The sequence below is a fragment of the Komagataeibacter saccharivorans genome (genome assembly GCF_003207825.1).
In the GTDB taxonomy this organism is placed as follows: Bacteria; Pseudomonadota; Alphaproteobacteria; order Acetobacterales; family Acetobacteraceae; genus Komagataeibacter; species Komagataeibacter saccharivorans.
Genome location: NZ_NKTY01000011.1, coordinates 1 through 57,671, shown reverse-complemented (window position 1 = coordinate 57,671; position 57,671 = coordinate 1). Strand labels below are relative to the sequence as shown.

The following is a 57,671-nucleotide window of genomic DNA, read 5'->3' as shown; positions in this document are numbered from 1 at the left end:
GCGGCAAGGCGCAGTTCGATGGTCAGTGCTTCGCTGACAGGGAAGGGTCGGCATCACACCAAAAGCTCCTTGATAACTTGCAGGCACACATGCCCGTTTCCGGCCAGCCCGTTCGGAAGGGCCAAAAGCAATCCACAATTGCGCTGAAGCGGCATCACAACCCAAAGCCATGGCAGACGCTGAATGGATTATCTTATGCCCTGAAGAGACGCAGCATTCCCGCAGCTTCAGGCAATTGCATCAAACAGCAGTTTGCCATTCAGCAGCAGAATGATGATCGCCACCGCCCATGCCAGCACGGTCATGCGGCGGGAGATCACGAATTCCCCCATCTTGCCCCGGTCGGTCACGAACATAAGCAGCGGAATAACCGCGAATGGCAGTTGCATGGACAGGACCACCTGACTGAGCAGAAGCAGTTCCCCCACGCCCCGGTTGCCATACAGCGCCGTAACGGCCACCACCGGAATGATCGCCAGCCCGCGCGTAAGCAGTCGCCGTGCCCAGTGCGGAATGGTCAGACGCAGGAAACCTTCCATAATGATCTGACCCGCCAGCGTGCCGGTCACGGTGGAATTGGTGCCTGCCGCCAGCAGGGCGACGGCAAACAGGGTAGACGCCACGCCAAGGCCCAGAAGGGGGGAAAGCAGGCGATACGCATCCTCGATTTCCGCTATGTCCTGATGACCCGATGTGTGAAAGGCGGCGGCGGCCACAATCAGGATTGCGGCATTGATGAACAGCGCCAGCATAAGGGCGATGGTGCTGTCCCATGTGGCCCAGCGGATCGCCTCCCTGCGGCCGGACGACGTACGTTCGAACGCGCGCGTCTGGACGATGGATGAATGAAGATAGAGGTTATGGGGCATGACCGTCGCCCCGATGATGCCGATTGCAATATAGAGCATCTGGCTGTTGGTCATGATTTCGGTGGAGGGAAGAAAACCCTTCAGTATGGCCGCCACCGGGGGCTGTGCCGCCACGACCTCCACCGCGAAGCATAGGGCAACAGTCGCAAGCAGGCCGATGACGAACGCTTCCAGATAACGGAAGCCCCGGTTCATGAGATATAACGCCAGAAAGGCATCCAGCGCGGAAATGATGGCCCCCGCCAGCAGCGGTATGTCAAACAGAAGGTGCAGGGCGACCGCCGTGCCGATCACTTCCGCCAGGTCGCAGGCAATAATGGCCAGTTCGCAGGCCAGCCACAGCACGATATTGACGGCAGGCGGGAAATGGTCCCGACATGCCTGTGCCAGATCGCGCCCCGTTGCAATGCCCAGACGGGCCGCAAGCGACTGCAGGATGATCGCCATGAAGTTCGACAGCAGAATGACGGTAAGCAGCGTATAGCCAAACTGCGCCCCACCCTGCAGATCCGTCGCCCAGTTACCGGGGTCCATATACCCCACGGAAACCATGTAACCCGGCCCCACAAAGGCAAGGAACCGCCGCAGCCATGATGCACCGGCACCGGGAACCTGCACGCTGGCGAATGCGCCGGGCAGGCTGTTGGTGTCGGCCTGCGCATCACTGGCGAAACGCCATGCGGATTTTGGGGTAGGGGACAGGGCGGGTTCAGGGCGTGACATAAGGTTACTCAATCCCATCCCCCACAAATATGCAATATGCTATATTGAATGGTGTAAGGAAATTTTATCAGCCTGTTGAAAGTCTGACGTGACAGGAAGCCCAAAGGAATATTATCGAAAGCAACAGACCACACTGTAATTTTTAATATTATGAATATTTATTGTGTATTTTATAATAATTCACTACATATGCACAGTTATGATATTGTATAGAAAAATACAACACTATTATTTATAGGTATAAATGCCTAGAAAGGCACATACACAACGGGCATGTGAAGTCATGCAGAAAAATTGGCTTCAGTGCTCCTTTCCAAAAGGGGCACACACAAAACCGGTCCGTTGGGCATCATCCATGCCTTGCAGGAATACCCCGGTTCAGTATGGGGATATGAAATACCTGCCCATCCCGGAAAACCGGCCGGACGCCGGGGGATGCTGCCGTTTCACGTTCGCCCCCCAGCGCCCATTTCATTCACGATATGACCGGCAAAGCCGATGGTGTCACAGCGTATCGAAAACGTAAAAGGATGATGCTTTTGTCACCGCATCATCGGGGACGCGATCGTGGCGCTGACCACACCGGCAATCACGCCGGTCGCCACGGCCGTAAGCAGGTACTGGTTACCGTAACGCATCCACTGATAACCCGGCGGCGGGGCGGAAAGACCGCGATAGGACTGCCAGTTATTGACAACCCAGCGACTGTTGCGCGGACCATCGTAACGGTCGCCCCGATGCCATACCCGGTTCATGTCAACATTGTCGTAACCGCCACGGGATGGGGGCGCATTACGCATGGGACGGCCATGTCCACCACCACCACGCGGTCCCTGTTGCGGCCCATGCTGCTGGCCCTGCGGTCCGCCGCCACCGGGACCACCGGGGCCGCCAGGTCCATTCGGCCCCTGCTGGGCGTAGGAAGGTGATGCCATGCCCAGCAGGCAGGCTGTCCCCATAGCGATGAGGGATGTGGTTTTCATGTATCGTTCCAGTCCGAATTCAATATGCAGCTTCATTGAGAAAGGCATCTACAATCCTGAAAAACAATGATCTTACCATGCCCGGAAATAACGGCTTTTTTATGCGTGGGTCCGCGCATTACGTAACGTCGCTTCCGGTGCAGGTTATTACGTAGCAATGGAAATCCGGTATCTTCCCCTGTCTGCTGGATTGCCGGACCATACGCCTGCATTGCGCGGGCGGCAGGCACGGTCCTTCTGCGCGGTAACGCACTGGCACACTTCCCGGTTGCAGGGGGTATTACGCCTTACAGCTCCGCCCACCGGCGGATCAGGTTGTGGTACGTGGCTGTCAGACCCAGTACGGCCGGATGGTCGTCGGGCAGGGACTGGCGCGTTTCGATAATCGAGCGATCAAACTGATACAGCAGCGTGCGTTGCGTATCGTCGCGCACCATGGACTGCGACCAGAAAAAGGATGCCCAGCGACTGCCCCGTGTAACCGTGCTCACGCTATGCAGGCTGCTTGCGGGATAAAGCACCATGTCCCCCGCCGGGCAGCGTATTTTCTGGGTGCCATACGTGTCCTGAATAATCAGTTCACCGCCGTCATATTCATCAAGTTCGCTCAGGAACAGGGTGGATGATACATCGGTGCGGAACCGGAACCCCGTGCCGGGCAGGGGACGGATGGCATTGTCCACATGGGTATTGAAACACATGCCCGCATCATAACGGTTGAACAGCGGCGGAAAGACACGCAGCGGCAGGGCAGCACTGTTGAACAGCGCGTTCCGTCCCAATGCCTGCAGGACCAGATCGGCCAGCTCGCGTCCCTCCGCACTGTCCTGCGGGATCTGGAGGTTGAATTTGGCCTTGGCGGACTGGTCGCCCGCCGTAACCCTGCCATCGACCCACTGCGATTTTTCCAGCAGGGCGCGACAGTAAGCCACTTCCGCCGCACTCAGCACCCCGGCAATATGGATCAGCATGATATGTTCCGCGTCTTTGGGTAAAACAGCATTATCGGTGCCTTCCACCACCACCGCCATGCTGCGGCAGGATCTTCAGCAGGACATCGTTGGATTTCTGTCCGGCGGCGGAAGCGATTTCATCCAGTGTTTCGTCAGTGGAGCGCACGGCATATCCCGTATGGGTCAACCGCGCGGCCAGTTCATCCGGCGTGGCATGCAGCAGGGGCGCCAGAGCGGTCAGCGGGGCATGCGTCAGGATGGGAAACAGACGCTGCGCCGGATTGCCGCCACGATGCCCGGTCGTGACCATGAAAGCCACAGCCGCCAGCACCGAAATCCCACAGGCCACCAGCATGGTCCGGCTGCGGAAATATCCAAGAAACTGCGGCCAGTTACGCCACATATGCAGCACGAACGGCACAAGCAGCACCATGCTCAGCCAGGCATGCATGGAATGGAACAGGCCGGGCTGCCAGTGAAAGAACAGGGCCGTGCCCGAAACGGCGGAAATGACAAAGAAACCCGTAACAAACGGGGTCGCGTATTTTTTTACGAAGCGGTTCATATGTAATGCTGTCCTGTTATCGCTTTATGCTGCTGGTCTGGAATGCGTGCCGTCACATAACCGCCTGCGCGCATCCTGTGCCACACGACGCAGGCGCGGGTCGTCAGACCCGGCCAGAAGGGTTTCGACCGCACGGAATACGTCCGCAAAACCCAGTTCAAGCGCCTTTTCCAGCCATGTCAGTGCTGCGGGCACGTCCCGCGCTGCAAGATGGACACGCCCCAGATTGAGACACCCCCAGCAGTCACCGGCCATGGCGGCGGCATGAAAAAATGTGGCGGCCGCATCCACCTGCGCATGGGGCATCACGCCGTCTTCCACCATGATGCCCAGCATGTTGAATGCCTTGGCCACCCCGTTACGCGCCGCCGCCACATACAGGGCGCAGGCCCGGTGCGGATCAGCGGCCACACCGTCGCCCGCCAGATACAGATCGGCAAGGTTGAACATGGCCCAGCCATCGCCGCACCGTGCCGCCTGTGCAAAATACATGGCGGCAGTGGCCGGGTTGCGCGATACGCTCCAGCCACGTTCAAACGCGCGGCCCAGCATGTTCAGGGCGCGCGGATCACCACTGCGGGCCGCGACCTCGAACATGCTGAAGGCATCCGCCATGTTGCCGTTGTTCAGATGGACCTGCCCCAGCATGAGCTGAACATCCACCAGCGCCACCGGCTCACACGGCGCATTGCCGGTCGTGTCGTGTGTTGTGCTGTTTTTATTTGCACGTTTCATGTCTTCGGTCATGGGGGCACGGTTGTTGTCAGGACAATGAAGGGCAGGGGACAATAAATCAAAACTTTATGGGTTTCAGAATGTTACGCCAATATTACCCATGAAGTAGCGACCGGGAGAAGGAACCGCACGCGACCCGGAGAAGGAGGAGGCGTAATTAAGCCGGTTGGTAATGTTATTGGCGTTGAACGATACGCGGTAATGACGGTAATCCCACGAAACCATGCCATTGAGGTTGAAAGTATAGGGCATGCGTGCCGTATTGGTCGTATCCGGCCCGGCCCAGTAGCCCGATGAATACTGTGCGCCACCACCAACCTTCAGGCTTCCCCAGTCGGGACGCAGCAGCAGGTGGGACAGGTCATACGAACTCCATACCGACATGTTGTTATGCGGCACCTGGGGGGCGACCTTGCCGTTGTCGCCGGTGTTGCTGTGCGTCACCCGGCCATCCATGTAGGAATAGGAAGCAAATACCTGCCAGTCGCGCGTGATCTTGCCATTGGCGCTCAGTTCCACGCCACGAATGCGGCGGCCACTGCCGGAATCCGCAAAGCCGGTTTCCAGATCGCCATTGACATCATAATACTGCGAATTGTTTTCGCTGATCTGGAAGAACGCAACCGTGGTGCCAAGACGTTTGTGGAAGAAGTCCGTCTTGTTGCCCACTTCAAACAGGTCGCTGCGCTGTGGTGACAGGTTGACACCCTTCTGCGCCACATCGCCCGCCTGCGGCTTGATTGTGACAAGGGAGGACACATCGGTGCCAACGGGTTTGTACGACCGCGCGAAGGTGAAGTAGAAGGACGTTGTCTTCAGCGGCGAATACATGATGCTGCCCGACGGGCTCCAGCGATCAGATTTCTGTTCCGCGCGCCCCTGGCTTGCGGTCGAGCGGCTGTAATACGAACTGCTGAATGAATCCCACCGTGCGGTACCGAACAGGGAAAGCTGCCGGGTCAACTGGATGCGATCGGCCAGGAACAGCCCCAGATCACGCGCATTGGCATTGCCGTAACCGCTGTCGGGAAAGGTGAGGGAGGTGGACGGATAGGAATATTGCGGGTTGCGGATGGTCTGGTTGTTGGTGCGGTTGGTAAAGCTGCCCGGCCAGCGTGAATCACTGGCGTAATTGATATCCACCCCGGCCTTCAGGTCATGATGGACAAAGCCGGTCTTGAACCGCGCACGTCCCATGATGACGTTCTGCACGCCCCAGCCCTGCTGCCGGTACGCGGCCCCACCACCCGCGCCGTAGGGCAGGGCGTAATTGCCACCACCCAGGATGGCCGCGGCGCACGCGCCCGAACATGCGGCGGGCGTGGTGGCGGTATAGTCGCGCTCGTACAGGCTCAGCCGCGTATCGTTGGTCAGCGTGAACCATCGCGTGATGTCGGATTTCAGCGCGGAGGTCAGCGTATGGATGTTGGAGCGGTCAAAATCGAAGCTGCGCGTATAGCTTGTATTGCGCGCCACACCGTATTCGGTAATGGGGCGGTAGATGCCGTTGACCTGAATCATGCTGACACCGTAATCAGGCTTGCTGTCGCTGTTCAGCCACTGCCATGTCAGATGCCACGAGGTCCGGCTACGCAGGCCCACGCCAAAATCCACCGCCGCACCGTAGCGGTTGGAGGACACGTTGTTGCGGTCAACCACGTCCTGCTTGTTGTACATGCCATTGACGCGAATGGCCATGTCATCATTGATCTGGTAATTGATATCTCCCGCACCCCGGTATAACGGGCCGCTGCCAAAGGTCTGGTCATAGCTGTAGCTGTTGCCCGCATGGGCGTGTTTCTGGCTCTGGTTGATGACGCCACCAACATTACCCGCGCCAAAATATTCGCCCGAAGGCCCCTTGATGACCTCGACACTATCCGTATTGAACGTATCGCGTGTATAGGTGCCGAAATCCCTTAATCCATCAGTATAGATGTCCTGTCGCGCCTGCAGGCCGCGAATGCGGAACTGGTCGCCATTCAGGCCGCCAGCCCCTTCACCGGTGGACAGGGTAATACCCGGCACATTCGCCAGCGCCTGATCCAGCGTAAAGGCGCGCTGCTGCTTTATCAGTTCCTGCGGCACGACGGTAATGGTCTGCGGCGTGTCACGCACGCTGTCCGGCATGCGCGATATATGCAGGATCTCGCTATTGGTATTGCCGGATTCATTGTCCGCATCCCCGGCTTCCACATGGCCGCCCACGCGCACGGCGGACAGTTTTATGCTGCTGTCGGGTGCTGCGGGCTGGGCGGCATCATCGGCATTCGCATCTTCCGCGCCCACACCAAGGCCAACGGACATGCCAAGGGCTACCGCCAGCCGCAACCCGCGGCCTGGCGGGGCTGATGGGGACAGTTCTGTCTCACTCATTCACCACTCTCCTGACGCGGCATGTGCTGTCGCGTCGTTTATTGCTAACAGGGGACGGCTGTTTGATATTCATTCTCAACTGCATTAGCAAATGATAATCATTCGCTATAACATGAGAAAAGGGCGAGTGTGGCATTACTGACACAGATAGACCGACCCAAGAAAAACTAGGTCAAAAATCAGAAATGATATGTAATGAAATGCCCGTTTTATATGTTTTTGTTATTATAAACAGCCGCAGGACCATGCGCTGGTCTACGCCTTCCGCAAAATGGGGAAGGGCTAAAGAACACATCCACAACCGATTATGGCATGGCGCGAAAAAGGGGTTCTCTGCTTACCGTTACGGCAGAATATTAAAAGCCATTCCCGACGCATGGAGCGTAGCCCCGCAACCGGACAGCCATCATCCCATCAAGCCGTTTGGCCCTGACCAGAATCGTTCCGGTATCCTGTCCGATGCAGAGGGGAAGCGGTGAGGGAGCAGAAAAAGTAAGAACAACGGCCCGAATGTCAGCCAGCGCACAGAAACTGGCGTGTTATCGACCGATCCATCGAAAATACCGGTGCCTGCATGGCGAAGATACAGGCCGCACCGGACGGAACATCCTGATTTCATTAGAAAACATTTTTTTTCGTCCGCGCCCGGCAATGATGGACAGGGGGCAGGGCACCGGACCGCATGATCCGGCTTTGTGGACTGCACGACGATCTCCGTCACAATTTGCAACGTTCATGTCGCTGCCCTGCGGGCGCGGGGATATTGCATTCTGCCCGGATCTCAAATCATAAAGGCCGGACAACCGGCAGGAGACGAAAGCTTTGTACCCTCGCAAAACGGGGAAACATGCGGCTGTATTCATTTCGGCATTGTTATATGGCGCGTCCCTTGCATCCGTCCCGGCCCACGCGGTTGACGCAAAAGCCACCACGAGCGCCAGCACCCCTTCCGCCGCACCGGCCGCAGCCAGCCGCGCCGATACCATCCTGATCGATGATCTCGAACGCCGGACCTTTCAATGGTTCTGGGATGCAGGTGATCCGAAAACGGGGCTGGTTCCCGACCGCTATCCTTCCGGCCAGACATTCAGCAGCGTCGCCTCCATCGGGTTTGGCCTGACCGCCTATGGCATAGGCGTGACCCGTGGCTACATCACCCGTGAACAGGCCATTGACCGCACGCTTGTCACCCTGCGCTATCTCATGCGCAGCCCGCAGAATGACAGCGAGGATGATGCAGCCGGATATAACGGCCTGTACTACCATTTCCTGAACCGGGAGACGGGTAAGCGCTTCAACCGCGACATCGAACTGTCCAGCATCGACACGGCGCTGCTGATGCAGGGCATCCTGTTTTCGCAATCCTTCTATGACCACGATACCCCGCGCGAGCACGAGATACGTGATCTGGCCGACCAGTTGTACAGGCGCGTCAACTGGCAGTGGATCACCCGCCCCGATAACCGGCTGAGCATGGGCTGGTCGCCCGAACACCAGTTCATACCCAGCTACTGGGAAGGGTACAGCGAAGGCATGATGGCCTATATCCTTGGCCTCGGCTCACCCAGTCACCCGCTGGCCCCGGCATCATGGCAGGCATGGCTTGCCACCAATGACCGGCGATGGGGCGATTATTATGGCCAGACATTCCTGAACTTCGCACCCCTGTTCGGCCACCAGTACAGCCACGCATGGATTGATTTCCGGGGCGTGCAGGACGCATGGGCGCGCGCAAAGCGGATTGATTATTTTGAAAACAGCCGCCGCGCGGTCTATGCGCAGCAGGCTTACGCCATCGCCAATCCGGGTAAGTGGCACGATTACGGGCCGACCATGTGGGGGCTGACCGCCTGTGACGGCCCCGGTGACACCACGCAGCCGATTGATGGCCAGAGCCGGCGTTTCCTGTCCTATTCCGCCCGTGGCGCGGGCCGTGACTACACGCAGGATGATGGCACCGTGGCCCCCACCGCCGCGGCAGGCTCCATCGCCTTCGCCCCCGAAATCGTGCTGCCGACGCTACAGAACATGAAAGCCCGCTACGGCGAGCGCATTTATGGCCGTTATGGTTTTGTGGACGCTTTCAATCCCAGTTTCCGCACCGGCCAGTCCTTCTGGTCGGATAACGAATATCTGGGGATAGATCAGGGGCCCATCCTGCTTATGATCGAGAACTGGCGCAGCGGACTGGTCTGGAACGTGATGAAGCGCAACCCCTATATCCGCACCGGCATGGAACGTGCGGGATTTGAAGGCGGCTGGCTGCCCGCCACCACAACCGCAGCCAACGTCCCGAACCGTCCATCATCCACACAGGTTGCGCAGGACCACGCCAGCCCGGACCGCACGGCGGCAAATCCGGCCGGGCATTCGTAGCCGCCCGGTGGGGCAGGGGGCGACTATCCCCCGGCCCCGTTTTGCATCAGGCGGGGACGCGCTTTTCTTCCGCCACCGGCACGCGGATCAGGTAATCGAATGCGGACAGGGCCGCCTTCGCGCCATCGCCAATGGCGATCACGATCTGCTTGTACGGCGTGGTGGTCGCATCACCCGCCGCAAAGACACCGGGCACCGATGTCGTGCCATGGTCATCCACAACGATTTCACCGAAATCGTTCAGCCTGACCGTGCCCTTCAGCCAGTCCGTATTGGGCAGCAGGCCGATCTGGACGAATACCCCTTCCAGATCGACATGGTGGTCCGCGCCGTCACCGCCGCGATAGGTCAGGCCAGTCACGTTCCGGCCGTTGCCTTCCACCCGCGTTGTCAGGGCCTCGGTCAGGACGGTGACATTGGGCAGGCTGTGCAGCTTGTCCTGCAACACCTTGTCCGCCTTCAGGTGTGATCCGCGCTGCAGCAGCGTGACATGGGCCACGATACCGGCAAGGTCGATGGCCGCTTCCACGCCGCTGTTGCCACCACCGGCCACGGCAACCCGCTTGCCCTTGTAGAACGGGCCATCGCAATGCGGGCAGTAGGCCACGCCCCTGTTACGGTATTCCTCCTCGCCCGGCACGCCGAGGTGACGCCAGTGCGCGCCGGTGGCAAGGATGACCGTGCGGGAATGCAGGATCGCCCCGCTTTCCAGCGCGACCCCATGCAGGCCACCGGGCTTTACCGCCGGAAACAGTTCCGCCGCGCGCTGGGCGGGTATGATCTCCACATCATACTGCCGCACATGTGCTTCCAGCGCAGCCGCCAGTTTTGGCCCTTCGGTTTCCTTGACCGAAATGAAATTCTCGATGCCTTCGGTATCCATGACCTGACCGCCGAAGCGCTCGCCCACCAGCCCCGTGCGCAGCCCCTTGCGCGCCGCATAGATCGCGGCGGAAGCGCCCGCAGGGCCGCTGCCGATTATCAGCACGTCGAAGGGTGCGACATTCCTGAGCTGCTCCGCCGCACGTTTGGGGGCATTGGCGTCCAGCCTGGCCAGAATCTGGGTAATATCCATCCGCCCGGTGTCGAACAGTTCCCCGTTGAGGTAGACCTGCGGCACGGACATGATGTTCCTTGCCGTGACCTCGTCCTGAAACAGCCCGCCGTCAATCGTGACGTTATGGATGTTGGGGTTGATGACGCTCATGGCATTGAGCGCCTGCACCACGTCCGGGCAGTTCTGACAGGACAGGGATACATAGGTCTCGAAATTGTAATGCCCCGGCAGCGCGCGGATCTGGGCGATCTGGTCATCGGTGAATTTGGGGGGGTGGCCCCCGGCCTGCAACAGCGCCAGCACGAAGGACGTGAACTCATGCCCCATCGGGATGGCGGCGAATGTCACGCCGGTTTTCGCCCCATCGCGCCTGATGACGAAGGAGGGGCGGCGCGTGGCCTCGCCCTGTTCGGACACCTGCACCCTGTCAGAAAGGGCGGCGACCTCGTGCAGCAATTCATGCATCTCACGCGATTTCGGGCTGCTGTCGAGCGATGCCTCCAGCACGACCGGGTGCGCCAGGTCTGCCAGATAGGCCTTGAGCTGCGTCTTGATGGTGTCTTGCAACATGGGAGTGAACTCCGCTTTTCCTGAAAAGGTGAAGCGCGGTGGCCCGGTCCCGCAGGCTCGGGCCACCGCCGTCGGGATCAGATCTTGCCGACGAGGTCCAGCGACGGGGTCAGCGTCTCGGCGCCTTCCTTCCACTTCGCCGGGCAGACTTCACCGGGATGGCTTGCGACGTACTGCGCGGCCTGGATCTTGTCGATCAGTTCGGCGGCACTACGGCCCACGCCGCCTGCCGTGATCTCGATGTACTGGATCTTGCCTTCCGGATCGATCAGGAACGTGCCGCGATCGGCAAGACCTGCTTCCTCGATCAGCACGTCGAAGTTGCGCGCGATCTGGCCGGTCGGGTCGCCCAGCATGACGTACTGGATCTTGCCGATGGCCGGCGACGTGTCGTGCCATGCCTTGTGCGTGAAATGCTTGTCGGTGGAGACCGAATAGATTTCAACGCCCAGCTTCTTGAACGTCTCGTAGTTGTCGGCCAGATCCTCAAGCTCGGTCGGGCAGACGAACGTGAAGTCGGCGGGGTAGAAGAAGAATACGGACCATTTGCCCTTCACGTCGGCATCGGTCACCTTGATGAACTGGCCGTTGTGGAAGGCGTCGGTTTCAAAAGGCTTCAGTGGCGAATTGATGCGTGCCATGTGGAATTCTCCTTGCTTGCACTGTCAATGTTGACGGGCCTGTTGTCCCACGAACACGAAATGCGGGGAAACAGTTTCTGTCAATGGCTGTAATCGGTAAAACCATTTTACAAACAGACAGGAATCGGTCCTATCTATACCCATGACGTATATTCCCCTTTCCGGTCTGTCGCTACGGGATATCGAATATGTGGTGGCGGTTGATGACCTGCGTAACTTTTCCCGCGCGGCGGAACGCTGCGGGGTAAGCCAGGGCGGCCTGTCGGAACAGGTGCGCAAGCTGGAAGGGCTGCTGGGTATCGTGCTGTTTGAACGCTCCCGCCGCCACGTCACGCTGACACCGGATGGCGCGCGCCTGATCGCCCGTGCCCGCGACGTGCTGGCCGCCGCCCGTGCGATGATCGAAGCCGCCCGCGTGCAGACCGGCCCGCTGGAAGGGGTGCTGCGCATGGGGGTCATAGCAACCCTTGGCCCGTATTACGTACCCAGCCTGCTGCCGCTGCTGCGCCGGACCTACCCGCAACTGAAACTGCAACTGACCGACAGCCTGACCAACATCATGCTGGACGCCCTGCGGCATGATGAACTGGATCTTGTCTTTGCGGCCCTGCCGGTCAAGGGCGATAATTTTCACTGCGTGCCCCTGTTCGACGAGCCGTTTGTGGCCGCCTTTCCCGCCGAGCACCCTCTGGCCACACGTCCGGGCCTGACCATGCCGGACCTGCAGGGACCGGACCTGCTTTTGCTGGAAGACGGGCACTGCCTGCGCGATCAGGCACTGGCGCTGTGTGGCATGCCCCTGCAACGCGACCACCAGCGTCTTGCCGCAAGCCTTGAAATGCTGTGGCACATGATCGGCGCGGGGGAAGGCTACTCCCTCATCCCGCGTCTTGCGCTGCGCAACCGCAGCGAGTGGTCGGACCTGATTTCCCTTGTCCCCATTCCCGAAGCCCGGCGCACCATCGGGCTTGTCTGGCGCACGACAGACCCGCGGGCCGCCGCCTTCAACGAATTCGCCCACTTCCTGCGCGAAAACGTGCCCGAAGGGTGCCGGGCCGCAAGCGAAGACCCGGCCGCACCGGAAACTGACGCCTGAACCCACCCCACGCAGCCGCATTCCCGCCAGGATTTAACCGCAATCAAACCTTCCTTGCGCTGCAACGTTCGTCTTCAAGTTGCAGGAGGAAGACATGAAACCTTTCATCAGGACCCTTTACGTCGTGGCGATCAGCGCCGCGCTGGCCGCATGTTACGGCGGCCATCCCCACCATGGCGGTCGTGACGGCTATTATCAGGATGGCCATTACGGCGGCGGCTATGGCGGCGGACCCGGACCGGGGCGTCAGGGTGGTGGTCCCTATCCCGGAGGGGGCATGGGGGGCCGCTAATCCCGCCCGGTTACAGATACCCGCGCGCCCAGGCGCGCGGGAACACATCAGAACTTGATCTGGAACAGCGACATGATGCCATGAAAATGTTCCGGATTCCGGCCACCGCTGACCTGCCCGTATTCATACTGCATCGTCATGCGCACGATCGCCGTGGGCCACCAGTTGACCGCCAGCGTGCCGACCTGCTGGTTGCCCCCCGAAATCGGGGCTGAATCCAGGTTCGCATGGGAATAGCGGGCCGCTACTTCCAGCACGCCATACCCATTGCACAATACGGTCTGCCTGCGGTCGCACACAGGCGATGAAAAGGCGGCGGTGCGTCCCTTCCATGCGCGTGGCTGACCGTTGATGGTATAGGCAAGCTGGCCGTACCATCCGTGAAACTGTAATTGCCTGCCGCTGCTGCCGGTATGGCTGTTGACCAGAATATCGTATCCTTCCCCTTGGAAAAGCAGCTTTTTCCATGCCAGAGCGGCCTCCATGCCGAACGCTCCGGCGCTGTCTGCCGCGATTTTTCCGGTTCCAAGGTATTTCGCGTCGGTGCCCGTATTCATTTCGGGCGTATCGGCAAAGGACAGGGCAGGGCTGGCGTTGCGGGCGGATGCGGGCCGGAACACCCATTCCCCCGAAACACCCAGATGGAGCAGGACCGAGCGGGTGCGCACCGGCAGCCCCACCAGACGGAACGCCATGGCGCGCTGGTTGCCATCTTCGCCGGGCCCTGCGGTGCCGCCCGTGGCGGAAAGGGCCACATGATAGCGCCTGCCATAGGATTCAGCCTGCACGGCCTGCCGTTCAATGCCTGTAGCCAGATTGCGCGTAAGGGTGGAAATGCTGGCCCGTTCGACAAAGACCGTATCCCCCTGCGCCTGCATGGATTCAAGGCCGAAGCTGGGTTTGAAAATACCGGCGGTAAAGACGAAATGCTTCAGCCCGATATAGGAAACCTGTCCTTCAAACAGGCGCATCGGCCCGCCGGGCGCGGGGCCCGCATCCCATATCGCGCCAATTTCCACCTGTTTGTGAATATCCATCCGCACGCCATTGCGCAGGCGTGCGCCACGGGCGCCGGTTCCGGGCTGCTGGGGCGCGGCATGGGCAAAGCCGCCTACATCAAGCTGGTCCGTGGCATAGGGCCGGATGATAATGCCGGGCAGGGTGATTGCGGGAATGCTTTGTCCATGCGCGATACCACACGGACCCAGCAGGGACAGGCAAACCAAAAAACCGGTTTGTAACCGACACGACAAAAGGGGCCACGCTCCCATCACTGGCTTCACAAGGCTGACAGTCATAACACGGGGCCAGCGCGGGCAGGGGTATCGAATCTTTGAAGGGGGGTGTTGCCGCGTGGTGAACACGCAAGGGGGGAGAAGAACGCACAGGCGCGCAGACCGGGCATGGCAGCCGACCGCGTGGAGCTATGGCAACCACTGGATCATTGCGTAATGATTACGGTCTGGCTCCCTGTTTTTTCGGTTTCATTCCCTGTATCAGGGGGCAATCCCATTGACGCAAAGGAAGGCGCACATGTCGGGTGAACTGTTTCTCAATGGCCGTTACCTGCCGCCTGAACAGGCAACCGTGTCCGCCTTCGATCGCGGGTTCCTGTTTGGCGAAGGGATTTATGAAGTCTGGCTGGTTGTAGGGCGCAGGCTGGTCGATCTGGACAGCCACCTCAGCCGCCTTGACCGCTCGCTGCGTGAAACCGGCATTCCCGTCCCGCCGGAACGCGCGGCACTGCCCGCCATTTTAGCAGAAATCATCACGCGCAACGCCATAACAGACGGCTTCATCTACCTTCAGATCACGTCCGGCGCGGGGGAACGAAACTTCACGGGTGAGGCCAGCACGCGCCCGACCCTGCTGATCCTTGCGCAGGAAAAGGACGCGCTGGCGGCACCTGCGCTGCAATCCGGCATCGCCGTTGATCTGGTGCCCGACATCCGCTGGCTGCGCCGCGACATCAAGACCATCATGCTGCTGCCACAGGTCATGGCGAAAAAGGCCGCCATGGCTCATGGCAGGCAGGACGCCATTTTTTACGACAGTACGGGCGTGACCGAAGGGGCCTCGGCCAATGTGTTCATCGTGACAGCACAGGGTGACGTCGTTACCCGTGCCCTTTCACACGAGTTGCTACCCGGCTGCACCCGCAACCGTGTGATGATCCTTGCACGCGAGGCGGGGCTTACCGTGCGTGAAGAGACCATAACCGTGGACGCGCTGCTTGCCGCGCCTGAAGTGTTCCTGACCAGTGCCACCAGCCTTGTCATGCCGGTTGTCCGCATCGGGGACAGCACGATCGGAAACGGACAGCGCGGCGCAACCACGCAGCGGCTGCAGCAGCTTTACCTGAACTACATAGACAGCCTGCCCCCCATCGGCGGCTGAAGCGCAGGGCTACTGCGGCAGAAGCATGACCACGTTCTGGTAGGTCGCGCGCACCCTGGCGCGGACGGCGTTGTCCAGCGGGTTCATATCGGGGTTCTGTTCCGCCGTAGCCCGTGCCGCAGCATCGCGCATCTGTTCATCGGGATGGTCCTGTGGCTTCAGGACGCGGCCAAACTGCGTCTGTCCAAAATCGGGCACATATTCTTCGTCACGCCATGCCGTCCTGCCCGCGATCATGACTTCATGCACCACGCCTTTTGGGCGATTGATGACCTGCCGACAGCCCAACTGGCTGCGATAGACGAATTCATAGGTTCGTTCCGGATTCCACTGCCGCAGGGCCGTGGGGTCGATCAGACACAGATCCGCCTGCGCGCCAACCTTCGCTACGCCCGTATTGAGGTTGAAGAATTCCGCAGGCAGGCCGGTCAGCCGATGCACGGCCTGCGCCACCTTCTGCAATCCCTGTTTCTGGGCTATTTTGAGGAAACGCAGGTTGCCGTCATAAAAACCGATATTGGCCAGATGCGCACCGCTATCATTGAACCCCGGCAGGGTCAGGGGATGGAACAGAAGTTTTTCCAGTACGGCAGGGTTCCGGTTGGCAATCGTCGTTTCCCATCGCAGGTCGGTATCCCACTGCCGCAGCAGATGCACGATGAAGGCCGCGTCATCGCATATGGGATTGGGAAAGGTTTCAAAAAACCGCGCTTCAGCCGAGGTCGCCGCGCCAAGCTGGCCGCCGGATTCCTGCCAGCATAACAGGCGCTGATACGGGGCATCCAGCGTGTGATCGCACCAGTTGTCCAACGGGCATTCGCTGACCATCATATCCGCAAGCCTGCGGGTCAGCACCGTTTCTTCCTGCCGCAGCACGCGGCGCAGCCGGGCCAGCGACAGACCTTTCTTGCCGTTGAGCCACATATGCCGGAATGATGCGATCCATTCCGGATTATTCAGGATGCGCGCCCGCGCGGCCCGGTCCTCTGGCTCGCATTCATTCAGGGCGCGCAGTTCGGGAATTTCATCGGCCAGCGGATTTATTGCCCCGTCGCTCCATATACGGAACGTGCCGGACAGGACCTGAAACCGGAACATCCCGTCCAGAAGGCGGGAATTGAGGATGGCCGAAAGCATAAGGCACAGCTTCACCGCGGCACGGTTCGTATGCAGGTCGAGAATGGCCAGCACCGTCGTGCGCAGGGGGCGGCCAAACAGGCGACCGCTAGTCAGCAGAAAACTGCGGAATGCCTCGAAAATATTGTCCTTGGGTGGCGTCGCCTGCCATACGCGGCCATAGCGCCGCACCACCCCGGTCAACCGCGCCAGTTCGCGGAAGCCTGCGTACTGCGTTGGAATCCGGCTTTTCTTGTGCGGGCTGTTCGCCAGAAAATGGAAGGGCAGGGCATCGGTTGAAAAACCGGCATATCCCTGCGCCATGCCCGCATCAAGCAGACGTTCCATGCTTGCGCGTTCGCGCCGGGTGGGCCTGCGGTTGATGGACGCCTGCAACCCCATGACTTCGACCCGCAACATGGAATGGGGAATAAGGGGTATGACATTGGGACCAAGCGCCAGCCCACCCAGATGGTCGAGATACTGCTGCGAATCAGTCCATGTGCAGGTATCGGCCACCTTGCCCAGCACGCTTTTGGGCATGTTTTCCACCCGGGCGAAACAGTCAACGATCGGGTCTTCCCCGTCCCGGCGCTGGTTGCCATAGGTTACGCCGATGGAACAGTTGCCAATCACCACCGCAGTCGTGCCATGGCGCACGACTTCCGGCAGTTCAGGGGCAAGTTCCAGCTCAAGGTCGAGATGCGTATGGATATCCAGCAGGCCGGGCATGAGCCACAACCCGCCGCAGGCGACCTGCCGGGTGCTTTCATCGGCTTCAAGCCCGATGCCGATTGCACTGATCCGGCCATCGGAAACCGCCACGTCGGTTACGACAGGCTCACATCCCGTACCATCGAAGAAAAGGGCATTGCGATAAATGGTATCGGGCACCTATGCCTCCACACTTTATGCCATGGTCGGGCATGGCGGAAATACTGAAGGCTGAACCGCTGTCGCGCGGGCCAGAATGCATATGGCTGAAACACCCTGGCACCGGATTGGTTCCCCACAATCCTGCCCCAGGCCGTCAGTCCCGTCTGCTGATGAACCCATGCAGATGATACGCAGGCAGGTATGCAAACCGGACCCCATGGGGGTAAATGGCCCCCTCATGCGTTGGCAACAGGAAGTGAAGGGCACGAAATTGAAAACTCGATGGATGGACAGGGGGGCGGCACTGTGAGCCTGACGCGCCTTTTTCCGGTATGGGCGGTTCTTGTCTCGCTTTGCGCCGTGCTGTTTCCCGCCCCGTTCGTGGCGCTGACACCGGCGATCACGCCGCTTCTGGCCTTCATCATGTTCACCATGGGTGTCACGTTGACGGTGGGGGATTTCGCGCGGATCGCACGCCGCCCGCTTCCGGTGCTGGCCGGTGTGGCGCTGCATTATCTTGTCATGCCGCTGGCGGCGTGGGCCATTGCGCATCTGCTGGGCATGCCCCCCATGCTTGCGACCGGCATGGTGCTGGTGGGATGCGTGTCAAGCGGCACGGCATCCAATGTCATGATCTATCTGTCACGTGGCGATCTGGCGCTATCGGTCAGTATCAGCACGCTTTCCACACTGGTTGGCATTGTCGCCACCCCGCTGCTGACCCGTCTGTATGTCTCCGCCGGTGTGCAGGTCGATAGCTGGGGCCTGTTCCGCAGCATTGTGGAAATCGTCGCCCTGCCGGTTCTGGCCGGGGTGGTGGTCAACGCATCATGCGCACGCACGATCCGCCGGATCGAACCGGTCCTGCCGCTGGTGGCCATGGTGGCGATCATGACCATCATCGGCAGTATCGTCGCCGGTGTGCGGCCATCCCTTGCGGCGGTGGGGCCGCTGGTACTGGTGGGCGTGGTGCTGCATAACGCAATCGGGCTGCTGGGCGGTTACTGGGGTGGCCGTCTGCTGGGTTTTGACGAAACGGTATGCCGCACGCTGGCGCTGGAGGTCGGCATGCAGAATTCCGGACTGGCCGCAACGCTGGGACGTGTCTATTTTTCCCCGCTGGCGGCGTTGCCGGGGGCCGTATTCTCGATCTGGCATAATATTTCCGGCTCGGCCCTGGCCGCCATCTGGGCGGGGCGACCTCCCGGTCCAGCCGGTTCCGGGCGGTCAGGGCAGCGGGGCATTGCTGGTGCCGGGCATGTTGAACAGAAGGAACAGCGCGATAACCAGCAAAAGGATCGGTAACAGACCGATCCCCTTAAGCCCCGGACTGTTGGCACCCCCGTACCAACCAGAACGGAAACCATAGCCGCCCCCGCCAATGGCGAATATGAGCAGGCAGATCACAAGAAGGGTCAGCATGGGATATACTCCACAAAATGCCTGCTGACCCAACGTAAGGGATTGTGTACGGTTCCGCCGTGCAGCATGCCCGCGCACCCACTCTGTCCTGCCATGCTGAAGGGGACCCTGCGTGATTCCATTTTCGGTTCTTGACCTCTCCCTCATCACACGCGGATCAGGCGTGGCTGATGCGCTGCGCAACACGTGTGATCTGGCGCAACTGGCGGACGGGCTGGGTTTTCATCGCTACTGGCTGGCGGAACACCATGCCCTGCCGGGCATTGCTTCCGCCGCGACAGGGATCCTGATCGGACAGGTCGCGGCCGCGACACAGCGCATCCGCGTGGGGGCAGGCGGCATCATGCTGCCCAACCATTCCCCCCTTATGGTGGCCGAGCAGTTCGGCACGCTGGAAACGCTTTTTCCAGGTCGCATCGACCTTGGGCTGGGCCGTGCGCCGGGGGCGGACCAGCACACGGCGCGCGCCCTGCGCCGCGACCCGCACGCACCGGACCGCTTTGCGGAAGATGTGGTTGAACTGCTGCATTACTTCGAACCCATGGACGAAAATGACACCCATCGGGTCCGTGCCATACCGGGGGCGGGACTGCGCGTGCCGGTATGGCTGCTGGGATCGTCGCTTTTTTCCGCCGTTCTGGCGGCACGTCTGGGCCTGCCCTATGCCTTTGCATCCCATTTCGCGCCCGCGCAGATGGAGGAGGCAATCAGCCTTTACCGCGCACGTTTCGAACCATCGGAACGCTGCCCCCGGCCCCATGTGATGCTGAGCGTGAACATCATCGCAGCCGATGATGCGACCGGGGCACAGCGCCTGGCCACGTCGCTACAGCAATACTTCGTCGCCCTGCGCCGGGGACGGCCCATTGCCTTTCCGCCCCCGCATGACACGCATGAAGCCCTGTGGTCACCTGCGGAACAGGCCATGCTGGACCACGCGCTGGCCTTTACCTTTGCCGGATCGGTGGACACGATTGCACCATCCCTGCGGGACTTCATGACCCGTTACCGGCCTGATGAACTGCTGACCGCCGTACCCCTGTTCGATCACGCGCAGCGCCGTCATTCGCTGGAACTGACGGCGGCGCTGCGATCCGCGCTGTAGGCTGGCCCGTCAGATAACGGGTGTAGGCAGGGGCTGGCCCGCAAAATAGGCAGCCAGATTGCGTACGACCAGATCCCCCATCGCCAGCCGGGTTTCCACCGTTGCGCTGGCGCGGTGGGGTTGCAGCACCGTGCGCGGGCTGGTGCGCAGGGATTCGGGCACATCGGGTTCATGCTCGAACACATCCAGACCCGCACCGCCAAGCGTTCCCGCTTCCAGCGCACTGCTCAGGGCCTGCTCATCCACCACCGAACCACGGGCTACGTTGATGAGGAACCCGTCCGCCCCCAGTGCATCAAGAACCTGTCGGCTGACCAGATGCCGTGATCCCGCCCCACCGGATGCCGCGACCACCAGAATGCTACTATCCGCCGCAAGCGCCGCGAGGTCGGGGATAAAACGGTAGCCTTCCAGATTCAGGTCACGCAGGTCGGTATAGGCGACGGGCATGCCAAACGCCCCGGCCCGGCGTGCAATGGCCTGCCCCACATGCCCCATGCCCAGAATGCCCAGCTTCCGCCCCGATACCTTGCGGCCCAGCGTCGGGCCGGGTGCCTTGCCCCATTCCCCCGCACGCACGTAACGATCCCCGGCAGGCAGGCCCCGCAGCAGCGACAGGATCAGCCCCATCGCCATATCCGCCACGTCATCCGTCAGGACACCGGGGGTGGTCGTGACATGCACTTTCCGCTGCCGGGCCAGATCCAGATTGACGGCGTCGGTCCCGATCCCGTTTATGGCGATCAGCCCAAGGGCGGGCAGGATATCCATGACCGCATCGGGCACGCCCGTCCCGCCGCCGGTCGCAACCGCCCGTATCCGGCCCGCCGCATCCCCCAGTGTCGCGGCCAGCGTTGCGGAGGGTGTGTGACGATGGACCGTATAGGCCGCATCAAGCTGTTGCTCGATTTCCGGCATCATGGGTTCCAGCAGCAGGATTTCAGGCTTCATGGGTCATGCCTTCCAGTAGGGGCCGTTCAGGCCAGATGGGTGCGCACATGGCCGAGGCCGGCAAAGCTGACATCGACATCCGTGCCATGAGCGACAAAGAGAGTACCCATGGTTGACCCCGTTGTGACAATCACATCCCTGCCAATACCGATCCCGCGACGCGATGCGTGATTGGCCAGCCATACCAGCATGCGCAGCGGATCGCCTGCGGCGTTACCGCCAATCCGGTCCACGCGCACATCGTTATCAATGCGCAGGATCACGCGTTCGGTCTGGGGGACAATGGCGCGCCAGTCGGCCCGGCCCGGCCCCACAATCAGCGCCCCGTGATTCTGCTGGTCCGCGGCATGCACCAGCGCAGGCTGGGAGGACGGTTTTTCAAAACGGGTATCCAGAATCTCGATAACCGGATGAATGGTGCCGATCGCGTCCAGAATCTCATCGCGCGTCCATTCGCCATCACGGGGTGGAAGGGCACGGGCGAAACGGTAGCCAATTTCGGCTTCCACCCCCAGATACCGGCACAGCGCATGCGGCACGGTCGCGCCATCAGTGAAGATCGTACCGGTATGAATGGGCGCGCAGGCAGGTTCCGCATCCGGGCCGGAAGCGCCAACCTTCCACCCGCCAATCGGCCCCATATGCCGCCCCACCGCATCCTGCACCCTGTAAGCCTGCGCCATGTCCGCCGGGACAAGGCTTTCATCAACCCCCGCAGGTGCCGGCTGGTCGCCGCGACGGATGGCTACAAGCAGGTCAACAAGGGAGGAAGGGGACGAAGACGGCATGAAAGTCATTTTCCTGCGTGAAATGGGAAAGGGCGGATGACAGGTTCCGCAAGATGACACATCCCCCGACGTTGAGCCACGCCACCCACGCGGGATAGACCCGCACCGGCCATGGCTTATGGCAGGCGCGACAGACGGTCCAACAGCAGCGACCACAGGCCATCGCTGTCCACATCACGCAGGAACAGCGCATTGCGTGGCCTGTCCGTTACATGCCACCAGTCCACTGCCGTTGCCCCCTGCATGAGCGGACTGGCGACCTCGACCGCGACATTGACCTCCCGCCCGGTGAACAGGTCCGGGGCCAGTAACCAGCCGATCGTGCAGGGGTCATGCAGGGGCGCGCCGTCCCAGCCATATTTCGCCAGATCGAAGCGCCCGGAAAAACCCAGCATTTCCGCCGCCGCCCCGGCGCATCGACCCCGCAACGCGCGCAACTGATCCAGACGCGGTGCCGTGACCAGAAAGCGGTGCGTGACATCCAGCGGCACAAGCGTAAGCGGCATCCGGCTGCGCAGGACGATATCGGCAGCATCAGGGTCCGCGAACATGTTGAATTCGGCGCTGGGGGTAATATTGCCGCATTCCGCATAGGCGCCGCCCATCGACACCACCCGTTCCACCCGCGTTGCGATATCGGGGGCCTTGATGACGGCCATGGCGAGATTGGTCATCGGCCCCAGCGTGACGACTGTTACAGTGTGGTCAGGATGGGCGCGGATCGTATCGATCAGGAAATCCACGCCGTGCTGCGCTGCGGGGCGCAGGGTCGGCTCGGGCAGGGCGGGGCCATCCATGCCGGTCTGGCCATGCACGTGTTCCGCCGTTACCGGATCGCGCCGGACGGGACGCGCGCAACCGGCATGAACGGGAATGTCCCGCCGCCCGGCCAGTTCCAGTATTTTGCACGCATTGGCCGCCGTCTGCCGTACCGGCACGTTGCCCGCCACGCTGACCAGCCCCAGAATATCCAGTTCGGGTGAAGCAAGGGCGAGCATGATGGCGATGGCATCATCCTGCCCCGGGTCCGTATCGATTATGATCCTGCGCCTGTCGGCCATCGTCCTGTTCCGGTAGAAATTAAGCATTACTGAATGATGATACCGGCTATGGCGGCACTCGTCAGGTTCGACAGCATGCCACCCAGCACGGCGCGTGCGCTGCTGCGCGCCACTTCTTCGCGCCGGTCAGGGCACTGGCTGCCAAACGCCGCGACCAGTAACCCGACCGAACTGAGATTGGCAAAACCACACAGCGCGAAGGATGCAATGGCCGCCGCCTGATGGGACAGATGGCCCGCCTGAATGGCGGGGCCGAGCCGGGCGTAGGCGACGAATTCGTTCACCACCACCTTCAGCCCCAGCACCGAACCCACCGCGCCGCATTCACGCCCGCTTACGCCCAGCAGCCACGCAAGCGGCCCGAACACGAAACCCATAAGGTATTCCAGTGACAAGGCGGGGATCCCGACCACGCCACCCGCCGCCTGCAATACACCGTTGACCAGCGCGATCAGGCCGATGCAGGCAACCAGCATGGCCGCGACCGCAAGGGCGGTCCGGGCACCCTTGAGGGCGCCTTCCATCACCGCCTCGAAAAACGCGCGGTGATAGGCGCCGCGCGCCGCGTCAATCGAACCTGTCCGGTTTTCCGGCCCACGGGGCGCGAGTATCCTGCCGAACATCAGGCCGCCCGGTATCGCCATGAAGGATGCAGCCACAAGATAATCCGCCGGAATACCCAGCCCCACATACCCCACGAGTGTCGCCCCCGATACCGAGGCAGCGCCACTGCACAGCACGCTGAACAGTTCCGTCCTGTCCATTGCGGCAAGGTAGGGACCAAGGGCCACCGGCAGTTCGCTCTGGCCCACGAAAATGGTGATGACCGCCCCAAAGGATTCCACGGGTGACGTGCCCAGCAGCCGTTGCAGCGCGCGCCCGAAGATGCGCGCGAACGCCTGCATCACCCCGCAATGGTACAGGATTGCGATCAGCGCACTGACATAGACAAGTGATGGCAGTACCTGAAACGCGAAGACATAGCCCCCATCGGGAAACAGGTCGCGCATACGCGGCCCCACAAGGGGGCCAAACAGAAAACGCGCCCCCTGATCGCCGTAGGACAGGAGGCGCGTCACCATGGTCGATATGATCCGCAGCGCTGCCTGCCCCATGGGGACACGCAGCACGACAAAGCCTATGGCGACCTGCAGCAGCAGGCATGCCATGACAATGCGGGGGCGGATATGCCTGCGGTCGGTGGAAAATGCGATGCCGATGCATATCAGGACGATAATGCCGATACATCCGCGGATATGCATGAACCAACCTTTGACAGCGCCGGACCTGGCAACAGGTTTTTCTGGCAAGTAGTTGTATCAGCGTAACATCATCCCCCGCCGCGTCAACCGGCGGGGTTGGGATCAGGCCGTTTCGGGCATCGTCGCCATGTCGATGACGAAGCGGTATTTCACGTCCGAACGCAGCATACGGGCGTAGGCGGTCTCGATTTCATCCATGCGGATCATCTCGATATCGGCGGTGATGCCATGCTCGCCACAGAAATCCAGCATCTCCTGCGTTTCGGGGATGCCGCCGATCAGCGAGCCGCTGAAATTGCGACGCTTCATCAGCAGGCTGAAAACCGAAACGGGCAGGGGGTTTTCCGGCGCGCCCACCTGCACCAGCGTACCGTCGCGGCGCAGCAGGTCCAGATAGGCATTGATATCATGATCGGCAGCGACAGCATCGAGAATGAAGTCAAAGCGACCGCGTTCCTTCGCCATGGCTTCCGGATCTTTGGACAGCACGACTTCATGCGCGCCAAGACGCAGCCCATCAGCGACCTTGCTGGCGGATGTGGTGAACAGCACCACCTCCGCGCCAAAGGCACGGGCGAATTTCACGCCCATATGGCCAAGTCCACCCAGCCCCACGATCCCCACACGCTGGCCCGGCCCGACCTTCCAGTGGCGCAGGGGGGAATAGGTGGTGATTCCCGCGCACAGCAGGGGGGCGACAGCAGCAGGGTCCAGTTTTTCGGGCACCTTCAGCACGAAAGCCTGATCGACCACAATCGCGCGGGAATATCCGCCAAAGGTGATGCCGCGCCCCTGCCGGTCCTCCCCGTTATAGGTGCCGACAAATCCTACCTCGCAATACTGCTCGAACCCCGCACGGCAACTGCTGCATTCCCGACAGGAATCGACCATGCAGCCAACCCCCACCAGTTCGCCCGCGCGGAAGCGGGTGACGGACGGGCCCACGCGTGTCACGCGCCCGACGATTTCATGCCCCGGTACGCAGGGAAAAATGGTGTTGTGCCATTCATTGCGGGCCTGATGCAGATCGGAATGGCAGACACCGCAATACATGATGTCAATCTGCACATCCTCGGGGCCGGGATCGCGGCGGTCCAGCGCGAAGGGACCAAGGGACGCATCGGCAGCGGTGGCCGCGTAACCTACGCATGAAAACATGACTGACTCTCCGTTCCTGACATGCCACGCCGGGCGTGCGCCGGGGCATACGATTTCCCTATTGTGAACAGAAGGCCGCCCCTTCTGTCGAGGGGAGGGACAGCACGCTCATGCAGCCGTGATCGCCGCCGGCCCTTCACACCGGCAGTTGCACCTGCCCGTTTGCATCGCGCGTAACGGGACAGACGGCCACGACCGCGCCCCACGGCAGCACGGCATACAGATGCGGGAAAAGCTGGCCGCCCCGTGCCGGTTCCCACCGCATGGCGGCGGGATCAAGCAGGCCGCAGTCAACGGCCAGCAGCATCAGGTCGCTCTGCCCGCTGAAATGCCGGTCCAGCGTACCGGGAACCTGTGCCTCGGTGGAAAAATGGATGAACCCGTCCGCCAGATCGGCCGGGGAGCCGGAAAAACTTCCCGTACGCTCGAAAATCTCATGTTCGGCGGAGGTCAGGATCTTGTAAACGATGCGGTCAGCCATGGCGCCTTTCCTGATTGCGGGGCCTGAGCCGCCCCTGTTTTCCCGCTACTGGCGGAAGACGGGCCTTTCAATGGCCCATCTGGCGGGGAATGGCAAAGCGCCTGCCCATCCGCAGGACAGGCAACGCCAGCAGCGCGAGGACCGTGCTGCCCCCCACCACGGCATAGGCCCCGGTGGTGGATAACGCTACACCCCCACACAGCGCGCCCGCGCCAATGCCCATATTGAAGCCGCATACGCAAAAGGAACACGCGGCTTCCCGCTCGTCCGGGGCCAGTTCGATGGCGTAGCTCTGCGGGCTGAGGTTCAACACGCCCGTAACAATCCCCCACACCGCCATATCGGCCCATACCGCAGCCGGAAACCAGCCCGAAAGCATGAGAAACGCATGGCTGGCCAACAGCCCCACCACGGCAAACCCGATGGTCCGCCCGGCGGAATAGGGCAGGTTACCGCCCAGCCAGTTGCCCGCAACCCCGGCAACCCCGCATACCAGAAGCAGCAGCGGCAGCAGGGTTTCCGGACTGTGCGGAATGGCCTGCAACAGGGGGACGATGTAGGTATAGGCCGTGAACTGGGCCATCTCCACCAGTGCCGTCAGCACGGCGATATAGCGCAGCCGTGGCTGACGCAGCAACTGCATGACATCAAGATGCCTGCGCTGCGCAGGAAGCGGCGGCAGCAGCACCATCATGCCCGCCATGACCATAAAGGCCATTACCCCGAAAACGCCAAAGGCCGCACGCCATCCCAGCCATTGCCCGATGGCGGAAGCCAGGGGAATGCCACCGGCAATGGCGACCGCAACACCGCTGAATGCCCATGCCGTAACCCGCGCGACCGGCAGGCCCGGCCCCAGCCGTACCGCCACACCGGCAATGATCGACCAGAAAATGCCATGCCCCAGCGCCAGTATCACCCGCAGCACGGCCATGAGCGCATAATTGGTGATGAACGCGCAGGCGATGTCCACCACCCCGGCAAGGCCCAGCAGACCGACCATGATGACGCGCCGGTCCACGCCGGAGGTCAGCAGCGTAAGCGGTATGGCACCCAGCGCCACCATCCATGCATACCCCGTGACCAGTTGTCCCACACTGCCAGCGGAGACCTGCAACCCCTGTGCAATATCCGTCAGAAGGCCGATGGGCAGGAGTTCGGTCACACCCCACACGAATGCTCCCATGGAGAGCAGGACGATACGCAACATAATCACAGACACCTGACGGGCATGAAGAAGATAGCACATGACCATCTTCCGACAGGCCGTGCGTGGCCGCTTTAGCGTTATCACCGCGGCACGAAAAGGGGATGATGCCCACAATTACGCAAAGACTGGAAAAACACTGGTGGCAGTCCATGTCGCTGGTCAATCCCGACCGCTTCAATGCTGCTCTCATGACCGAAAATAATGCTGACCTGCATCTCCGATCGAACTGTCACGCACACAGTCAGGCGGGCTTATGCCATTGCACTCGGCAGCCGGTTTCCGACCAGCCTGAACCCACCATCACGGGCCTCCGTTACACTTTGGCGGCAACCGCCCCAATCAACATGCCTGCTCTATGAAAAAGCCGATCGCCTGCGTTACGGATACCGGGCAGAACGAGGGCTATGCCGTATCCGAGTGCATGTCCGTGCCGATTACGCATCAGATGACATCATCACCCTGACGAGTCTGGAATTGCGGAATAAGATAATAGTATTATAAAAATAAAAATGTTATTATTTTTACCGTTTCCATTTAAAATAACTTATTTAATAAAATCCGATATATTCCATCACTTGTAGCAGACCGTATTCTTTATACTCGGCCTGTCGACGGTTCGCAGTCCATAGTCCTTTCGGCCCTGTAATCACCCGTGCCTTGTCAGACTGGCCTTTGCCATCCGGCTGAAGCGTATCCGGCAGTCAGAAGGGGCAGGGGAGGGAACAGTCCTGAAATGACTTCATGTATATTTCATCTCGAGCGCAGTCACAGATGAACATCTGAAAACAGAAGAAAGAACTGACCGCGATAACCAGATCGCATTGCCAGCGCGCACAAAAAAAGGGGCACCCTGAACGGGTGCCCCTTTATTCTGGTTTTACAACCGCAGATTACTGCTGGTCCTGATTGCGGTGTTCGCCATGCTCACCGTGCTCACCGTGCTCACCGTGCTCACCGCCACGCTCGCCGCGGTCGCCGCGATCACCACGCTCGTTGCCCTGCGAACGATCGCCGTTATCGCTGTTCTGGTTGTCGCCTTCGCTACGGTTGCCGTGGTGGCCGCCGTGTTCACCATGATGGCCGTGGTGACGGGATTCCGTGTTGTCATCCGCATGCGCCACAACCGGCAGGGACAGACCAAGAGCGGCAGCGAAAAGGAGTGCTTTTTTCATGTAATTAATATCCTCTTAATAAGCTGATTCATCTCAAATCAGTCAGGTTTAGTCTAAAATATCGAACAGAATAAATAAAGTGTTCAGGGACCAACCAATTGTAACGGAATGCATCATGACACACCCGACAAAAACACAGGTCAGGTATCCGATTACTGTGCAGGTCAGGGTTCGTCGTAAATAAATCCTTCTTCCGGCATGGCAGATACGCCTTCGTGCGTCCGCACGTAGCCGCGTCTGTTTTTCCAGGCATGAATCAGGGCTTCGCGCCATTCTTCATGCGGCTCTTTACGGGGTTTGGGGGTGGAATCGGATTTTATGTTCATGATCCGGAAACCTCTGAAAAAGCCCGCAGAAGCACAGGCGTAAATGCCTTACCAAAAACCATCCCCAACGAGTGTGATAATTATATGAAGACAGGGATACCTGAAAAAGACATTGCCCGTTACCGGGTGCCGATCTGCCACTACAGCCATCGGTATTTTTTCCAAAATCCGCTAACCTTGCCCTCCATCCGCCTGCCGTGCCCGTGCGTAAACACGTCCTTCGCATGGGCCGGAACGATATCCATGCCCGACAGGAAGAACACAAGCCATGCAACAATCATCCGGGAATAGGACAGAATTCCCCTACGCCAAGTAACGTGACCATCACATCAGGACCGGAGCCACTGGTTTTTTTTCGGAAGTGAGGTCTGTTCAGTGCCGGATACGGGCGATGAGATCATAGTCAGCCCGGTAAATCTGCCTGATCCGCTCGATCTGGTCGGGCCGGGGCAGTTCGCCTTTATTGACCGTTCCATTCATCTGCCTGATTGCGACAGGCGTATATCCCGCCACAAAGTCCTGAATGCCCTTCATATCATCCAGCATGAACAGGCGATCGACCGCAATGTGTCCATCCCGGTCAGTCAGGTACCATGTCTGGGGACGGAAAATATGGTCGATTTCGTATGTTCGCCGCGCCTGCGCAACAAGATCAAGCGCGTCGTCCAGATCACGTAACCCCATGTAATGCGCCCGGAAGCCCCGGGCCACCTGCCGCGTTTCACCACCGCCCGTCCGCGCGTATCGACAGGCCGAAAGGAAACGCTGCACCGGGTCGCGCAGAATGGCGAAAGAGGGAAAACGCAGCAGATCAGGCATCCGATGCTGGAAATACCGGACCGTTTCATGCCCGACATCCATGCCGTACAATGCACGGGTTATGGATGTTCCGGCATTCTTGGGTATGTGAAGGAAGAATACGCCCCGTTCACGCACCATGGCCGCACGGCGCTGCCGTTTTGGTCCGGGCGGGTAGGGAATTCGCAGTTCCGCCAGTCGTTCATGCACGTCGCTGGACATCTTGACACGAACCACGGGCTGCAAAAGCGTCTGCATGAAAAACGGTTCCGATAGGCAGGCGGGTCCCCGAGGACCACGATGCATCATCTGCCGCGGAAACGTACGGTGTGTGAATAAAGGAAACGGATTGAAACAGCCCGGACAAAGAACGGCCTCTGCCATGACTGACCGGCCCATTTACCAGAGCTAACCAGACAATGGTGGCTGCCCCAACCAGTCGGGCAAGGCCACGACAGGGCAGGGACACCGCACGCGTTTTCCATCGGGCTACGGTCCCGTTTCCCTTACGCAGAACCCTTCCGCCGCACGGATAACCTACCGTTCAACTGCATACGACCCCAGGTCGCCCCGAAAGCGGCAGTCAGAGACCAGGGTAGAATGCCAGCCATATCATTTCAAAGGCTTTTCCATCGGAACAGTCCATGACTGCGGGCAGAGCGACGTGCAGGTCCCCAACCCGCTCCATATACATCAACCGGTGGTCTCCCTGCGTGCGCCACCACCCATACCGATCGGAATATAGCCTTCATCCGTAACGATACGGCCTGACGGGGGATCGCCCGCCCTGCGCGATGTTCTCGGCTCGGCAAATATCCTGATCCGCACAATGCTCCGCTGCGGGTGCGAAAGCAGGGAAAGCGTTCCGTTTCAGCACCACCGATCTTTCCACCGGCCCGTGCAGCCGACTGGCGCCCCGTAAGGACGCTGACCAGACGCATGCACAGGCGCCACGGGTCATCGTATGGCGTGATGACCGCTATTTCACGGTGAATGGCCTGTTCATTTTCCGCAGTCCTGAAGGATTATGACACAATAAAATGGATGGGTCTTATGCTGAATCATGTTGCGATTAATTATCACATTCATTACTAATTCACCCGCCCATGACACGCCGCGCCCGGCGGCGCTGGTTCTGGTGCCGCACACCGTCTGTCAAGGGAGGTCAGTTGTGACCCCGATTTCTTTCTCCCCGTGGGAGATGTTCCTTAGTGCCGGTCCCGTGGTCCGCTGCGTCATGATCCTGCTGGCGGTGGCTTCGCTGCTGACCTGGACCATCTTCATCGCCAAGTCCGTCGAACTGCTGCGCGTGCGTCTCACACTCCACAAAGCGGAAAAATCGCTGGAGGAGGCCAACACGCTGGATCTGGGCGAAGAGTGGACGCGCGGAAATTCTTCCATCGCCCACACGCTGGTCATGGCTGCGGAGACCGAACGCCGTCGTTCGCGGGACATTCCTGATGATGGCGAAGGGCTGAAAGAACGCATTGTCCTGCATCTCGAACGACTGGAAGCTGCCGAAGGGCGCCGCCTTATGCGGGGCACCGGACTGCTTGCCACCATCGGCGCCACGTCGCCCTTCATTGGCCTGTTCGGCACGGTCTGGGGGATCATGACCTCGTTTACCGGCATTGCGGCGAGCAAGGCCACCAGCCTCGCCGTGGTGGCTCCCGGCATTGCGGAGGCACTGCTGGCCACGGCGCTGGGGCTGGTCGCGGCCATTCCGGCTGTGGTGATCTACAACCACCTTGCCCGCCAGACGGCGTCATGCCGCGCGCAGGTGGCGGACCTTACCGCGTTGGTCATGCGTCTGGTGTCACGCGATCTGGGCCGCATGCACATGCTGATGGCGCAGGATAATATCGTGCGCCTTGGCGGACAGTCGCACGATGCCCGCGCGGCGGCGGAATAGGGGGCGGTCATGGCCATTCGCATCCGTCACGCCGATGAAAACCCGCATGAGGCCAGCGAGATCAACGTCACGCCCTTCATCGACGTGATGCTGGTGCTGCTGGTGATCTTCATGGTCACCGCCCCGCTGACCACGGTGAACGTGCCGGTGGACCTGCCGTCCTCGACCGAAAAGCCGACGCCGCGCCCGGATGATCCGGTATTTCTGACGGTAAAAGCCGATCACGGTCTGGCGCTGGGAGAAGACGACATTTCGACAGATGCGCTGCCCGGCGCGCTGGAAACCGCAACGAAGGGCAACAGGGATGAACGGATCTTCCTACGCGCTGACAGGACCGTCGATTACGGCACGCTGATGGGGGTGATGGATAAGCTGCGCGCCGCCGGGTACCTCAAGGTCGCCCTGGTTAACCTGCAGGGGCAGGAGGAAGGCAGCGAGGCCGGAACGACTGCGCTGCCGGACGCCAACCGCGCTTCCGCAACAGGCGGCACACCGTGACTATCGCCACCGACACGCCGGACGGGGGAACGCATGCCGCATACCCGATTGAAAGCCCTGCCGTGCCATCCTTTGCCCAGTGGCAACGCAACCGGGCGCGACTGACCCGGCGTACGGACACCATCCGCTGGGGGCTGTCCCTCCTTGCGGTTCTGGCGACCGCTGGTGGGGTCATCGGGTGGGTCATGCACCTGCCGCCTGCGCCGGTGGTCGTGGCGGAACAGGCACCTGCCGCCATTGCCATAGATATGGCCCCCGAACCTGTCTCCATCCCCACCCCGCCGACTGACGCGCCGGTCGGACCGAAGCAGACACTGTCCATACCCGACCCGCAACCCGATCCGCCGCCAAAGATCACGGCGCCGCCTTCGCCCGCGCCCAACCCGCCGGTTCCGGTGCCCGCACAAGAACAGCGGAAAATCCCCAGAAAGAAAACCAGACCGACGCTACAGCAAAAGAAACCGGTTCCGGATAAAACACCACCTGCCGACGCGACCACCGCGCCACCTTCGGCCGAAGCGCCGCCCGCACCGACACAGGCAGCACCCGCGCCCGGTTCCTCATCGGCCCATGCCGCACATGATCCGGTTACATGGCAGGGCGCGCTGCTGGCGCAGCTTGAGAAATTCAAGCGTTACCCGTCCGCGGCCATGGCCGACCATCAGGAGGGCGTGCCGACCGTAACCTTCTCCATGGACCGCAAGGGGCACGTGCTGTCGGTCACGCTGGCCCAAAGTTCCGGTCATGCCCTGCTGGATCAGGAAGCACTGGCGTTGCCCAGCCGCGCCCAGCCGCTACCCATCCCGCCGGACAGCGTGGCAGGCGATCCCATTAAACTGACCGTGCCGGTCGAATTCTACCTGCATCAGAACTGACCACGAGGCTGCCCGACACGTTACGGCAGGTCCGCGTACAGGTCTGTTCCGGTTTCTCGTGATCCAGACGGCTGATCCGTTCAGCAGCAGCCTGTCCACCCCCTGCGCCCCATCCCTGCTACGGGCGGTAAAATGGTGCGATCGGCATCCACCATCGGGAATACACCCTTTCACCAGATATTCTGGCAGGCTCTGGTCGGCTGACCAGAAAAAGTCATTACGCTATAGACCTGTTCTGCGCAGGCGCTAGGATCAGCCCGGTTATGGCAGGATGAAAGTGACCGGGTGACTACGACTCTCCAGCGTGCAAAAGGGCGGTTCGGACTGGAAGTCAGGGCAGCAGGCACCCGTACGCGCATGGCCGATCTGGTGCAGGAGGGATGCTGCCGCCTTCTGTTTCCCCGGATTGCGGGGCCGGGGATGGAGACGGTTACCGTCAACATATCGGGCGGGATTGCAGCGGGTGACCGTATCGAAGGCCGTCTTGCCTGCGGGGAGGGAACGGACCTGCTGATGACATCTCAGGCGGCGGAACGGATCTATCGTGCGCGCCCTGATGATGCCCCGGCTGAAATTGCGGTCTCGTGCCAGATTGATGCCAATGCCCGGCTGGAGTGGCTTCCCCATGGCACGATCTTTTTTGATGGCAGCCGCCTGCATCGTCGCATGACGGTAGACATGGCAGGCTCGGCCACCTTCATGTTTCTGGAAAGCCGGATATTCGGGCGCAGGGGTTCGGGCGAGAACCTGTCGCGGCTGGATGTGCGTGACCGGCTGTCCATCCGGCGGGACGGCAGGCTGTTAGTGGAAGATATGCTGCGGCTGGAAAGCCCGGACGTGTCCACCCTGCTGGCACAACCGGCAGTAGCTGACGGGCAGGGGGGCGTGACGACACTGGTGCTGGTCAGCCCGCAGGCGATGGACCTGCTGCCGGACGTGCGCATGCGGCTGGCGCCCCCCGAATGCGCGGGGTTTGCCGCCTCCGCATGGAATGGCATGCTGGTGGTGCGGGGGCTGGCACAAAGTGGATGGATGCTGGAAGTCGCGGTGCGCAAAATCCTGCCCGTCCTGCGCAATGGCCGGCCCATGCCCGGCACATGGCGGTCATGATGATGGCGCCCGACCGGCGCGCAAGGGAGCGGATGACTACATGAAGCTGACACCCCGAGAGAAAGACAGGCTGCTCGTTTCCATGGCGGCCATGGTGGCCCGGCGCAGGCTGGAACGCGGCGTGCGCCTGAACTACCCCGAAGCCGTGGCGCTGATTACCGACCATGTGGTGGAAGGCGCCCGCGATGGCCTGAGCGTGGCCGAACTCATGGCCAGCGGTGGCCATGTACTGACGCGCGCGCAGGTCATGCCCGGCGTGGCGGAAATGATCCATGACGTGCAGGTTGAAGCCACTTTTCCTGATGGTACGAAACTGGTGACGGTACATGACCCGATACGCTGATCCCCTGTCCGAAGGGGCCATTCCGGGCGAAATCCTGCCTGCCGATGGTGATATCATCCTTAACGAAGGCCAGCCCCGCCGCGTGCTGCGCGTGACCAATACCGGCGACCGTCCCGTACAGGTGGGCAGTCACTATCACTTTGCCGAAGTCAATCCCGCCCTGCATTTTGAACGCGCGCAGGCGCTTGGCTGGCGGCTGGATGTGCCATCCGGCGGCGCTGTACGCTTTGAACCGGGGCAGGAGCGAGACGTGACACTGGTGCCTCTGCGCGGGTTACGGCGCGCCATCGGCTTTCGCGGCGATGTCATGGGGAGCGTGGATAAATGACCCGGATTACGCGGCATGATTACGCGGGCCAGTTCGGTCCCACCACCGGCGACCGCGTACGGCTGGCGGATACGAACCTGCTGGTGGAGGTGGAGAAGGACTTCACCATCTATGGCGAGGAAGTCCGCTTTGGCGGCGGCAAGACCATCCGTGATGGCATGGGCCAGTCACAGGCCACCCGCGCGCAGGGGGCGGCGGATACGGTCATCACCAACGCGCTGATCATCGACCACTGGGGCATCGTCAAGGCGGATGTGGCGCTGCGCGACGGACGGATCGCAGGCATCGGCAAGGCGGGGAATCCCGATATCCAGCCCGGCGTTGACATCATCATCGGGCCGGGGACGGAAATCATCGCGGGGGAAGGCAAAATCCTGACGGCAGGCGGCATGGACAGCCACATCCATTTCATCTGCCCCCAGCAGATCGAGGAAGCGCTGGCATCGGGCATCACCACCATGCTTGGCGGCGGCACGGGACCGGCCACGGGCACGGCGGCCACCACCTGCACGCCGGGACCATGGCATCTGGCCCGCATGCTGCAGGCGGCGGATGCGTTTCCCGTCAATCTGGCCTTTGCCGGCAAGGGCAATGCCTCACGCCCCGAAGGGCTGGAGGAAATGGTCCGCGCCGGAGCGTGTTGCCTGAAACTGCATGAAGACTGGGGGTCGACGCCTGCGGCCATCGACTGCTGTCTGGGTGTGGCCGACCAGATGGATGTACAGGTCATGATCCATACCGACACGCTGAACGAAAGCGGCTTTGTGGAGGATACGATTGCAGCCTTTCAGGGCCGCACCATCCACGCCTTCCATACCGAAGGCGCGGGCGGCGGCCACGCGCCGGACATCATCCGCGTGGCCGGGCTGCCCAACGTGCTGCCGTCTTCCACCAATCCCACGCGGCCCTATACGCGCAATACGCTGGATGAGCACCTGGACATGCTCATGGTCTGCCACCACCTTGACCCCAGGGTGCCGGAGGATATTGCGTTTGCCGAAAGCCGCATCCGGCGCGAGACCATCGCGGCGGAGGACATTTTCCACGACATGGGCGTGCTGTCGATGATGTCATCCGACAGTCAGGCCATGGGCCGGGTAGGCGAAGTGCCGCTGCGTACGTGGCAGACCGCCCACAAGATGAAAAGCCAGCGCGGCGCACTGCCGGGCGATGGCGCGGCGGACAACAACCGCGTCAAACGCTATATCGCCAAATACACCATCAACCCCGCCATCGCCCATGGCCTGTCGCACGAGGTCGGGTCCATCGCGGTGGGCAAACTGGCCGATCTTGTATTGTGGGAGCCTGCCTTCTTTGGCGTGAAGCCCGATCTTGTCATCAAGGGTGGGGCCATCGCCTATGCCATGATGGGCGACCCGAACGCCTCCATCCCCACGCCGCAGCCCGTGCATGGCCGCATGATGTTTGGCGGCTATGGCGGCGCACTGACCCATACAAGCCTGACATTCGTGTCAAAAGCGGCCCTTGAGGATGATATCGGCCGAAAACTCGGCCTGCGTAAAAGCCTTTCCGCCGTATCCGACACGCGTGGCGGCATTGGCAAGCGCAGCATGATCCATAACGACGTCATGCCGCATATCGAGGTCGATCCCGAAACGTATGAAGTACGGGCCGATGGCGTGCTGCTGACGTGTGAACCTGCCGACATCCTGCCCATGGCCCAGAGGTATTTCCTGTTCTGATGACCCGTGTTGCCGAAATCCTGCCAGCGGGAAGCTGGAATGAAGCCGATGCGGCCGACATATTCGCTGCTGATTACGAAGGCCGCCACCGCCGCCGCATGGTGCTGACCCTGCGTTCAGGCGCAAAGGTGCTGCTGGAACTGGAACACGCCCGGCTTCTGCACGATGGCGACGGCCTGCGGCTGGAAGATGGCCGTATCATACGGGTCGAAGCCATGGCCGAAGACCTGATGGCGGTCACGGCCCACGACCCGCTGCACCTGTTGCGGCTGGCATGGCATCTGGGCAACCGGCATCTGCCCGCAGCGATCGGGGGACAGCGTATCCTTGTGCGCCATGACCATGTGATTGCCGATATGGTCCGGGGTCTTGGTGGTCACGTCCATAACGTGCGGGCGGCATTCGACCCTGAAAGCGGGGCCTATGCCGGACGCGGGGCAGGCCATGCCCACGGGGATGAACACCACCATCATTCCCATGACTGAACACGAACCGGCCGGACTGGACTTCCTGCGCCTGCTGTCATGGGTGTCACCCGCCTTTCCCACAGGTGGCTACGCCTATAGTCACGGGCTGGAATGGGCTGTTGAACGGGGCAATGTGCGGGATGTGGAGACACTCTGCGCATGGATAGGCACCCTGTTGCGCCATGGCAGTACCGGCAACGATCTGATTATCCTGCATGCCGCCTGGGCTGCGGGGAACGACGATGAACGCCTGCGCGATATTGCCGAATTCGCCTGTGCCTGCGCCACCTCGCGCGAACGGTATGAGGAAACGGTCTATCAGGGCGAAGCCTTCCTGCGCGCGGCAGGCGTATGGGGTGTCGTGCCGTCCGAGGTCGCTCGGGCGGGGGTACGCTGGCCGCTTCCGGTGGCGCAGGGACTTGTGTTCCGCCGGGGCGGCGTTTCGCGGGGGCAAGCCGTGCTTTCTGGCGGTTATGCTGCCGTCGCAGCCCTTGTATCCGCTGCCGTAAGGCTGGTGCCGCTGGGACAGACGGACGGACTACGCGCGCTTTCCCGGCTGGAACCCGTAATGGCGGAAATGGCAGACCGCGCACAGGCGCAGACACTGGAAGATGTGGGCGGAGCCTGTTTTGGCTCCGACCTTGCGGCGATACATCATGAAACTCAGGAAACGAGGTTGTTCAGGACATGACAGAGGCAAAACACGGCCCGCTTCGGGTAGGCATCGGCGGTCCGGTTGGCACGGGCAAGACAGCACTGATGGATGCGCTGTGCCGCCGCTTTCGCAATAATTACAATATCGCCGCCATCACCAACGATATCTACACACGTGAAGATGCGGAGTTCCTGACCCGCGCCGGTTCCCTGCCACCCGAGCGGATCATGGGGATCGAGACCGGTGGCTGCCCCCACACCGCCATCCGGGAGGACGCCAGCATCAACCTGGCCGGTATTGCCGAACTGACAGATCGTTTTACCGGTCTGGACCTCGTACTGGTGGAAAGCGGAGGGGACAACCTTGCCGCCACCTTCAGCCCGGAACTGGCGGACCTGACCATTTACGTCATTGATGTTTCGGCGGGCGACAAGATCCCCCGCAAGGGTGGCCCCGGCATTACGCGCAGCGATCTGCTGGTCATCAACAAGATCGACCTTGCACCGCATGTGGGGGCCGACCTTGGGGTGATGGACCGCGACAGCAGGCGCATGCGTGGCGAACGGCCCTTCGTATTCTCCAATATCCGCGCGGGCGAAGGAGTCGAAGCCATTGCACGTTTCATTATTGAACAGGGGGCGCTGTAAAATATTATTATAAAACTGTTCGTAAATCCGAACGCATAATATGTGTTCCAATCAGATGGTTCATTTCATCAAGACAAATTAAAAATGCTTCGAGCCAGCGGAAATTATTGGAATGGGTCGATAATCAGCGCCCCCATGGAGGCATATAAATACACGCCTATGAATGAGATACTTTTTTCTGACGATCAACAGAAGTGGATGGAACCCTTTTTCCATTAATTCATAGGTCACCATTTCCTAAAATATTGCTTCAAACGCAATCTTTTATAAAAAACAGGAAAAGTTTTTGGGTGCTGCCTTTTTCCAAAAAGACGCCTTCTTCAAAGTTCTTTGGAAAAATCTTCCTTATTTTTTCTGGGTATTTCCAGACAGGCTTTGCAAACAGTCTCTAAAATACTGACTTTCCATACCGGTTCAGCCATCAGGAGATAGGAAGTATCGTCCACGCGCGAAGACGTGTAAGGGCAGGGGACATTATTCCCTGCTACCGTCGCATCCTTCATAAGCAAGACGGACGTATCATGGCTGATAATACGCTTTTTTCCCTTACCGGCAGACGGGCGCTGGTCACCGGGGCTTCCCGTGGCATCGGGCTGACCCTGGCACGCGGACTGGGCCAGTCGGGGGCAAAGATCGTGCTGAACGGTCGCAATCCTGAACCGCTTGAAACAGCCCGCGAGATGCTACAGCGCGAAGGGCTGGATGTCGTAACCGCCCCGTTTGATGTGACCGATCAGGAAGCCGTCATCGCCGGGGTTGAAAAAATAGAACATGAACACGGCCCGATTGATATTCTTATAAACAATGCGGGCATCCAGCGTCGCGCGCCGCTGGACCAGTTCAGCCGGACAGACTGGGATGCGCTGATTGCGACCAACCTGAACGCGGTTTTCTTTGTAGGACAGGCCGTGGCGCGGCACATGCTGCCCCGTGGACGGGGCAAGATCGTCAATATCTGCTCGGTACAGAGCGAACTGGCACGGCCCGGCATCGCGCCGTATACCGCAACCAAGGGCGCGGTCAAAAACCTGACCAAAGGCATGGCGACGGACTGGGCGCGCCATGGATTACAGATCAACGGGCTTGCGCCCGGTTATTTTAAAACAGAAATGAATGAAAAGCTGGTGGCGGATCAGGAATTTACCCAATGGCTGTGCAAACGCACGCCCGCCGGTCGCTGGGGAAATGTGGAGGAGCTTGTCGGCGCTGCGGTTTTTCTGTCATCGGATGCGTCCAGTTTTGTGAATGGTCACGTCCTTATGGTGGACGGTGGTATTACCGCGTCTTTGTAATTCTTGTGATGATATGGGCATATGCCCGCAGCGGCGCTTGCGGGCATACGTTCCATACAATCCAGTCTGCCCACGTATTCGTATCATTTGAAACGGACTTATTTCTTAGAGCCTGAATCAAAAAGCGGTTTGACTGATTTTTCGCAGAACTCTGCGGATATAGGCAATCATCAACCACGCGTGGGATGACGAGATTGTTGCCTCGATATCCTTCGTGAGGCGACGGCAGCGTCCGAGCCATGCGAAGCTGCGCTCCAAGATCCTGCGTTTGAGCAGGACGACGAAGCCTTCGGCGCGATCGCTACGTTTGACGATCTTGATCATCCATCGGCCGAGTTCAGCCAGCGCACCACGCAACTTCTCGCCAGCATATCCCCCGTCACCGATCAGATGGCGGAGCCAGGGAAACAATGAACGTATTCTGGTTGCTACCAGCGGCGCACCATCACGATCCTGAACGTCGGCGGGATGTACGACAGCAGCCACGACATGACCCGGCGTGTCGGTCGCGATATGCCGCCTGCGACCCCTGATCTTCCTGCCCGCGTCATAACCGCGCGGGCCGCTATTGGCAGCCGGTCGTGACGATATGGAGGATCGCCTCCGTGACCCGGCGCAAACCCGTACGTCGTGGTCTCCCCAGTCGTTTCCTCTCGGGCATCAGCGGCGCAATCAGCGCCCACTCCGCATCGCGCAGGTCGCTTGCATATTCCAGATCGTCCCTTTGATACTGCGCGCGGGTGATTTCAGTCCAGGCCATCCTGATCTCATCAGGTTCTCGCAAACCCATAAATCATAACCTGCTGAAATCACTCAACTCATTTTCGGTCAGACACTGAGACAATAAAGCCAGACCCAAATGGGAAATCAGCCGTTGGACATATAGCCCTGAAAAGAAACGAGCCCTCAAGAAAACCCTTGGTTCTTTCCCTTGCTATTATTCCATGGTTCCCCATTCCATTCTAGACAAATGCACCACGCAGGAAAAAGCCGAGGTGCTGGAATGGTGGCGTGTCACCAGTGAAGCCGTGAACCGCGAACGTGTGAGAAGTCAGGTCATAAAGATTCCTGTTGTCTTCAAAGACCTTGCCACCTTACTGGACGTTATTCAGGATAGTCCTGAAGACCTCGCAGAACTCAGGAAACATGCTTATGCGTTGAAAGATGCTGTCAGCAAGGTTGTTCGCAGAAAGTCACGACAACATAAAAATCAGGAAAACGCCACATTCCCAGAAGAGAAACTCACATATTAATTATACAAAAAAATAATATATACTATCAATAAATTACTCATTTATCCTTACAATCAGGTAGGTCAGTATACAGAGACGAGTCTACTTGGTAAATCTTCCAAACACTACTTTCACGGTGTAGCCTGACACACACTGCAAGCGGATCACCAGCCCCAGACGGAAAGCTCATAAACAATCGAACAACTGCATTGTTGCTGTTTTCTTTAATCTTTGTGGCTTTCATACCGGAAGTCCATTCTACGCTAGAATCCTGCGTATGTGTGAAATAATCCCTATCTCCAGCCAAATCACCGTAAACTCCAGTTTTATAAGCATGAATTATTTTTTTATATAGCTGGCTTGTAACATAATTTTTTATATCCATGTTACAGAACAAACCATCCAATTCACGGTTTGGTTCATCCATAGACGGTTGAGCACATGCAGTCATATATTTTTGATAAAATTCCAGAACTTTTTGTTCTGGTTTTCCGTTCTGGGCATATGCCCAGAACGGAAAAAAAACAAAAATGCTAACACTCAACATTTTCAATTGATTATGGATGTCTATAAATTTTATAACTTGGCTTTTCATTGCGATACGCTGGCCCAGGATACAATCCGCGCAGTTGTTTAAAATCTGATATCCAAATACTACCATCAAACATACACATATATCCAGCTGGATGTCCTGTGACAGGTTGGATAATGGCGACATCTCCGCCCCGAAATGGTCCCGTTGATGGAACCTCACGAAAACCTGATGCTTTGAGAGGTGAGCCATAATCCTTCGCAGATCTCGTATTCATAAGACGAATACCACCAGCGCCGATGGCTTCGCGAGTATAAGTTGCACATTTTGCTTTACTTTCTGGTAGAACATGTGTCCGAAGGTGCTGGATTGCCCTATTGACATCCCACGGCATATTTTCCTCCATGATTGGTTTTTTGAGGAAATCTGTTGATGAATCATCAAACGACAAAAACCCGTCAGAAATCATTCTGACGGGTGACATGGACTGGTATTGCCTGACACGAACATAGCCGGGAGGGATTGCGATATCCATCGGATATGACGGATGCCGAGTGGGCTTTGATTATGCCGTTCGTGCCCCCGGCGAAACGGGGCGGACGGCCTCGCACGGCGGATATGCGCGAGGTTGTAAACGCGATACTCTATATTGCCTCGGGAGGGTGTGCGTGGCGTCTGCTGCCGAAATGCTTTCCACCGGTCTCGACCGTCAGGCGCTACTTTTATGCATGGCGTGATGCCGGACTGTTCGAAGCGATGAACACGGTACTGGTCATAAACCTGCGGGAGATCGAAGGGCGTGAGACCTCCCCGAGCGCGGGCGTGATTGATAGCCAGTCGGTGAAAACCACGGAAAGTGGGGGAATTTCCGGTTATGACGCTGGAAAGAAGGTCAAAGGTCGCAAGCGCCATATTCTGACGGATACCTGCGGCTTCCTGATCTTCCTCCTTGTTCATGCCGCTGACATTCAGGATCGTGACGGGGCTGTCGATGTCCTGGCGGCAATACGCAAACACTTTCCATGGCTTCGCCACATCTTCGCCGATGGCGGCTATGCCGGTAATAAACTGCGATCCGCGCTCGCCAGCATGGGAAAATGGACGGTCGAAATCATCAGGCGATCAGACACAGCCAGGGGCCTTGAAATCCTGCCTCGCCGCCGGGTGGTCGAACAAACATTCGCCTGGCTCGGTCGCTGCAGGCGGCTCGCCAAAGACTGGGAACAGTCCATAGCCTCGTCAACAGCGTGGACTTTGATCGCCTCAATCCGCATGCTGACCCGCAGAACCGCAAGGCATTGTCAGTGCTGAAAAACTTTCGAATCAGGCTCTTAGAGATTTTTTGAAAATAAGTATTTGATAAAAATAGGAAACTTTTTTGGGTGTCGCCTTACGAAGATTTTTGAAAAAAGCTTCACCAAAAACTTCTTTATGATTTCTGGATGTTTCCAGACAGTTTTTCAAACAGCTTCTTATAACCCACGCGATCAGACTCATACTATAATGGATAACGATGGATTGCGGTCATATTTGCATGCTTCAGAAAAAGTCAACTGCAAGATGTATGAATGGCGGATATGTAACAGGCAGACCGGTACATCTTCCTGAATACTGTTTCTATTTGTATTTTTAATTTAATTATAGAAATTAATATATTTAAATACATAGTTGTGCAATATGGAACTGACAGGATTTTCCTCAAATATGCTTTATAGGCAATTGATAAGGGTCCACGTAACGCCGGGAAGTTATATAATATATGTTCTGATCTGTTCTGTATAATTCCAACAAAATTTCGTTGATGTTATATACACGGTTCCGTGATTATACATATTTGCAATCTTTGCAATTACTGTTTTTGCTTTCACCACTTTAAACGGCAAAGCATCTTCCGTCCGTCAGCCGGATTTGCCACAGTCCGTAGCAACAAAAACAAACAAGAGCAGCACAAATGAAATGCCACAATCAGGCGCATGCACCGCCACGCCACCACTTCGCCGCATCCCGGCCAACACGCATGGTGATTTCAGGGCAAGGGCATCCCATACGGGGCGGACTAAATATCAGGCACGTTTTCGGCCGGGTGAGGGTATTATCCTCACCGTTTTTTACCGCGTAAAACGCCCGGATTCACCTCTTTCATATACTGCTGCACCGCAAGTCATAAAGACCGGAGCGGCTGAACGATGGGAAACAGGCCCATGATGCGTAGAACCTTTGACAGCGTTTCCATTCTGTCCGCCCTTCATTCGCGGCAATACATTCCCCGGCAGGCAGGATACGTTGCCCCTTCCCACATTATCCCGGTATCGAAGCGCGGCCAGCGTATACAGAACATCTGCGCTTCATGCGTGGATTACCATCTGGGGGACCATGCGGACAGGAGTGCGGTAATCTGGCGCGGCGCAGGTAACACGCCGAACGGACGGATGTCATATCGGGAACTGCATGAACGGGTCTGTCGCCTGGCCAACACGTTGCAGGATCAGGGCGTGCAACGCGGCGACAGGGTTGCAATCCACCTGCCTCTGATTGCGGAAAGTATAGTGGCGGTACTGGCCTGCATGCGTATCGGCGCAGTGCATGTCGTGCTACCCACGCATCTGGATGCACAGGCGCTGGCGGAGCGGCTTGGGGATTGCGGCGCGACCGCCATTCTGACAGGCGACCAGATACGGTGTGATACCGGGCCTGTACCGCTGAAGGTCACGCTGGACACGGCATTGGATATGGGAAGTAGCCATAGCCGCATAAACACGGTGCTGGTCGTCACGATCAATAAGACGACAGTGCCAATGCAGTCCGGTCGCGATCATCGCTACGATGCCGTGGTAGACTGGTACGAACCCGACTACGCGCCCGTAGCCATGTATGAGAATGACCCGCTGTTCATGCTCTATCCAAATGATCGTCCGGGCGGGTTCGGTACTGTAAAATACACGGCCGGGGAGTACAGCCGTCTGGCCGACTATACAATGGACATGCTGGCATCCGACAGGAATGGGGGCACTCTTCCGGGTATGCTCGACATGACCTGGAATACCGGACAGACGGCCCTTGTTGCCGGTGTACTGGCAAAAGGGGGCACGCTCACCCTTTCCGCAGGGCTGTCGGCTTCATAGCAGCAGGGGCACCGACAACACGGACCGCAGGAGACAGTCCTGCAATATTTCTTCACGATTTTGTTTTCAGTGGAAGAAAACCGGTCGGTCAGGGTGACGTTTTCAGTAAGCCGTCATCACTCGTCGGACATGAACAAATAAATAATAAATAAAAATTCAACGTTCAGTTGCTTTGTGCAACTGACACCAAAGACACGCCCCCGATGGGGAAAGCGTGCCCATGTGGGGAGGGTCATCAATTGTCCCTGACTATTCAATGAGCAAACATATTGGCTGGGCCCTGATTGGTGCAAGTAATGTAGCCAGACAGTGGATTATCGATGCCATTCAGGTACAGGCTAACAGCAGCATCCTCAACGTACTGAGTTCAAGCGATGAACGCGGTGCGAAGTTTGCGGCTGAAAACGGTACTCCGGCCCATACCACGGATATAAACGCCATTCTGACGGATGACAGGGTGGATGCTGTCTACATCAGTACGGCCAACCAGTTCCACTGCGAGCAGACACTGGCGGCAGCCCGTGCCGGTAAGAATGTGCTGTGCGAAAAACCGGTTGCGCTGACGGTCGCGGATGCCCGCAGGATGATCGCCGCCTGCCGGGACGCGCGCGTGGTACTGGGAGTAAACCATCACCTGCGCTGCAACGCCATGCACCAGAAACTGCGGCGGATTCTGGCGGAAGGAACCATCGGCAGGCTTAATGCCGTACGGGTGTTTCATGCCAATTTCCTGCCTCAGGCCCTGCATGGCTGGCGGGTTAACGACCCCGATGGGGGCGGGCTGATACTCGACAGCACCATCCATGACATTGATACGCTGCGTTTCCTGATCGGAAGCAATCCCACGCATGTCATGGCGATGACCCAGAGCGGACGCCTTGCCCATGACGGGGTGGAGGACGGCATCATGGTCATCATGCGCTTCCCCGGCGATGTGCTGGTCCAGATCCACGGGGCCTATACCGTCCCGTTTTCCGAAGGGGGCGTGGAATTCTACGGCAGCGATGGCGTACTTGTCGGGCGGGACTGCATGAGCCAGCGGGCCGCGGGCCGACTGTTCATGCGCAACGCCGATGGCGAGAAAGAAATACCGGTTGAGCACCATAATCTTTACCACTACGCGCTCGCCGCCTTCAGCAATGCGGTGCGCGGCACGGGACAACCCGCCGCTACTGGCGAAGACGGTCTTGCTGCCCTGGCCATAGCGCTGGCCATTCGTGAATCGGCCCGTACCGGCCGTCAGATCGAAGTGGAAATCCCATGAGACACGCAGCTTTCGGGGCCATCGGTGCCGATGGCCGGATAATGGCCGGGGCGGGCACGGCCCGGGTCACCCTGACCGTAAGTGAACTGCGGCGCGCGGCGTGGACCTGCTCGCTGGGCAGTGCGCTGGAATATTATGATTTTGCCCTCTACAGCCTTGCTTCCGCGCTGATTTTCGGGCCGCTGTTCTTTCCGTCGGCAACACCCGTTACCAGCCTCATCGCCAGTTTTGCCACCTATTTCGTGGGCTTTGCCGTGCGTCCCGTTGGGGGCATCATTTTCGGCAGGCTGGGCGATCATATCGGCCGCAAGAAGGTCCTGCTGATGACCGTAACCCTTATGGGGCTTGCCAGTACGGGCATCGGGCTGATCCCCACCTATCAGACGATAGGGATATGGGCGCCTGTCCTGCTGGTTACGGCACGGATGCTGCAGGGCCTTGGGGCCGGAGCTGAACAGGCCGGGGCCGCCGTCATGATGACGGAATACGCCCCTCTGGGCCAGCGCGGGTTCTATGCCTCGCTGCCATTCCTCGGTATCCAGATTGGCACCATCATTGCGGCGCTGGTCTATTGTGCGCTCCTGTTCGGGGTGACGGATATCACGCATTCATGGATATGGCGCCTGCCATTTCTGGTCAGTGCCGTCATTCTTGTGGTTGCACTCTATATGCGGCTCAAGCTCAAGGAATCTCCCACTTTCGAGACGATCCAGCGCAAGGTGGTGGAAGAGCGTGAGTCCCTTACTACCCTCATCCACGGCTCCTGGCGCACGATCCTTGCGGGGATTGGCGTAAGAATGGCTGAAAACGGCGGATCGTCCATCTATCAGGTGCTGGCGATCAGCTATCTTGTCAATACGATGGGCCTGCCCGGACTGTGGGGTACCACATCGCTGATAACGGCTGCCGTTATTGGTGGATTTACCGTACCCATCGCAGGCAGGCTGAGTGACCGGTTCGGACGCATAAAGGTGTACCGGACCTGTGCCATCCTGCAGGCCGTAACGGCGTTGCCGGTATGGTATGCCTTCAGTACGGGCCGCCCCTTTGCCGCAGTTATCGCGCTGTCCATCGCGCTGGGGGTGACCACATGGGGCATGTTCGGCACGCAGGCCGCCATGTTGCCAGAAATGTTTGGCGCGCGGCATCGCTACATGGCCGTGTCGCTTTCACGCGAAGTTTCGGCCGTTATTGCCGGTGGCCTGACCCCGCTGGTCGGTTCATGCATCATAAGGTGGGTTGCAACCTTTTCCCCGTCCGCAGCGCATCCCGGTCAGATGTCATGGCTGCCCATTGCGGCCTATGTCATTTTTCTTGCGCTTATCACCATCGGGACGACTTTCTTCATTCCGGAATGTCGTAACCGCGATCTCGTTGAACAACACGACATTATCTAGTCATTTTTATTTCATTACAGGAAATGCTGAATATGCAGACCGTAATCTCGTCTGATGTCGCACACATGCTGCTGTCGGTGCGGAATGGAAAAACCGCGCCGCCCGCACATGTGCCCGACAGCCAGATCCCGCTTTCGATTGAAGACGCCTACACCATACAGGATGAAGTCGCACGCCATCTGGGACCGATAGCGGGCTGGAAGGTCGGATCAGAAACCCCGGCTTCGGAACCGTTCTGCGCACCCATCCATACATCAACCATTTTTACCGATGGCGCGACGGTGCCTGCCGAACTCTGCCGTCATCTTGGTGTGGAAGCGGAAATCGCATACCGCTTTGCCCATGGCCTGCCGCCGCGCACACGGGAATGGACCCGTGACGAGGTGCTTGACGCCATTGGCACGATCCATCCGGCGATCGAAATTCTGGATACGCGTTTCGCACAGCCGGGGTCGCAGCATAAACTGCTCCATACCGCTGACCAGCAGAGCCATGGCGCCCTGATTGTGGGGCCAGGAGTAGCGGACTGGCGCCGGTTTACGCCCGTGCAGGAACCGGTTGTGCTGACCATCAACAACCGCATCGTAGCTGAACATACGGGCGGCAATTCCGCTGGTGATCCACTGCGCCTGCTGGTCTGGCTGGCCAATCACGCATCCCGGCGAAAAATCGGCATCGCCGCTGGTGATATCGTCACGACCGGCTCCACAACGGGAACCATTTTTGTCGAGCATGACGCTGACATTACAGCCTGCTTTCCCGCCATTGGCAGCGTACGCGCCCATCTTGCCTGAACAGGAAATCTGAGATGACGAAACCTGAAATCCTGCTGATCGAACCCATGATGCCGGAAATCGAAAAGCAGCTTGATGCCGCCTATACGGTCCATCGCTTTACTTCGCTCGCACAGTTGAAAGACATCGCGGGCCGCATTCGCGGCATTGCTACCGGCGGAGCGACCGGCGTGCCGCAAGCCGTCATGGACAGCCTGCCAGCCCTTGAAATCATTGCCATAAACGGGATTGGCACCGATGCCGTGAACCTGAAGGAAGCAAGACAGCGCAATATCCATGTCACAACAACACCCGGTGTCCTGACCGATGATGTCGCGGATATGGCGATCGGACTGATCGTATCGCTGCTGCGCGGCCTGCCTGCCGGTGATCGATACGTGCGCGATGGGGAATGGGGCCATAAAGCCGCCCCGCCACTAGGCCGTAAGGTAACAGGAAAAAAGCTGGGTATTGTTGGCATGGGGCAGGTGGGGCGCGCGATTGCGCACCGTGCCCGGTCTTTTGCAATGCCTGTGTCCTATACCGACCTGCGGGATCTGGAACTGAAGGATTATGCTTTTATGTCCGACCTGAAAACGCTGGCGCGCAGCAGCGAAATTCTGGTTATCGCGGCATCCGGCGGAGCCGGGTCACGGCATCTGGTCAACAGGGAGGTGCTGGACGCGCTGGGACCGGACGGTTTCCTGATCAATGTCGCCCGTGGTTCGGTGGTGGATGAACAGGCCCTTGCGCAGGCCCTTGATGCGGGCACGCTGGGTGGCGCGGGACTGGATGTCTTTGAGCATGAGCCGGAGGTACCCGAAGCACTGCGCCATTCGTCGCGCGTCGTGCTGCAGCCGCATCGTGCGAGTGCTACGGTCGAAACCCGGCTGGCCATGGGAAATCTGGTTGTAAAAAATCTTGCCGCGCATTTTGCGGATGAATCGTTACTTACCGCCGTTATCTGAGCGGACATACAGCCTGTCCGGATACGCCCCCGGTCGGGCGTATCCGGCATGGCGGCAGGAATGATGGTGATGCCGCCGACCGCGTACCATTTATGGTCTCAACCATTCTTCTGTAACGGAAGAAATTCTTAAAATAATAAATATAATGAGAATTAAATCGGATCAGCATGAATGCGTACGTTATTTACGATAATTGCAGCATTCTATCGCCAGAAACCGCTTTTAAGAATAACAGCCCATATACCTGTCGTCGCGGTGATGATGCTGTGCGGTCATGCAATGGGCCAGACCTTTCAGGACAACTCGAACAGCGACGCCCGCCTGCGGGTGGCCACACCGCTTATGGCCCATCCGTCCAACGCGCCTGTCGTACCCCCGTTTTCCCGGCCCGAAGCCGTGTTCGCGGACCCATTTGGCATGACCACATGGCTCCGTACACGCGGCATTGCGCTGACGATGGACAATACCAATGAATACACGGCTGCCATTTCCCGACCGACCCCCGGTCATCCCGGTTACAGGCAGGGGTCAAGTAACGCAGGACAGGTCAATACGGCCCTTCATATAAACTGGGAAAAAATTATTGGCCTGAAGGGTTTCGCCACCCATACCCTCTTTACCAGCCGGTACGGCACGACTGCCAACCGCATGATGGGGGACTGGATGGCCCATTCATCGGAAATATATGGCGGGGGAGGCAATGTCGTCGTCCATCTTGTCACTGCTTATGGTGAAGAAACATTACTTGGTGGTCGCGTAAGTATTGCTGGCGGACGACTGACGGAAATGAGCGAATTCAGTGCCAGTTCGCTTTTCTGCAATTTCCAGAACAACAGTTTCTGCGGCCGGCCCAAGGCTGCCATCGATAATCAGTATATCACTTCCTATCCTGCCGGAGAGTGGGGTTTTCGTGTCCGTGGTCGCCCGTCCCGCTACACCTACATACAGGCAGGCGTCTATTTTGCCGAACGCGGTATTTATGCAAACAGCCAGCACAGGACCGGTTTCCACTTCAATTCATCAAATATCGTAGGTCAGCTTGCGCCGATCGAATTCGGCTGGGAACCCATGCTTGGCCGCCAGCATAAGCTGCCGGGGCATTACAAGATCGGTGGACAACTGATTTCAGCCCCCAACCCTGACAATTATTATGATGTGAATGGTCAGCCTTTTGCACTAACGGGCAAAACGGCGGCCAATCATCAGCAGACATGGAGTACGTGGTTTGAAATAGACCAGAAACTTCTGCGGCATTCCTATTCCAATGCCGAAGACGGCCTGACCATAATGAGCGGGGTGATCTATAATGATCCGCGTACATCACTGCGTAATTATGAGACTTACGCGGCTATGGTTGACCGTGGTTTTATTAAAAGCAGGCCCTATGATTCCTTTGGCGTGGCCATGACCTACGTCAAGATTGCGCCCGGCGTCTCATATACGGATGCACTGGACCTGAGCATGGTCCCGGCAAAAACAGCGCCGAACCACGCAACAGGCATTCAGGGCCATGAAACCATCTTTGAAACGAATTATCAGATCCACGTCATGCGTGGTGTAGTAGTGGCCCCCGATTTTCAGATCTATTTCCATCCCAATGCACAGAGAAACCTGAAAAACGTGGAATTCATAGGTTTCAAGTCACAGATCCAGATCTTCTGACGGATAGATGTCCTGCTCATGAAGGACAGGCACCGTATCGACGCGATACAGGTTAAGGATAACCCCATGTTACGCAGCGATGCCTGTCGGTGACGGTAAGGAAAGGCCGCGATTGCCGTATTATTCGACGGGTGCGTAACTGCCATCCTCGCGATGGACTTCATTGCCCGCAAGCGGGGGCGTAAAAACACAGACCAGCAGAAGATCGCTTCCTGTCGCGCGCAGGATATGCGGATCGTTCCTGTTCAGGGCGTAAATGGTGCCGGGACGGATTGGAAAAACTTCACCGGTCTGCGTATCTTCGACCTCACCTTCACCGGAAATGCAATAATTGGTCTCAAAATGGTTCTTGTAATGCAGATGCAGTTCCGCGCCCTTCTTGACGCGCGTTTCGTGCACGGAATGACCCATGCCATCATCGCGCACGATCATGCGGCGGCTTTCCCATCCCGGTCCCGAAGCATCCCGTGCCGTACCCGCGATTTCGTTGGATGTAACAACAATCATGATCTTTCCCTTATGATGATTTCACACGGGCTGCTGAAGGTTACTGACCAGTGGTTCCAGTACACTGGCCATGGCGAGGAGGGCATCATCGCCACCCCGTATTCCCGTCAGCATCAGGCCGACGGGAAGTTTGCCAACCGGCAGGGAAATGCCGGGCAGATCCAGACGGTTGGCGAATTCGGTTAATGAAAATGCGCGCCGGTTAAGCCGCAGATAGGTTGCCTCATCCCGCAGTTCCGCCACAGCCGGTGGCAGGATCGGAACGGTGGGCAACAGGAAGCCGTCATATCCGGTTATCTCCCGGTCGAACCTGTCGCGGCAGGCAGACAGGGCCTGCAGGGCATCCACATAGCGATAGGCAGGATTTTCCCGCCCGGCCAGCAGGCGTTTACCGACTACGGGATCGTATCCGTCAAAATCCGTCGCCAGACGATGGCGGTGCAATGCGTATGCTTCCGCCCCGATGATTCCGCCCTCCGCTGCAATACGGGCACTGTCCATAAGGCTGTCCAGAGGGATTTCGTGAATGGTTACACCCGCCGCCGTGAGGACATCCCGGCAGGTCCTGAACAGAGCATGCACATCTTCATCCAGCCCCATATCGGATAATGTGCCGGGAACCGCCAGACGGATAGCAAGGGGAGGGGAAGGGACATCCGCCCCACAACCGGTAATGGCACGATCCACCTGCCGACACAGCCCCACAGTGGGACAGATAAGACCCGGCACGTCAAAACTGGTGGAAAGCCAGTGCATGCCCTGCGTGTCGTAACGCGCGCGGCTGGGCTTGAACCCGACCACACCACAAAACGCGGCGGGAATACGGGCTGAACCACTGGTATCGGAACAGACGGCCACATCGCCGTATCCGCGCGCAACCGCGACTGCGGCTCCTGAACTTGAACCCCCGGCAATCCGTGTCCCGGTTGGGTCAAGCGGCGTGCGGGGCGTGCCGAAACGGGTATTGACCCCCAGCGCACCATAAGCGAACTCGGTCATATTGGTCTGCGCCAGCAGGGTCGCGCCAGCCATACGCAGCTTATGGACAAGTGCCGCACTCCGCATGGCCGGTTTCGCGTGCTGCAAGACCCGAGATCCGCAGCTACTGACCCAGCCTGCGGTATCGAAACAGGCCTTGACCGTCATGGTCAGGCCAGCGAGCGGGGGAAGTTCCCGACTGGTCCGGGACAACGCCTGCCAGTGCCCAAGTTCCGCGCGCGCCGCTTCAAACCGTTCATTGAGGAAAATGGCCTGATCCGTCCAGTCACGGGCGGCATAGTCAGCCAGCGCCCGATCAAGCCGTGCAGGCGCGTTTGCGGATATATGCGATTCCGCATGGTCCTGCTGTATATGCAACGGCGAGACGTCGGTATTCATTTTTCCACCCCGGCGTGAATGGTCAGTATTGTAATGCGTTACATTTGTGCGTTCTTGCCGCCTGTTCCTGAAACCATGGGACCATGCGCCGTATTGCTTCTTCAATCAAAGCTGTATTCACCGCAAAACTGAAGCGTATGAAGAACTTCCCGTCGACGGGATCAAAATCGATACCGGGTGCCGTGGTGACACCTGTATCCATCAACAGGCGCCTGCAGAACGCCATGCTGTCATCCGTCAGGTGCCGGATATCGGCATAGATATAGAATGCGCCATCCGGTGGGGCGATATGATTCAAACCCATCTGTGGCAAAGCCTGTAGCAGCAGGTCACGGTTACGGCGATAGGTTTCAATATGGCCGTCCACTTCATCCCTGCCATCGAATGCGACAAGGGCCGCATGCTGGCTGAGGGCCGCAGGCGGCAGGAACAGGTTTCCCATCCGCGCGTGAGCGATCTCCGCTTTTTCCGGTGGCACGACAAGCCATCCCAACCGCCACGGCGCCATGCTGAAGTATTTGGAAAAGCTGTTTACCACCAGCGCATGGGGATCATATTCCAGGATACTATGCGCGCGCTCGCCAAAGCTGAGGCCGTGATAGATCTCATCCGATATGATGCAGATCCCGCGTTCCCTGCACACTGCGACAATGGCCTGCATTTCGTCGGCTGACAGGATGGTGCCGGTCGGATTGGCGGGGCTGGCCAGGATCAGCCCGTCGGGGGCAGGCTCCAGCGCCCTGATGGCGCTGGCGGTCAACTGAAAGCGCTCTTTCTCCCCACATGGAATTTCAACAGGCTCCATGTGTAATGTCCTGACCACATTGCGGTAGGCGACATAACCCGGACGCGCCATGGCCACGCGGGCACCGGGCACAAAACTGGCCAGCAGGGCAAGCACCAGTGCCGGTGACGCGCCGCATGTAAGGATAACCTGCGCAGGCTGGACCGAAACATCGTAGGTTTCGTGATAGTGCCGGGCGATCCTGTCCCTTAGCGCCTGACTTTCCCAATAGCCCATGGGATCGGTGGCCAGCACATGCTGCGCGCGCTCAAGCGCCGCCTTCGGCGCGCCGGTGGAAGGCTGGCCGAACTCCATATGGATGATACTGCGCCCTTGCGCCGCCAGTTCATGTGCCAGCTTACTGATGGACAGGGCATGAAACGGATCAATCGGGGGCACAGTCATCACGACCTCAGGCTAGGGAAAGCGGCTTTATCGTCCCTGCCATACAACACCGTATCGGGCGGGATGAAAAGCCACCCGCCCAACCGGCTTTCACGATTTCACCTGCCTGAACAGCCAGTCCCTTGCCGCCTTGATGTAGAAGAATTTCCGCGCGGACCCCATATGGTCGACACCGTCAAAGGTCAGGAAGGTGATGTTGCCATCCCTTGCAAGGTAGCCATTGACCTGATCGGTCAGTTTCTTCTGGGCATCGACAGGAAAAATACGCGCAGGATCAAGGTATTCCGCCGGTCGCACCACTGTAGCGCCAGCCTGTTCCCATACCGGCACGCATTTCTCGTTCCATGGCGTGGCCTTGTTGTCTTCCGACCCGGTGATGATCAGCACCTTCTGTTTTGCAAGCGGTATCAGATCACTCGGGCGCTGCTGTCCCGCGATGATCAGCCCGGCGGCAAAGGTTTCAGGGTGTTTTGCCATCAGCCACAGCGATGTCATGGCCCCCATGGACCAGCCGGTGCAGTAAACCCTTTTCGGGTCGATCTTCAGAACCTTGTCACGCCGGTCATCCAGATTGGGGTTGCCATAATTCCATGTATTACCGAGCAGGGATTCGACAAGCCGGTAAGTATTTTCGACATCGGATGTATGTTCCCAGTAATCGTTCATCGTCGTGCGCTCGTAGCGCGGGGTGATGATCACGCATTCATGCCGCTCCTGCTCCTCGGGCAGGCTCCATATGCTGGCGATGCACTGTTCGGTCAGCGTCTGGGCACAGGTTCCATCCGGACTTGTCCCTGAATGGGTGACGGCAAGGAGGAGGGGATAGGAACGGTTCTCCCCACCCTTTGCAAGGAAAGATTTCGGCAGATAAATGCTGTATTCAAGCCACGCGGACCGCGTATCGTCCCACCACCAGTGATTCTGTTCCCACGCATCGACCCCACGTATGACAACACTGTTCCCGTGCGGCCCCGCGTTGCTCCATACGGTCTTACTGGCCGCATACACGGCACCGCCCGTGGTGCGGACGTTCCTGTCCTGTATCAGCGTGACCCTGTCACTATCGGTTGTGGGCAGGCTCAGGTCCGGGTCATGCGTAAACTCGGCAATGACATATCTGCCGGAAATACTCTTCCGGTCAGGCCGGAGTGCAGGCGTGTTACTGGTATAGATGGCCGCAACCGGGCGCGGTTTCGCGGCTGCCGTCGTATCATTCTTGTCAGGTTCCTGTGGCATCCCCGCGAAGAACCCTTTGGCCGCAGGAAAGACTGCCGTGGCATATGTATCAGGCGACAGGCTGGCCGGGTCGATTGCAACATCGTATTCCACTGCGATGCCATAGACCTTCTCGCCCCCGCCCGTGACCTCACACAATGCGCTGATGCCCTGAATTCCGGGGGTTTTCTTTCCATGGGGACCGGGACCGTCGGGTGCGTCCGGTCCTGCGGAAGATGCGGCCATGAAGCCATGCCCGCCCTCCGCCGCCCGTGCGCCCTGAACGCCAAGCCCCATTGTGGAGACCGCCCCGGCCAGAGCCGCGCCAACCGTCACGAAGTTGCGTCTTGATACATCGGTCATGGGTTTCTTCTCCGGTTGAGGGTCCAAATCAGGCTATGGCAGGGGACATCATGCCGCAACATACTGATATTGTTGATTAGAATTGTGGAAAATCCCTGAAAGCACCCCTTTTTCATCAGTCTTTCCCATGCCTTTCCAGAAAGGAGGGCACCAGGGGATTATCGCTCTGAAGGGAATTCTTGCCGGGCAGTTGCGATACATCCCAGCCACCACCCAGATCGGCAATCAGCTTCACGCTGGCCAGCAGGCGGCTTTCCTGAATCTGCAATGCCGTTTCCTGATCCCCCAGCGCGGTCTGCTGGGTGGTGATGACAGTGGTGTAGATGGCGGTGCCAAAACGGTATTCATTCATCGACACGTCCACGGCTTTCACCGCCGCACGCACGGCGGCATCCTGCTGGCTGGCCTGCTGTTCAAGAATACGCAGGCTGGAAAGCTGGTCCTCCGTATCCTGCAGGGCGGTCAGCACCGTCTGGCGATAGGTGGCGACCGCGTTGTCGTAATCGGCATTGGCTTCCTGCACCGCTGCCGTCCGTGCACCGCCTTCAAACAGGGTTTCGCTGCCCGCTGCCCCCAGTGACCAGATCCGGTTGGCAACCTGAATCAGCGACTGGACGGGATTGCCGCTATAGCCATAGGCAGCGGACAGGGTGACATCGGGATAGAAGGCGGCAATGGCGGCCCCGATTTCCGCATTATATTCCTCCATGGCCCGTTCGGCCGCGGCAATATCGGGGCGGCGTTGCAGCAGCGTTGCAGGCAGGGTGACCGGCACGGCCGGAATGGCCAAAGGCATGGCGGCGCGCGCAATGGTCAGGTCGGCGGGCGCGCGGCCAACCAGCACAGCGATCGCATGTTCATATTCCGAGCGCGCCACATCCGTTGCGGTGGCGCTGGCGCGGGTCTGCTCCAGTTCGGTTTCAGCCTGCAATTCATCGCCTGCATTCAGCGTGCCGCCTTCATGCTGGTTACGGATGATCTGGAGATTATGGGCATAAAGCGCTGCCGAGCGGTCCAGTAGCGACTTGAGGGATTCCTCATAGCGCATTTCAAAATAGTCCTGCGCCAGTTGCGACTGGTAGGACAGGCGGGCATTGGCAATATCGGCGGCACTGGCCTGTGCTGCGGTCACCTGTTCCTGTATCTGGCGGCGGATCTTGCCCCACAGGTCCAGATCCCAGTCGGCACTCAGTTCAGCGGCATAGGTGTTGCGCGTGGAGCCGGTGCTGTAGGTGGTGCCGCTGGTTGATGTGGCAGAACTGCCCTGACTGTTGCGGGCAAAGCTGAGATCACCGGAAAGCGTCGGGTAAAGGCTGGCCTTCGCCGCATTCACCAGCGCCCGCGCCTTGCGGTACTGGGCTTCGTATTCCTTCAGGTTCTGATTGGACAGTGCGACCTGATCCTCCAGCGCGTTCAGCGTCGGGTCATTATAGACCAGCCACCATTTGCCCTTTGGTATTGCGGCCATATCCGGCTGGCTGACCGTCCAGCCCGGGGCGGGCTGCAGTTCCTTGAACCGGGCAGAAATGATGGGCGCCGGGTGTTTGTAGCGCGGACCAACCATAAGGCAGCCCGACAGCGTGACCGCCGCCAGCAGTACTGTCGTGCCGCGCATGGCCGTGCGGAAACGGGCGGAAAGAAAGGAAGAATACGGCATGGAACTGTCCTGATACGTCATCACGCTCACGAGGAACGGGCAGGGCGCACGGCGCGCGCAATGGCATGGAAAAAGGCGGGAAGGCGGCGGCGCCCCCACTGGCCCAGACGGTCGAGATACAGGTACACGACCGGCGTCGTGTAAAGCGTCAGGATCTGGCTGAACAGCAGCCCCCCCATGATCGCGATACCCAGCGGGCGGCGTAGCTCGGCCCCATAACCGTTACCCACCACAAGCGGGAGCGCCCCCATGGCGGCGGCAATGGTCGTCATCATGATCGGGCGGAAGCGCAGCAGGCAGGCGGTATGGATGGCGTCATGTGCCGTGCGGTTGTGGTTGCGCTCCTCGGTAATGGCGAAGTCAACCAGCATGATGGCGTTCTTCTTCACGATCCCGATCAGCAGGATCAGCCCGATCAGCGCGATCAGGTCGAACTCCTGCCCCAGCAGGTACAGCGCCAGCAATGCCCCCACACCAGCGGAGGGCAGGGTGGAAAGAATGGTCAGAGGGTGAACATAGCTTTCATACAGGATGCCAAGCACCAGATAGACAGCACCCAGTGCCGCCACAATCAGCAGCGGTTCGTTACTGGCGGAACTCTGGAACTGGGCGGCGGTGCCTGCAAAATGCCCGTGCACGGTCGCTGGCACCTGCAACCGGGCGATCTCCTCATTAATGATCCGCGTGGCGTCGGACATGGACGCGCCGGACGCCAGGTTGAACGACAGTGTCGCCGCCAGCGACTGCCCCTGATGGTTCACACTCAGCGGCATGGTGGCGGACTGCATGCTGGACACGACCGAAAGCGGGACCATCGTTTCCGCCGTGGAGGAGACGGCCGACCCGCTGGAAGCCCCACTGCCGCCCGCAAGGCTGTTCTGGATCTGGTTGGCAAAGGACTGGCTGCTGAGCGCGGATGTGGTCGTGGACGTAGTGGAAGACGATGTCACCTTGATCGTATTGCTCTGCGTGCTGCCGCTGGCGGTCCCGCCCGATGTGCTGACCCATACCTGTTGCAGGATGTCCGCATTGTCCCAGTATTTCGGCAGTACGTTCATCACCACCCGGTACTGGTTCAGCGGGTTGTAGATGACCGAAGCCGCACGCTGGCCAAAGGCGTCATAACAGCCTGTCGGGTTGGGCATTTTGCGGCTGATAACGCCGAGGCTGACCCGGCTTATGCTGCCTGAAGCCGTGCCATTCTTTTGCAGTTGTATGCGAGAG

53 protein-coding genes, 1 pseudogene and 1 other annotated feature are annotated in these 57,671 nt (G+C 59.2%); of the genes and pseudogenes, 26 read left to right on the top strand and 28 right to left on the bottom strand.

Features of this window, described 5'->3' with window-relative positions; translation table 11 throughout:
• Positions 1-227 precede the first annotated feature (227 nt).
• From CFR79_RS08335 to CFR79_RS08310, 6 genes are all read right to left on the bottom strand, one after another.
• Complete coding sequence (locus CFR79_RS08335) at positions 228-1,592, bottom strand: Nramp family divalent metal transporter (protein ID WP_110547572.1); 1,365 nt, start codon at positions 1,590-1,592, stop codon at positions 228-230.
• A gap of 542 nt (positions 1,593-2,134) precedes the next feature.
• On the bottom strand, positions 2,135-2,623 hold the full coding sequence (locus CFR79_RS08330) for an RcnB family protein (protein ID WP_258373476.1): 489 nt from the start codon (positions 2,621-2,623) through the stop codon (positions 2,135-2,137).
• 239 nt (positions 2,624-2,862) lie between these two features.
• Positions 2,863-3,546, bottom strand: a complete 684-nt coding sequence (locus CFR79_RS08325; RefSeq protein ID WP_102324220.1) for a Fe2+-dependent dioxygenase — start codon at positions 3,544-3,546, stop codon at positions 2,863-2,865.
• Positions 3,547-3,577: 31 nt separating this feature from the next.
• On the bottom strand, positions 3,578-4,093 hold the full coding sequence (locus tag CFR79_RS08320; RefSeq protein WP_110547571.1) for a hypothetical protein: 516 nt from the start codon (positions 4,091-4,093) through the stop codon (positions 3,578-3,580).
• Between the two features lie 24 nt (positions 4,094-4,117).
• On the bottom strand, positions 4,118-4,828 hold the full coding sequence (locus CFR79_RS08315; protein WP_110547601.1) for a tetratricopeptide repeat protein: 711 nt from the start codon (positions 4,826-4,828) through the stop codon (positions 4,118-4,120).
• Between the two features lie 75 nt (positions 4,829-4,903).
• Positions 4,904-7,204: a TonB-dependent receptor gene (locus CFR79_RS08310; protein WP_110547570.1), complete on the bottom strand. Its 2,301-nt coding sequence runs from the start codon at positions 7,202-7,204 to the stop codon at positions 4,904-4,906.
• A gap of 822 nt (positions 7,205-8,026) precedes the next feature.
• On the opposite strand from CFR79_RS08310, the gene CFR79_RS08305 reads away from it, so the two are divergent.
• A complete protein-coding gene (locus CFR79_RS08305) occupies positions 8,027-9,580 on the top strand; it encodes a glucoamylase family protein (protein WP_181417403.1) in 1,554 nt (517 codons plus the stop codon).
• 46 nt (positions 9,581-9,626) lie between these two features.
• Here the strand turns inward: CFR79_RS08305 and ahpF are convergent, their stop codons facing one another.
• Positions 9,627-11,207, bottom strand: coding sequence for an alkyl hydroperoxide reductase subunit F (gene ahpF / locus CFR79_RS08300; protein WP_110547569.1), 1,581 nt, complete (start codon positions 11,205-11,207; stop codon positions 9,627-9,629).
• A 77-nt stretch (positions 11,208-11,284) separates the two neighbouring features.
• On the bottom strand, positions 11,285-11,848 hold the full coding sequence (gene ahpC, locus CFR79_RS08295) for an alkyl hydroperoxide reductase subunit C (protein WP_102323703.1): 564 nt from the start codon (positions 11,846-11,848) through the stop codon (positions 11,285-11,287).
• A 142-nt stretch (positions 11,849-11,990) separates the two neighbouring features.
• Here ahpC and CFR79_RS08290 point away from each other — a divergent pair, with 142 nt between their 5' ends.
• Positions 11,991-12,944 (top strand): hydrogen peroxide-inducible genes activator, encoded by a 954-nt coding sequence (locus CFR79_RS08290; protein ID WP_110547568.1) that lies wholly within the window; start codon positions 11,991-11,993, stop codon positions 12,942-12,944.
• Positions 12,945-13,038: 94 nt separating this feature from the next.
• Entirely contained in the window at positions 13,039-13,236 is a 198-nt protein-coding gene (locus CFR79_RS08285; RefSeq protein WP_102323701.1) for a hypothetical protein, read from the top strand.
• Between the two features lie 47 nt (positions 13,237-13,283).
• On the opposite strand, the gene CFR79_RS08280 is transcribed toward CFR79_RS08285, so the two are convergent.
• Positions 13,284-14,462, bottom strand: coding sequence for an OprO/OprP family phosphate-selective porin (locus CFR79_RS08280; protein ID WP_258373475.1), 1,179 nt, complete (start codon positions 14,460-14,462; stop codon positions 13,284-13,286).
• A gap of 307 nt (positions 14,463-14,769) precedes the next feature.
• Here CFR79_RS08280 and CFR79_RS08275 point away from each other — a divergent pair, with 307 nt between their 5' ends.
• Positions 14,770-15,633, top strand: a complete 864-nt coding sequence (locus tag CFR79_RS08275; protein ID WP_102323699.1) for an aminotransferase class IV — start codon at positions 14,770-14,772, stop codon at positions 15,631-15,633.
• A 9-nt stretch (positions 15,634-15,642) separates the two neighbouring features.
• On the opposite strand, the gene CFR79_RS08270 is transcribed toward CFR79_RS08275, so the two are convergent.
• Complete coding sequence (locus tag CFR79_RS08270) at positions 15,643-17,643, bottom strand: N-acyl-D-amino-acid deacylase family protein (protein WP_258373474.1); 2,001 nt, start codon at positions 17,641-17,643, stop codon at positions 15,643-15,645.
• Between the two features lie 288 nt (positions 17,644-17,931).
• On the opposite strand from CFR79_RS08270, the gene panS reads away from it, so the two are divergent.
• Positions 17,932-18,930, top strand: a complete 999-nt coding sequence (panS, locus tag CFR79_RS08265) for a ketopantoate/pantoate/pantothenate transporter PanS (RefSeq protein WP_282759807.1) — start codon at positions 17,932-17,934, stop codon at positions 18,928-18,930.
• Between the two features lie 229 nt (positions 18,931-19,159).
• Positions 19,160-20,152: an LLM class flavin-dependent oxidoreductase gene (locus tag CFR79_RS08255; RefSeq protein WP_110547565.1), complete on the top strand. Its 993-nt coding sequence runs from the start codon at positions 19,160-19,162 to the stop codon at positions 20,150-20,152.
• A 9-nt stretch (positions 20,153-20,161) separates the two neighbouring features.
• Here the strand turns inward: CFR79_RS08255 and CFR79_RS08250 are convergent, their stop codons facing one another.
• The 7 genes from CFR79_RS08250 to CFR79_RS08220 all read right to left on the bottom strand — a co-directional run bounded on the left by CFR79_RS08250 (position 20,162) and on the right by CFR79_RS08220 (position 27,063).
• On the bottom strand, positions 20,162-21,103 hold the full coding sequence (locus CFR79_RS08250; RefSeq protein WP_110547564.1) for a 2-hydroxyacid dehydrogenase: 942 nt from the start codon (positions 21,101-21,103) through the stop codon (positions 20,162-20,164).
• Positions 21,104-21,129: 26 nt separating this feature from the next.
• Positions 21,130-21,891: a 2-keto-4-pentenoate hydratase gene (locus CFR79_RS08245; protein WP_181417402.1), complete on the bottom strand. Its 762-nt coding sequence runs from the start codon at positions 21,889-21,891 to the stop codon at positions 21,130-21,132.
• Positions 21,892-22,007: 116 nt separating this feature from the next.
• Complete coding sequence (locus CFR79_RS08240) at positions 22,008-22,952, bottom strand: nucleoside hydrolase (protein WP_110547599.1); 945 nt, start codon at positions 22,950-22,952, stop codon at positions 22,008-22,010.
• A gap of 26 nt (positions 22,953-22,978) precedes the next feature.
• Positions 22,979-24,214: a NupC/NupG family nucleoside CNT transporter gene (locus CFR79_RS08235; protein WP_110547562.1), complete on the bottom strand. Its 1,236-nt coding sequence runs from the start codon at positions 24,212-24,214 to the stop codon at positions 22,979-22,981.
• A gap of 102 nt (positions 24,215-24,316) precedes the next feature.
• A complete protein-coding gene (locus tag CFR79_RS08230; protein WP_110547561.1) occupies positions 24,317-25,372 on the bottom strand; it encodes an NAD(P)-dependent alcohol dehydrogenase in 1,056 nt (351 codons plus the stop codon).
• A 136-nt stretch (positions 25,373-25,508) separates the two neighbouring features.
• Positions 25,509-25,853 (bottom strand): DUF952 domain-containing protein, encoded by a 345-nt coding sequence (locus tag CFR79_RS08225; protein ID WP_110547560.1) that lies wholly within the window; start codon positions 25,851-25,853, stop codon positions 25,509-25,511.
• 67 nt (positions 25,854-25,920) lie between these two features.
• Positions 25,921-27,063 carry an MFS transporter gene (locus tag CFR79_RS08220; RefSeq protein WP_110547598.1) on the bottom strand — a complete coding sequence of 381 codons (1,143 nt, stop codon included), beginning with the start codon at positions 27,061-27,063 and terminating at the stop codon, positions 25,921-25,923.
• A gap of 159 nt (positions 27,064-27,222) precedes the next feature.
• Positions 27,223-27,423 (bottom strand) — a sequence feature (23S ribosomal RNA rRNA prediction is too short).
• A gap of 560 nt (positions 27,424-27,983) precedes the next feature.
• Between CFR79_RS08220 and CFR79_RS15870 the strand changes: the two genes are divergently transcribed.
• Entirely contained in the window at positions 27,984-28,262 is a 279-nt protein-coding gene (locus tag CFR79_RS15870; RefSeq protein ID WP_181417401.1) for a hypothetical protein, read from the top strand.
• A 137-nt stretch (positions 28,263-28,399) separates the two neighbouring features.
• On the opposite strand, the gene CFR79_RS15865 is transcribed toward CFR79_RS15870, so the two are convergent.
• Positions 28,400-28,561: a hypothetical protein gene (locus CFR79_RS15865; protein WP_180967461.1), complete on the bottom strand. Its 162-nt coding sequence runs from the start codon at positions 28,559-28,561 to the stop codon at positions 28,400-28,402.
• Between the two features lie 372 nt (positions 28,562-28,933).
• Positions 28,934-29,617 carry a sulfotransferase family 2 domain-containing protein gene (locus CFR79_RS08210; RefSeq protein ID WP_110547558.1) on the bottom strand — a complete coding sequence of 228 codons (684 nt, stop codon included), beginning with the start codon at positions 29,615-29,617 and terminating at the stop codon, positions 28,934-28,936.
• A 943-nt stretch (positions 29,618-30,560) separates the two neighbouring features.
• On the opposite strand from CFR79_RS08210, the gene exbB reads away from it, so the two are divergent.
• The 11 genes from exbB (at position 30,561) to CFR79_RS08155 (ending at position 39,189) form a co-directional block, all read left to right on the top strand.
• The gene (exbB, locus tag CFR79_RS08205) at positions 30,561-31,271 is read left to right on the top strand and encodes a tonB-system energizer ExbB (protein ID WP_110547557.1); all 711 of its coding nucleotides are present in this window, start codon (positions 30,561-30,563) and stop codon (positions 31,269-31,271) included.
• Positions 31,272-31,280: 9 nt separating this feature from the next.
• Positions 31,281-31,769, top strand: a complete 489-nt coding sequence (gene exbD / locus CFR79_RS08200; protein WP_102323687.1) for a TonB system transport protein ExbD — start codon at positions 31,281-31,283, stop codon at positions 31,767-31,769.
• A complete protein-coding gene (locus tag CFR79_RS08195; RefSeq protein ID WP_258373473.1) occupies positions 31,766-32,644 on the top strand; it encodes an energy transducer TonB family protein in 879 nt (292 codons plus the stop codon). Before exbD ends, CFR79_RS08195 begins: the two co-directional genes overlap by 4 nt.
• Before the next feature lie 285 nt (positions 32,645-32,929).
• Positions 32,930-33,754, top strand: coding sequence for an urease accessory protein UreD (locus tag CFR79_RS08190; protein ID WP_258373472.1), 825 nt, complete (start codon positions 32,930-32,932; stop codon positions 33,752-33,754).
• 40 nt (positions 33,755-33,794) lie between these two features.
• On the top strand, positions 33,795-34,097 hold the full coding sequence (locus tag CFR79_RS08185) for an urease subunit gamma (RefSeq protein ID WP_110547596.1): 303 nt from the start codon (positions 33,795-33,797) through the stop codon (positions 34,095-34,097).
• Complete coding sequence (locus CFR79_RS08180; protein ID WP_110547555.1) at positions 34,081-34,425, top strand: urease subunit beta; 345 nt, start codon at positions 34,081-34,083, stop codon at positions 34,423-34,425. Before CFR79_RS08185 ends, CFR79_RS08180 begins: the two co-directional genes overlap by 17 nt.
• Positions 34,422-36,128 (top strand): urease subunit alpha, encoded by a 1,707-nt coding sequence (gene ureC / locus CFR79_RS08175; RefSeq protein ID WP_110547554.1) that lies wholly within the window; start codon positions 34,422-34,424, stop codon positions 36,126-36,128. Before CFR79_RS08180 ends, ureC begins: the two co-directional genes overlap by 4 nt.
• Positions 36,128-36,613, top strand: coding sequence for an urease accessory protein UreE (locus tag CFR79_RS08170; RefSeq protein WP_110547553.1), 486 nt, complete (start codon positions 36,128-36,130; stop codon positions 36,611-36,613). Before ureC ends, CFR79_RS08170 begins: the two co-directional genes overlap by 1 nt.
• Complete coding sequence (locus CFR79_RS08165) at positions 36,573-37,286, top strand: urease accessory protein UreF (RefSeq protein ID WP_258373471.1); 714 nt, start codon at positions 36,573-36,575, stop codon at positions 37,284-37,286. Before CFR79_RS08170 ends, CFR79_RS08165 begins: the two co-directional genes overlap by 41 nt.
• Positions 37,283-37,897, top strand: coding sequence for an urease accessory protein UreG (ureG, locus tag CFR79_RS08160; protein ID WP_110547551.1), 615 nt, complete (start codon positions 37,283-37,285; stop codon positions 37,895-37,897). Before CFR79_RS08165 ends, ureG begins: the two co-directional genes overlap by 4 nt.
• Positions 37,898-38,418: 521 nt before the next feature.
• A complete protein-coding gene (locus CFR79_RS08155; protein ID WP_110547550.1) occupies positions 38,419-39,189 on the top strand; it encodes an SDR family oxidoreductase in 771 nt (256 codons plus the stop codon).
• Between the two features lie 117 nt (positions 39,190-39,306).
• Here CFR79_RS08155 and CFR79_RS08150 read toward each other — a convergent pair.
• Positions 39,307-39,949, bottom strand: a pseudogene (locus CFR79_RS08150) (transposase).
• Positions 39,950-40,133: 184 nt separating this feature from the next.
• On the opposite strand from CFR79_RS08150, the gene CFR79_RS08145 reads away from it, so the two are divergent.
• Positions 40,134-40,442, top strand: a complete 309-nt coding sequence (locus CFR79_RS08145; RefSeq protein WP_110547549.1) for a hypothetical protein — start codon at positions 40,134-40,136, stop codon at positions 40,440-40,442.
• Positions 40,443-40,479: 37 nt separating this feature from the next.
• Here the strand turns inward: CFR79_RS08145 and CFR79_RS08140 are convergent, their stop codons facing one another.
• On the bottom strand, positions 40,480-41,016 hold the full coding sequence (locus CFR79_RS08140) for a DUF3828 domain-containing protein (RefSeq protein ID WP_181417400.1): 537 nt from the start codon (positions 41,014-41,016) through the stop codon (positions 40,480-40,482).
• Complete coding sequence (locus CFR79_RS08135) at positions 40,979-41,488, bottom strand: hypothetical protein (protein ID WP_220030264.1); 510 nt, start codon at positions 41,486-41,488, stop codon at positions 40,979-40,981. Before CFR79_RS08135 ends, CFR79_RS08140 begins: the two co-directional genes overlap by 38 nt.
• Before the next feature lie 5 nt (positions 41,489-41,493).
• Between CFR79_RS08135 and CFR79_RS08130 the strand changes: the two genes are divergently transcribed.
• The 7 genes from CFR79_RS08130 to CFR79_RS08100 all read left to right on the top strand — a co-directional run bounded on the left by CFR79_RS08130 (position 41,494) and on the right by CFR79_RS08100 (position 50,139).
• A complete protein-coding gene (locus tag CFR79_RS08130) occupies positions 41,494-42,264 on the top strand; it encodes an IS5 family transposase (protein WP_258373470.1) in 771 nt (256 codons plus the stop codon).
• A gap of 875 nt (positions 42,265-43,139) precedes the next feature.
• A complete protein-coding gene (locus tag CFR79_RS08125) occupies positions 43,140-44,075 on the top strand; it encodes an AMP-binding protein (RefSeq protein ID WP_110547546.1) in 936 nt (311 codons plus the stop codon).
• Positions 44,076-44,331: 256 nt separating this feature from the next.
• A complete protein-coding gene (locus tag CFR79_RS08120) occupies positions 44,332-45,339 on the top strand; it encodes a Gfo/Idh/MocA family protein (RefSeq protein ID WP_110547545.1) in 1,008 nt (335 codons plus the stop codon).
• Positions 45,336-46,736: an MFS transporter gene (locus CFR79_RS08115; protein ID WP_110547544.1), complete on the top strand. Its 1,401-nt coding sequence runs from the start codon at positions 45,336-45,338 to the stop codon at positions 46,734-46,736. Before CFR79_RS08120 ends, CFR79_RS08115 begins: the two co-directional genes overlap by 4 nt.
• Positions 46,737-46,768: 32 nt before the next feature.
• Positions 46,769-47,530 (top strand): 2-keto-4-pentenoate hydratase, encoded by a 762-nt coding sequence (locus tag CFR79_RS08110; RefSeq protein ID WP_110547594.1) that lies wholly within the window; start codon positions 46,769-46,771, stop codon positions 47,528-47,530.
• Between the two features lie 14 nt (positions 47,531-47,544).
• Complete coding sequence (locus CFR79_RS08105) at positions 47,545-48,477, top strand: 2-hydroxyacid dehydrogenase (RefSeq protein WP_110547543.1); 933 nt, start codon at positions 47,545-47,547, stop codon at positions 48,475-48,477.
• 171 nt (positions 48,478-48,648) lie between these two features.
• A complete protein-coding gene (locus tag CFR79_RS08100; protein WP_258373468.1) occupies positions 48,649-50,139 on the top strand; it encodes a carbohydrate porin in 1,491 nt (496 codons plus the stop codon).
• Between the two features lie 120 nt (positions 50,140-50,259).
• On the opposite strand, the gene CFR79_RS08095 is transcribed toward CFR79_RS08100, so the two are convergent.
• The 6 genes from CFR79_RS08095 to CFR79_RS08070 form a co-directional block, all read right to left on the bottom strand.
• On the bottom strand, positions 50,260-50,646 hold the full coding sequence (locus CFR79_RS08095; protein ID WP_102323675.1) for an ectoine synthase: 387 nt from the start codon (positions 50,644-50,646) through the stop codon (positions 50,260-50,262).
• Between the two features lie 21 nt (positions 50,647-50,667).
• Entirely contained in the window at positions 50,668-52,023 is a 1,356-nt protein-coding gene (locus tag CFR79_RS08090) for an amidase (RefSeq protein ID WP_110547542.1), read from the bottom strand.
• 22 nt (positions 52,024-52,045) lie between these two features.
• Positions 52,046-53,212 (bottom strand): pyridoxal phosphate-dependent aminotransferase, encoded by a 1,167-nt coding sequence (locus CFR79_RS08085; protein ID WP_110547541.1) that lies wholly within the window; start codon positions 53,210-53,212, stop codon positions 52,046-52,048.
• A 90-nt stretch (positions 53,213-53,302) separates the two neighbouring features.
• Positions 53,303-54,790, bottom strand: coding sequence for a prolyl oligopeptidase family serine peptidase (locus CFR79_RS08080; protein ID WP_181417399.1), 1,488 nt, complete (start codon positions 54,788-54,790; stop codon positions 53,303-53,305).
• Positions 54,791-54,905: 115 nt separating this feature from the next.
• The gene (locus CFR79_RS08075; protein WP_102323672.1) at positions 54,906-56,447 is read right to left on the bottom strand and encodes an efflux transporter outer membrane subunit; all 1,542 of its coding nucleotides are present in this window, start codon (positions 56,445-56,447) and stop codon (positions 54,906-54,908) included.
• Positions 56,448-56,473: 26 nt separating this feature from the next.
• The coding region (locus CFR79_RS08070; protein ID WP_258373467.1) for an efflux RND transporter permease subunit at positions 56,474-57,671 on the bottom strand (1,198 nt) is incomplete at its 5' end.

Excerpts from the sequence above, each read along its gene's own strand:
- CFR79_RS08335 (WP_110547572.1), bottom strand. The coding sequence starts at position 1,592 with ATGTCACGCCCTGAACCCGCCCTGTCCCCTACCCCAAAATCCGCATGG.
- CFR79_RS08330 (WP_258373476.1), bottom strand. The coding sequence starts at position 2,623 with ATGCCTTTCTCAATGAAGCTGCATATTGAATTCGGACTGGAACGATAC.
- CFR79_RS08325 (WP_102324220.1), bottom strand. The coding sequence starts at position 3,546 with ATGCTGATCCATATTGCCGGGGTGCTGAGTGCGGCGGAAGTGGCTTAC.
- CFR79_RS08320 (WP_110547571.1), bottom strand. The coding sequence starts at position 4,093 with ATGAACCGCTTCGTAAAAAAATACGCGACCCCGTTTGTTACGGGTTTC.
- CFR79_RS08315 (WP_110547601.1), bottom strand. The coding sequence starts at position 4,828 with ATGAAACGTGCAAATAAAAACAGCACAACACACGACACGACCGGCAAT.
- CFR79_RS08310 (WP_110547570.1), bottom strand. The coding sequence starts at position 7,204 with ATGAGTGAGACAGAACTGTCCCCATCAGCCCCGCCAGGCCGCGGGTTG.
- ahpF (WP_110547569.1), bottom strand. The coding sequence starts at position 11,207 with ATGTTGCAAGACACCATCAAGACGCAGCTCAAGGCCTATCTGGCAGAC.
- ahpC (WP_102323703.1), bottom strand. The coding sequence starts at position 11,848 with ATGGCACGCATCAATTCGCCACTGAAGCCTTTTGAAACCGACGCCTTC.
- CFR79_RS08290 (WP_110547568.1), top strand. The coding sequence starts at position 11,991 with ATGACGTATATTCCCCTTTCCGGTCTGTCGCTACGGGATATCGAATAT.
- CFR79_RS08285 (WP_102323701.1), top strand. The coding sequence starts at position 13,039 with ATGAAACCTTTCATCAGGACCCTTTACGTCGTGGCGATCAGCGCCGCG.
- CFR79_RS08275 (WP_102323699.1), top strand. The coding sequence starts at position 14,770 with ATGTCGGGTGAACTGTTTCTCAATGGCCGTTACCTGCCGCCTGAACAG.
- CFR79_RS08250 (WP_110547564.1), bottom strand. The coding sequence starts at position 21,103 with ATGAAGCCTGAAATCCTGCTGCTGGAACCCATGATGCCGGAAATCGAG.
- CFR79_RS08245 (WP_181417402.1), bottom strand. The coding sequence starts at position 21,891 with ATGCCGTCTTCGTCCCCTTCCTCCCTTGTTGACCTGCTTGTAGCCATC.
- CFR79_RS08240 (WP_110547599.1), bottom strand. The coding sequence starts at position 22,952 with ATGGCCGACAGGCGCAGGATCATAATCGATACGGACCCGGGGCAGGAT.
- CFR79_RS08235 (WP_110547562.1), bottom strand. The coding sequence starts at position 24,214 with ATGCATATCCGCGGATGTATCGGCATTATCGTCCTGATATGCATCGGC.
- CFR79_RS08230 (WP_110547561.1), bottom strand. The coding sequence starts at position 25,372 with ATGTTTTCATGCGTAGGTTACGCGGCCACCGCTGCCGATGCGTCCCTT.
- CFR79_RS08225 (WP_110547560.1), bottom strand. The coding sequence starts at position 25,853 with ATGGCTGACCGCATCGTTTACAAGATCCTGACCTCCGCCGAACATGAG.
- CFR79_RS08220 (WP_110547598.1), bottom strand. The coding sequence starts at position 27,063 with ATGTTGCGTATCGTCCTGCTCTCCATGGGAGCATTCGTGTGGGGTGTG.
- CFR79_RS15870 (WP_181417401.1), top strand. The coding sequence starts at position 27,984 with ATGCTCACCGTGCTCACCGTGCTCACCGTGCTCACCGCCACGCTCGCC.
- CFR79_RS15865 (WP_180967461.1), bottom strand. The coding sequence starts at position 28,561 with ATGAACATAAAATCCGATTCCACCCCCAAACCCCGTAAAGAGCCGCAT.
- CFR79_RS08210 (WP_110547558.1), bottom strand. The coding sequence starts at position 29,617 with ATGCAGACGCTTTTGCAGCCCGTGGTTCGTGTCAAGATGTCCAGCGAC.
- exbB (WP_110547557.1), top strand. The coding sequence starts at position 30,561 with ATGTTCCTTAGTGCCGGTCCCGTGGTCCGCTGCGTCATGATCCTGCTG.
- exbD (WP_102323687.1), top strand. The coding sequence starts at position 31,281 with ATGGCCATTCGCATCCGTCACGCCGATGAAAACCCGCATGAGGCCAGC.
- CFR79_RS08185 (WP_110547596.1), top strand. The coding sequence starts at position 33,795 with ATGAAGCTGACACCCCGAGAGAAAGACAGGCTGCTCGTTTCCATGGCG.
- CFR79_RS08180 (WP_110547555.1), top strand. The coding sequence starts at position 34,081 with ATGACCCGATACGCTGATCCCCTGTCCGAAGGGGCCATTCCGGGCGAA.
- ureC (WP_110547554.1), top strand. The coding sequence starts at position 34,422 with ATGACCCGGATTACGCGGCATGATTACGCGGGCCAGTTCGGTCCCACC.
- CFR79_RS08170 (WP_110547553.1), top strand. The coding sequence starts at position 36,128 with ATGACCCGTGTTGCCGAAATCCTGCCAGCGGGAAGCTGGAATGAAGCC.
- CFR79_RS08165 (WP_258373471.1), top strand. The coding sequence starts at position 36,573 with ATGCCCACGGGGATGAACACCACCATCATTCCCATGACTGAACACGAA.
- ureG (WP_110547551.1), top strand. The coding sequence starts at position 37,283 with ATGACAGAGGCAAAACACGGCCCGCTTCGGGTAGGCATCGGCGGTCCG.
- CFR79_RS08155 (WP_110547550.1), top strand. The coding sequence starts at position 38,419 with ATGGCTGATAATACGCTTTTTTCCCTTACCGGCAGACGGGCGCTGGTC.
- CFR79_RS08145 (WP_110547549.1), top strand. The coding sequence starts at position 40,134 with ATGGTTCCCCATTCCATTCTAGACAAATGCACCACGCAGGAAAAAGCC.
- CFR79_RS08140 (WP_181417400.1), bottom strand. The coding sequence starts at position 41,016 with ATGAAAAGCCAAGTTATAAAATTTATAGACATCCATAATCAATTGAAA.
- CFR79_RS08135 (WP_220030264.1), bottom strand. The coding sequence starts at position 41,488 with ATGGATATCGCAATCCCTCCCGGCTATGTTCGTGTCAGGCAATACCAG.
- CFR79_RS08130 (WP_258373470.1), top strand. The coding sequence starts at position 41,494 with ATGACGGATGCCGAGTGGGCTTTGATTATGCCGTTCGTGCCCCCGGCG.
- CFR79_RS08125 (WP_110547546.1), top strand. The coding sequence starts at position 43,140 with ATGGGAAACAGGCCCATGATGCGTAGAACCTTTGACAGCGTTTCCATT.
- CFR79_RS08120 (WP_110547545.1), top strand. The coding sequence starts at position 44,332 with ATGAGCAAACATATTGGCTGGGCCCTGATTGGTGCAAGTAATGTAGCC.
- CFR79_RS08115 (WP_110547544.1), top strand. The coding sequence starts at position 45,336 with ATGAGACACGCAGCTTTCGGGGCCATCGGTGCCGATGGCCGGATAATG.
- CFR79_RS08110 (WP_110547594.1), top strand. The coding sequence starts at position 46,769 with ATGCAGACCGTAATCTCGTCTGATGTCGCACACATGCTGCTGTCGGTG.
- CFR79_RS08105 (WP_110547543.1), top strand. The coding sequence starts at position 47,545 with ATGACGAAACCTGAAATCCTGCTGATCGAACCCATGATGCCGGAAATC.
- CFR79_RS08100 (WP_258373468.1), top strand. The coding sequence starts at position 48,649 with ATGCGTACGTTATTTACGATAATTGCAGCATTCTATCGCCAGAAACCG.
- CFR79_RS08095 (WP_102323675.1), bottom strand. The coding sequence starts at position 50,646 with ATGATTGTTGTTACATCCAACGAAATCGCGGGTACGGCACGGGATGCT.
- CFR79_RS08090 (WP_110547542.1), bottom strand. The coding sequence starts at position 52,023 with ATGAATACCGACGTCTCGCCGTTGCATATACAGCAGGACCATGCGGAA.
- CFR79_RS08085 (WP_110547541.1), bottom strand. The coding sequence starts at position 53,212 with ATGACTGTGCCCCCGATTGATCCGTTTCATGCCCTGTCCATCAGTAAG.
- CFR79_RS08080 (WP_181417399.1), bottom strand. The coding sequence starts at position 54,790 with ATGACCGATGTATCAAGACGCAACTTCGTGACGGTTGGCGCGGCTCTG.
- CFR79_RS08075 (WP_102323672.1), bottom strand. The coding sequence starts at position 56,447 with ATGCCGTATTCTTCCTTTCTTTCCGCCCGTTTCCGCACGGCCATGCGC.